Here is a 57305-nt window from a genome sequence, read left to right on the forward strand (position 1 = left end):
CAGCGACAGGGTGACGCGGGAGAAGACACGGTCGGCCCGATCCGCGACGCTTTCGCCGGTGGGAGCGAAGGCCGATGCCGACGACTGCGCCGCCGAATGCGTGTCCGCCGACAGCAGCCGGTCGATTGCCTTCAGTCCGCCGGTGAGGCCGGCCTGCTTTTCCTTTGCAGGAGCCTGGAAGGCGTTGACGGGCTTGGGCGTATCCACCGTCAGGCCCTGTTCTTCGGCGCGTTCCATCAGGTCGCCGAGCTTGCCGTGCCGGGAGAAGAGCGCGTTCTGCTGTTCAAGCAGTTTTTCCACCTTCTGTTCGACCACCTGCTGATCCAGCAGTTGCCGCGAGGTGATGCGGTCAAGCTGAGCCCGCAGCGCCGAGATGCGATCTTCGTAATCGTGCTGGATGCGCGCCTGGCGTGCCATGGCTGCGCCGATCAGGTCGTCGCGCAGGACGAGATAGGTGGTGGCGGCGAGGTAACCGATGGTGAAGATGGCAATGAAGCAGATCGCGGCGGCCGTCATCCAGGGACGAATGACCATGTGGCGCACGCGCTCGCCCGAGGCGAGGATCAGGACGTGCTGGGGGGTGCGTTTGCCAAACACGCGTTGATCGCCTGTGCCTGCCACCTGATTCTCCCGCACCTGTTCTACCCAACGGTCATCACCAGATGTGACTACACAATGTTAAGGTTAATGGCCGGTTAATTCGGGGTGGATCAGCCACTGCTGGTGGAGGTCAGCGTGCGATAGAAGGACGGCGTCAGGCCCGCTTCGGCGCGGGCCAGGTCGTTGAACGGCGGCTTCAGCGCGCCACGGAAATTGGCGCGCACCAACTGCTGGAAGGTGGCCGCCGGATCGCGTTTTTCGCGGGCGCAGAGGAAGCGGAACCATTTGGCACCAATGGCCACATGACCCTTCTCGTCGGTGTAGATGACGTTGAGGACATCGGCCGTTTCCAGGTCACCGGTCTCGCGCATCTTTTCCTGCAGCGCCGGCGTGACGTCCAGGCCGCGCGCCTCGAGAATGAGGGGGACGACCGCGAGACGCGCCGTCAGGTCGTTGCGGGTCGAGTGTGCGGCCTGCCACAGGCCGTCATGGGCGGGCATGTCGCCGTAATCGGCCCCAAGTTCCCGCAGCCTGTTACGCACCATGCGGAAATGCTTTGCTTCCTCGAAGGCCACCTGCATCCAGCCGTCGAAGAAGGAATGCGGTACGGGTTCGGTGGCGTAACGGGCGACGATATCGAGCGCCAGGTCGACGGCATTGAGCTCGATATGGGCGATGGCATGCAAAAGTGCGATGCGTCCCTTCACCGTGTGCAGGGAGCGCTTTTCGACCAGTTTCGGCGGCACCAGTTCCGGCTTGTCCGGGCGGCCCGGACGATCGGGCAGCGGCGGATCGAGCGGCGAGCGCAGCGAAAGGCGACGCTCGAACCAGCGGGTTGCCGTCTCCTGGGTAAGTGCCGTCTTGCGGTCGAGATCGGCAGATGTGATCGCCTCGATCGTGCCGCCGCGCAAGGAGACGATCTTCTGGCCGGAGGGTTGGGGAGCATCGGTCATGCTCCCGTCCTTGTCACAGCGCCTTCACCGCTTCAAGTACCTCTTCGGCATGGCCGGCCACCTTCACCTTCGGCCAGACCTGCGCGACCTTGCCGTCGGCACCGATCAGGAAGGTCGAGCGTTCAATCCCCATGTACTTCTTGCCGTACATGCTCTTTTCCTTCCACACGCCATAGGCGTTGGCCGCCACCTGCTCTTCGTCAGCCAGCAGAACCACCTTGAGGTCGTGCTTCTTGATGAACTTGTCGTGCTTGGACACCGAATCGGGCGAGATGCCGATGACGGTTGCGCCAGCGCCGGCAAACAAATCGGTGAGGCTGGTAAAGTCGATCGCTTCCGTGGTGCAGCCGCTCGTATCGTCCTTCGGATAAAAGTAGACGACCACCGGCTTGCCGGCAAAATCCGAGAGGGAAACGGTTCCGCCGCCGTCACGCGGAAGAGTGAAGCCAGGCGCAGGTGTGCCGATTGCGATTTCAGACATGGATTTCCTTTCTTTCGCCAGCATCTTGGGAGAAGACTGTGTTGAATGCTATATACTGGCACCTGACGGGTCCAGATCACCCGCGTCAGCGCATCGTTTCGGATACAGGTTCAAATGGCGGAAATCAGAGGGGAAAAGGTGATTTTCCGCCGCAAGGATGTTGTCGATCTGCATAGCCTGCCCTCGGCCCAGGCGCATGATCCGTTGATCGTGCACTGCCCGCCGCCGCGGTCGCGGACAAGTGGCGTGTTACGCTATCTTTTCTTCTTCATCGTGCTGGTGCTTCTGGCCAGTGCCAGCGTCTTCATCGCCGTGGAGACCGGAACGGTCGACAGCACGCTTCAGGCGCGGGCGCAATCGGCTCTCAGCGGCGCCATCGGCCCGCGTTACCAGGCGACCGTCGGATCGACGGCACTGCGGTTCGATTCGGATCTGCGCATCGCCATCGAGGCGCGCGACGTCGATATCACCGAGGTGGCGACCGGCGCGCATCTGACGCGCACCGGTGCGCTGCGGCTTGCCATCGATCCTCTGGCCCTGCTGCGCGGCCAGGTGTCGATCCGTCACATCGAGGCGGAAAACATCTCCCTCGACACGGCCCTTCTGCCGGCAGGCGATCCGATGGATCTCGCCCAGATGCGCATCGACCGGCTGCCCGCCTGGCTGGAGCAGGCCTTCCAGAGACTGGACGAGGCCCGCGGCGTGATCGAACGGACCGGCACCGGCTCGATCAACATCTCCGGCATCCGGATCCAGTTTCCGCCGGATCGCGAGGGCAAGGTCTCGACGCTGGTCGTGGACGACCTGGTGTTTTCGATGTCGGAAAGCCGGCAGGTGGTGCTGACGGGGACCATCGAACTCGATGGGCGCGAGGCAGGCCTGATCGTGAACGCGGCCTCGGTCAATGGCGTCACCCGGGGTCTCGAAGCCAAGGTAACGGGTCTCGACCTGACGCCATTCCTTTTGCAGCGCGCCGAAGATGGGACGCCACGCGAGGGGCTTGCGGGAGCGGTGACGCTGAACCTTTCGGCGGCCCGCGATACCAAGGAGACCGAACCCGCCATTCGCGCGCAGATCGATCACGCGCCAAGTGTGTTTTATTTCGACGGCGTTGCCCAGGACCTGACGGGGGCCGAGGTGCGGGTGGCCTATGATTTTGGGAAACATTCGATTGAAATCCAGCCGTCAGAACTGCGCTTCGGGCCGACGGTGCTGCCGCTCAGCGGTGCAGTCATCGATCTCGACCGTGTCAATGCGGACGAGAAAAGGCCTGGCTTCGGGCTCGATCTTCTGGTGAGCGGCGGACGGGCACAGGGCGCCTCCGGTGCCGACGAACCGGTGCTGTTCGACCTCAAGGCCAATGGACGTTACCTGTCGGGCGACCGGGTGCTGGAATTCGACGACATGTTCGTGTCGAGTCCGATGGGGCAGATGGCGGGCGCATTGAAACTGCGCCTGCTCGGCAATGTCTCGCCGGAGATCAGTTTCGGCGCCCAGTTGCCGCGCATGGATGTAGCGGCCGTCAAGCAGCTCTGGCCGTTCTGGATGGCGCGCAAACCCCGCGACTGGGTGACGGCCAACATGTTCGGCGGCACCGTGACCAACGGGTCGATCTCCGTCTTCATTCCGGGTGGGCGCATGAAGGGGCCTGGTGTTCCGCTGGAGTTAACCGGCGACGAGCTGCTCATCAGCTTCGACATCGCCGACAACCGGATGAACATTACCAACGATCTGCCGCCGCTTCGCGATGTCACCGGCCATTTCGACCTGAAGGGTGAGCGGATGAAGGTCGATGTCAAAAGTGCGCGATCCTATTTCCCCTCGGGCCGCACCGTCGCGGCGAACGGTGGCACCTTCACCATTGCCTCCACCTACAGCAAACCGCTGATGGCGGACCTCAACCTGCAGCTCTCGGGAAGTGCCGATGCTCTGGCGGAACTTGCGAGCTTTCCGCCGATCAACGGGCTGAAGGATGCGCCGTTCAAGGCGGCGGATTTTTCCGGCGAGGCGCGTGCAGACGTGACGGCGCGGTTCGGCCTCATCCGCGACCAGAAGCCGCCGGCGCCGGTATTTACCGCAGGCATCGACCTTGATGACGTCGATCTCGCGACACCGATCGAAGGACGCGAGATCAGCGGCGTCACCGGCAGGCTCGACATCGACCAGAAGGCGGCGCGGCTGAACGCGAAAGGGTCCATCGATGACGTGCCCGCCGACATCAAGCTGGTCGAGCCGATCGGTTCGACGTCGGATGTCACACGGCAACTCAACGTCAAGGCGACGCTCAACAATCAGCAGCGGGAACAACTGGCTCCGGGGCTTGGAGATGTGGTCAGCGGGTCGGTGGATGTCGAACTCTCCCGTCTCGATGCCGATCGCCAGTCGGTCAAGCTCGATCTGACGCGTGCCACCCTGTCTGCCCCCTGGGTTGGCTGGCAGAAGGGCCCGGGTGTGCCGGCCAAGGCTGATCTTGAGCTGCGCAGCAAGGACGGGGCAACCGATATCGGCAAGTTCAACCTCAACGGGGATGGCTTTGGCCTTGTCGGCAAGCTGTCGCTCAACAAGCAGGGACTGCAGACGGCAGACTTTTCCCGCGTTCAGCTTTCCAGCGGTGATAACTTCACGTTGTCGCTGCGCCGCTCGAAATCGGGATACGACGTGGCGCTGGCCGGCGACAGCGCAGACCTTCGCCCGATCCTCGTCAAGATGAAGTCGCCCGGCACCGGCGACTCGTCCAGCGAGGCGGATGGCGCCAATGTGCGTATCGATGCCAAGCTTGATCGGGTGATCGGGTTCAATGACGAAGTGATCCGATCCGTCAATTTTTCGGGTGCTGTCCGCGACAATGACCTCAAGAGCGTCGATCTCGCCGCGGTGACCTCCAGCGGCCAGGCGATCGTCGGAAAGACGATCGGCGCAGACGGCGGCGGGACGATCACTCTCACCAGCGGCGATGCCGGCGCCTTTGCCCGCTTCGCAAATCTCTACGACCATATGCGGGGCGGACTGCTGAACCTGCGCCTGACCAATGAACAGGGGTCGAACTGGAGCGGTTATATCGACCTTAGAAACTTCTCCGTCGTCAACGAAAGCCGCCTCCAGTCGATCGTGTCGACGCCCGTCGGGGACGAAGGGCGCAGTCTGAACGCCGCCGTCAAACGCGACATCGACGTCAGCTCCGCCAAGTTCCAGCGCGGCTTTGCACGGGTGGTCTACAGGAGCGGGGCGCTGTCGCTGGAAAACGGCGTGGTGCGCGGCGAGCAGATCGGCGCGACCTTCCAGGGCATGCTGCGCGATGCGGTGGGCAACATGGATCTGACCGGCACGTTCATGCCGGCCTATGGCCTGAACCGGCTGTTTGCCGAACTGCCGATTATCGGCTCGATCCTCGGCAACGGCCGCGACCGCGGCCTGCTCGGCATCACGTTCAAAGTGACTGGCTCTTTCGATCAGCCGAAACTGGCGATCAATCCGCTTTCCATCATCGCGCCCGGCGTATTCCGGCAGATCTTCGAGTTCCAATAGGAAAGGGCCCGGTTCTACCCGAGCCCTTTCTCCGATCCGATGATGACCGCCTGGCTTCAGGCCGGGCGGACGAGGATGTGCTTCTTCTTGCCGAGCGACAGCTTGATGACGCCGTCGCCGGTCACCTCGGCGCTGCCGATCGCCTGGCGTTCGTCAGAAACCGGCTGGTCGTTGATGCGTACCGCGCCGCCCTGGACATGACGGCGGGCTTCGCCGTTGGATGCGGCCAGACCGGCACGGACCATCAGGGCGAGCAGGCCGATGCCGTCATCGAGTTCGGCTGCCGGAACCTCGACGGAGGGAAGGTTCTGCGAGAGCGCGCCTTCCTCGAAGGTCTTGCGTGCCGTCTCGGCTGCCCCTTCGGCGGCCGCGCGACCGTGCAGGATGGCGGTAATCTCGGTTGCCAGGATCTTCTTGGCCTCGTTAATCTCGGCACCACCAAGGGCTGCGAGCTTGGCAATCTCGTCCATCGGCATCGTGGTGAACAGCTTCATGAAGCGCTCGACGTCAGCATCTTCCGTGTTGCGCCAGTACTGCCAGAAGTCATAGACCGGCATCAGTTCGGCGTTCAGCCACACGGCGCCGGAGGCCGACTTGCCCATCTTGGCGCCGGATGCCGTGGTGAGCAGAGGCGAGGTCAGCGCGTAGAGCTGATCGGTGCCCATGCGGTGGCCGAGATCGATGCCGTTGACGATATTGCCCCACTGGTCGGACCCGCCCATCTGCAGACGGCACTCGTAGCGCTTGGCCAGTTCAACGAAGTCGTAGGCCTGGAGGATCATGTAGTTGAATTCCAGGAAGGACAGCGACTGCTCCCGATCAAGCCGGGTCTTGACGCTGTCGAAGGAGAGCATGCGATTGACCGAGAAATGGCGGCCGACATCGCGCAGGAACTCGAGATAGTTCAGCGGACGCAGCCATTCGGCATTGTTGATCATCAGCGCGCCGCCCTTGGGGCCGGCGTCATAGTTGAGGTAATTGGCGAAGACGCGCTTGATCGAGGAAATGTTCTCCTCGATCATGTCGACCGTCATCAGTTTGCGGGCCTCTTCCTTGAAGGAGGGATCGCCCACCATGCCGGTGCCGCCGCCCATCAGCGAGATCGGGCGATGACCCGTGGCCTGGAACCAGTGCAGCATCATGATCTGCGTCAGGTGGCCGACATGCAGGCTGGAGGCGGTCGGGTCATAGCCGATATACGCCGTCACGGTTTCCTTGGTCAGCAGGTCATCCAGACCGGTTTCATCGGAAACCTGGTGAATGAAACCGCGTTCGTCGAGCGTGCGGAGAAAATCGGACTTGAACCTGGACATCATCAATCTCTGGCAGGTGTGGCTTGGAACAGTGTGAGGCCGGCCTCTAACACTGTTTTTCAACAGAATCACCTCAAAAGTGAGCCTCAAAGCGCTGCTCTATCGCGCGCTCCGTCGCGTGCCGGGCAAGCTCCCCGGCAAATGTTAACGGTTCCTTCTTTTCACGACATTAAGTTCGAGACTTCAATATCAGCAGACGCGCATGCATGGGAGCCGGGATGAACGGAGCCGATTTTTTCCTGGTCGTGAATTTTTCGATCGGCTTATCGTTCGCGGTCGTGTTTCTGATCGTTTCCACCCGCAGCCGGTCGCGTACCGCGGCGCTGTGGATTGCTGCGGCCTACGCCGTGGCGTCCTTTTCGACCATCTCGGAACTGTTGGTCGCCCATACCGGATGGGTGAAATTGTTTGCGGTCGCCGCCTTCGCCACCGTTCTTGCCGGGCTTTTGCTGATCCGGGTGGGAATCGGTCGTCTTTACGGGGTGCCGGCCAGCCCCGTGCTTCTCGTCACATTCTTCTGCATCTCCATCGGCCTCGATCTCATCATCTACGACCTGCCGCGCGGCTCCTGGGAGCATTCTCTCGGCTACCAGACGCCGTTTGCACTGGCGATTTTCGTCAGCGCGGCGGCAGTCCTGCGTTCCTCCCGCCGCACGGCGATCGACAGGGTGATGGCGGTCCTGTTGCTGGCCGCGGGGCTGCAGTTCCTGGTGAAGGCGGTGGCCGCCGTTGAGGTGGGAGCGGGGCAGACGGCGGCGGATTACGTGCATTCCTACTACGCGCTCGTCTCGCAGAGCCTGACGGGCGTGTTCGTCGTGATCATCGGCCTGATGCTGCTCTCCGTCTTCGTGCTGGAAATCATGGCCGAGGAACGCAGCAATTCCGAGGTGGATGCACTGTCGGAGGTTCTGAACCGCCGCGGTTTCGACAATCACTGCGAGGCAGCGCTGCGGCGTATGCGCGGTCCGCATGCGGTGGTGCTGTGCGATCTCGATCACTTCAAGAAGGTCAACGATACCTATGGCCACTATTCCGGCGATTGCGTGATCCGGGCCTTTGCCGAATTGCTGCGCGCGAGCGCCCCGGAGAATGCGGTGATCGGCCGGCTGGGCGGCGAGGAATTCTGCGTGCTGCTTCCCGGCGTGCCCTCCGATGCGGCGCTGATGTTCGCCCAGGCGGTGCGCGGTTCGTTTGCCGTGCAGGCGCTGCCCAGCATGCCGCAGGGTTTTCGCATGACGGCCAGTTTTGGTGTGGCCGCCTTCCACAATGCGGTGGAGCTTCCGGCTGCGATCCGCAATGCCGATGGTGCGCTCTACGAAGCGAAGGCCTCCGGCCGCAACTGCGTGCGCAGCCACCGAGAGCGCAGCGGCGTCTCGCTGGTGATGCTGTAAAAGTCATCAGGCACAAAAAAACGGCCCCAAAGGACCGCTTTTCATCGATTAATCCGCGCGAGGCTCAGCGGATGCGCTTGGCGGCCGGTTCCGGCACCAGTTCGCCGTTCAGGCGACGGTCGAGATAATCTTCGCATTCACCCATCAGATGCTCCACCTGACCGTTGAAGAAGTGGTTGGCTCCTTCGATCGTGCGGTGGGTGATGAGGATACCCTTCTGGGTCTTCAGCTTTTCGACCAGCGTGTTGACGTCCTTCTCCGGTGCGACCTTGTCCGAATCGCCATTGATGATCAGGCCGGAGGACGGGCAGGGGGCAAGGAACGAGAAGTCATAGATGTTCGGCTGCGGCGCAATCGACAGGAAGCCTTCGATTTCCGGGCGGCGCATCAGGAGCTGCATGCCGATCCAGGCGCCGAAGGAATAACCGGCGACCCAACAGCTCTTCGAATCGGGATGCAGGCTCTGCACCCAGTCCAGCGCGGACGCTGCGTCCGACAGTTCGCCGGCGCCATGGTCGAACTCGCCCTGGCTGCGACCGATGCCGCGGAAATTGAACCGCAGCGTCGTAAAACCGCGCTTCTGGAACATGTAGAACAGCTGGTAAACGATCTGGTTGTTCATCGTGCCGCCGAACTGCGGGTGCGGGTGCAGGATGAGGGCGATCGGCGCGTTTTTTTCCTTCGACGGCTGGTAGCGGCCTTCGAGACGGCCGGCAGGGCCGTTGAAAATGACTTCGGGCATCGTGACTCCGGTCAGCTTTTTGACGATTCCAACCGTTTCATGACGGCTTTGACTTGACGAAGCCGCTCACCTTTTCTAGAAACAGTTTAGAACCATTCGAAACTTGGGGCGGTTAACCGCCCAGTTGGTCGTCTCATACGGCATGCGCGACGAAAATTTCAAGGGAAATGCGTCGTGTCTGCTGATCTAGACCTGGAACCGCGACGGACAATGGCAAGAAGACGGGCATATCTGGACTGGAACGCGACCGCGCCGCTTGGCGATGCGGCAAGGCGTGCCATGCTGAAGGCTTACGATCTGCCGGGCAACGCCTCGTCCGTGCATGGTGAGGGACGGGCCGCGCGCGCCGGCATCGACCGCGCCAGGCGTCAGGTCGCCTCCCTCGTCGGCGCCGATCCGCAGCATGTGACCTTTACCAGCGGTGCCACCGAAGCGGCCAACTTCGTGCTCACCCCGGATTACCGCATGGGCCGCGCGCCGCTTATCATCGGGCGGCTCTATGTCTCGGCGATCGAACACCCGGCGATCCGCGAGGGCGGGCGATTCGCCAAGGCCGACGTGACGGACGTGCCGGTGACGCGCCAAGGCCTGCTTGATCTTGGCGCACTGGCCGCGCTTCTGGATGCGCACGACGGCGCAACCGGACTGCCGATGGTGGCGCTGATGCTCGTCAACAACGAGACCGGCGTTATTCAGCCGGTCGCGGAGGCGGCGAAGATCGTGCATGCCAAGGGCGGGTTGCTGGTGGTTGACGCGGTTCAGGCGGTCGGTCGCATTGCCGTTGACATGGCTGAACTGGATGCGGATTTCCTGATCCTCTCCTCCCACAAGATCGGCGGGCCGAAAGGCGTCGGCGCGCTCGTTTCCCGCGGTGAGGTGATGATGCCGCGCCCGCTGATCCACGGCGGTGGCCAGGAGAAGGGGCATCGCTCCGGCACCGAGAATTTTCCCGGCATCGTCGGCTTCGGAGCTGCCGCGGAGGTTGCCGCGGCCGACCGCGCGGTTTCTGCCCTTCGCCTCGAAGCACTGCGTGCCCGTCTGGAGAGCGGCATGCGGGCGGTGGCGACGGACGTTGTCATCCACGGATCGGATGTGGCGCGTGTGGCCAACACCACCTTCTTCACGTTGCCGGGGCTGAAATCGGAAACGGGACAGATCGCGTTCGATCTCGAGGGTATCGCGCTGTCTGCCGGTTCGGCCTGCTCTTCCGGCAAGCTGGGGCAAAGCCATGTGCTGGCGGCCATGGGCTGCGATCCGGACATGGGGGCGCTGCGTATCTCGCTCGGACCGGGAACGGTGGACGACGATATCGATGCGGCACTGGCCGCGTTTACGAAAATCGCCGCGCGGCGTGGTGCCGCCGGCCGGGCGGCTTGAGCGTTCCCTTAATTGAGGAAACGCAAAAATCTGCTTGCCAAAAGGTGGGAAAAACGCCTTCTGGCGCCTACATGAAGGCGGATCCCGCCAAGACCAGACAAGCTGCCGGACCCTTGATTCCGGCAAGATTGGAGAATGACCATGGCTGCCGTGCAGGAAACCATCGATCAGGTTCGCCAGATCGATGTCGACCAGTACAAATACGGTTTCGAGACCGAGATCGAAGTCGAGAAGGCTCCCAAGGGCCTGTCGGAAGAGATCATCCGTTTCATCTCTGCCAAAAAGCAGGAGCCGGACTGGATGCTCGAATGGCGTCTCGACGCCTATCGCCGCTGGCTGACAATGGAGGAGCCCACCTGGGCGCGTGTCGATTACCCGAAGATCGATTTCAACGACATCTATTATTATGCGGCGCCGAAGACCACGTCTGGTCCGAAGTCGCTGGAAGAGGTCGATCCGGAGCTGCTGAAGGTCTATGAGAAGCTCGGCATTCCGCTGAAGGAACAGGAGATCCTGGCCGGCGTCGACAAGCCGCGCGTCGCCGTGGATGCCGTGTTCGACAGCGTGTCCGTCGTGACGACCTTCAAGAAGGAACTTGCGAAGGCCGGCGTGATCTTCATGTCGATTTCGGAGGCCATTCGCGAATATCCGGATCTGGTGAAGACATATCTCGGCTCCGTCGTCCCGACGACCGACAATTATTACGCCACCTTGAACTCGGCGGTCTTCACGGACGGCTCCTTCGTCTACGTGCCGAAGGGCGTTCGATGCCCGATGGAGCTGTCGACCTATTTCCGCATCAACGAGAAGAACACCGGCCAGTTCGAGCGCACGCTGATCATTGCCGACGAGGGGGCATACGTCTCCTACCTCGAAGGCTGCACGGCGCCGCAGCGCGACGAGAACCAGTTGCATGCGGCCGTCGTCGAGCTCGTGGCGATGGACGATGCCGAGATCAAATATTCGACGGTCCAGAACTGGTATCCGGGCGACAAGCAGGGCAAGGGTGGCATCTACAACTTCGTCACCAAGCGTGGCGATTGCCGCGGCAACCGCTCGAAAATCTCCTGGACGCAGGTGGAAACCGGGTCTGCGATTACCTGGAAATATCCGAGCTGCATCCTGCGCGGTGACGACAGCCGCGGCGAGTTCTACTCGATTGCCGTGTCGAATGGTCACCAGCAGATCGACAGCGGCACGAAGATGATCCATCTCGGCAAGAACACGTCGAGCCGCATCATCTCCAAGGGCATTGCCGCCGGTGTGTCGCAGAATACCTATCGCGGCCAGGTGTCTGCGCATCGCAAGGCCAACAATGCCCGCAACTTCACGCAGTGCGATTCGCTTCTGATCGGCGACCGCTGTGGCGCGCATACGGTGCCCTATATCGAGGCGAAGAATTCGTCGGCGCAGTTCGAGCACGAGGCGACCACCTCGAAGATCTCCGAGGACCAGCTGTTCTACTGCCTGCAGCGCGGCATTCCGGAAGAGGCGGCGATCGCGCTGATCGTCAACGGCTTCGTCAAGGAAGTCATTCAGGAACTGCCGATGGAGTTCGCCGTGGAAGCGCAGAAGCTGATCGGGATTTCGCTGGAAGGTAGCGTGGGGTGATGACGGCGGATCTCCATCAGAGTGTTCCGCAGGTCCGGGCGAATTACGGTTCGTTTGGCAGCGAGGATGCCGTGCTGGCGGAGATCATCCGCCGGCTGGTGGAGGCGCTCGATCCGGAGATGATCTGGCTCTTTGGCAGTCGCGGTCGGGGCGATGCGCGTCCGGACAGCGATTTCGACGTGTTGGTCGTGGCGAAGGAGAACGGCAGTTTCGACAGCGATGATTACGACAAGGTCTACGCGCCGCTGATGGGGACGGGTGTCGGGGCTGATGTCGTACCGTGCGATTATGCGACCTTCATGGCTTCGCTGGATCTCAACACTTCCATCGTGCGACGGATTGTCGATGAAGGACGTTTGATCTTCGGGAGCAGGCCATGAAAGCCGAGGAGATCCGTCGCAAGCGAGTGTCTGCCTTTGCGACGCTTGCCGAGAAGGAATTCGAGGCCGCACGGCTGCTGATCGACACGCATCCGGAGCAGGCGGCTTACTTTCTCCAGCAGTGCCTTGAGAAACTGCTGCGGGGTCTGCTCGAAATGCAGGAGGTCGCGAGTGGCCCGACACACAATATTCAGCAACTCGCTTCCCTTTTGACGGAGGCGGGAGACTGGCGGAAACGGTTCAGCGCACTGGACGAGCTTTCGGTGGCTGCGACGCGGTACCGCTATCCGAGCCCGACAGGGACTATCGGGACGATCAATCGGGATCGCCTGATGTTTCTTCTCGGCGAGGTCGAAGAGTTGAAGAGGGACGCCGGTGCCGTTCTGACGAAGTTTGCCTGAGGCGCTGGTCAAACGAACCCTGGTGGAAATGGTTGAAATAGGCGGCTCTTGAACCGCCCTATGAACAGGAACAGAGACATGCTTGAAATCAAGAACCTGCACGCCCGCATCGCCGAAGACGGCACCGAAATCATCCGTGGTCTGAACCTCACCGTGAAGGCCGGCGAAGTGGCGGCGATCATGGGCCCGAACGGTTCGGGCAAGTCGACGCTCTCCTATATTCTCTCCGGCCGCGAAGATTACGAGGTGACCGAAGGCGAGATCCTTTACAACGGCGAGAATATTCTCGACCTGGATCCGGCCGAGCGTGCGGCCAAAGGCATCTTCCTCGCCTTCCAGTATCCGGTCGAAATTCCGGGCGTGGCCACCATGCAGTTCCTGAAGGTGGCGATGAACGAGCAGCGCAAGGCGCGCGGCGAGGCGGAACTGACGACGCCGGACTTCATGCGCCGCGTCAAGGAGGCTGCTGCCGAGTTGAAGATCAACCCGGACATGCTGAAGCGCCCGCTGAACGTCGGCTTCTCCGGTGGCGAGAAGAAGCGCGCCGAGATCCTGCAGATGGCGCTGCTGGAACCAAAACTCTGCGTGCTTGATGAAACCGATTCCGGCCTCGACATCGACGCGCTGAAGATCGTTGCCGACGGCGTCAACGCGCTGAAATCGCCGGACCGTGCCGTGATCGTCATTACCCACTACCAGCGCCTGCTCGACTACATCGTGCCGGATACGGTCCACGTTCTCTACAAGGGCCAGATCATCCGCACGGGCGACAAGAATCTGGCGCTCGAACTGGAAGCCAACGGCTACTCCGACATCATCGGCGAAGCGGCCTAAAGGGCAGTGGCGAAAGGATCTTTGGCATGAACATGCAGACCACAAGCCGGCTGACCGCCGCGGAATCTGCGCTGATCGAATCCTATAACCAGCAGGTCGGCGACCTGCCGGGCAATGGGGCCGTGATCAGCGCACGCGATCGGCTGCTGGAGGACCTGAAGACCAACGGTCTTCCGACGCGCCGGGTGGAAGCCTGGCATTACACCGACTTAAAGACGCTGCTGCGCGCCGTTCCGGCAGCGCAGCCGGCCGAGGCGTTTGCCGCACCGGCAGCGCTCGTCGAGACGGCGTCCGTGATCGTGATGCGTGATGGCAAAAGCGATTCCAGGGCCGCCGTCGATGGCATCGTCCTCGGCTCCTTTGCGGATATGTTACGTGAGGGCACCGCGGCGCCTGGCCTTTCCGTCATCGACCGCGACGATACGATCGGCAAGGTCAATGGCAGCTTCGTGCGCGACGGTTATGTGCTGGAGTTTCCGGAAGGTGCCGAGATAGCGCAGCCGATCGAGATCCAGGCGCTGCACGGTGCAGGCCAGGTGCATACCCGTTTCCCGGTGAGCTTCGGTGCCCGCTCCAAGGCAACCGTTATCGAACGCCATATTGCGAGCACCGATGGCCAGGCGCTTGTCTCCACCGTCAGCGACATTTCGCTTGAGGATGGCGCCGACGTGACCTGGATTGTGCTGCAGGAGCAGGGCGCTGCCGATACCCATCTCGGCCAGGTGCGCATTCGTGTCGGTGAAAATGCCAAGTTGCGCCTCTTCGTCATCAATGCCGGCGGCAAGCTTGTGCGCCAGGAACTGCGCATCGACGTGGCGGGCGAAGGCTCCGACCTGCAGTTGCGCGGCGTCAACCTGCTCGGCGGCGACACGCATACTGATGTGACGCTGGTTCTCGGCCACAACGTGCCGAACACGACCTCGACGGAAATCTTCCGCAACGTGGTGTTCGATCGTGCCCGCGGCGTGTTCCAGGGCATGATCAAGGTGGCGCTCGATGCGCAGAAGACCGATGCCCGCATGGCCTGCAACACGCTTCTCATGTCGGACGATGCCGAGTTCTCCGCCAAGCCGGAGCTCGAGATCTTCGCCGATGACGTGCAGTGCGGTCACGGGGCGACGGTTGCCGATATCGACGACAACCATCTCTATTACCTGATGGCCCGCGGCATTCCGCGCAGCAAGGCGCGCGCCATGCTGGTGAACGCCTTTGTCGCAGAGATCGTCGAGGAACTCGAGGACGAGGCGCTCGTCGAGGCACTTGAGGCGATCGTCAGCCGCTGGCTGGACAGACACGCCTGACACGATGCCGGCGGTCGGGGGCTCCTCCGGTCGCCGTCATGTTCACGGCGGGCGATCGTTCCGCTGAATTTACGGGATGGCCAATCCATGACCTATGATGTCGACGCGATCCGTCGCGATTTTCCGATCCTCACCACGATGGTGCACGGCAAGCCGCTCGTCTACCTGGACAATGGCGCCTCGGCGCAGAAGCCGCAGAGCGTGATCGACGCGATCTCGCATGCCTATTCCGCCGAATATGCCAATGTGCATCGCGGCCTGCATTACCTGTCGAATGCCGCCACCGAGGCCTACGAGGCCGCGCGCGAAAAGGTGCGGCGCTTCCTGAACGCCCCCTCGATCGATGACATTGTCTTCACCAAGAACTCCACCGAAGCGATCAACACGGTGGCGTACGGCTTTGCCATGCCGCACCTGAAGGAAGGCGACGAGATCGTCCTGACGATCATGGAGCACCACTCCAACATCGTGCCCTGGCATTTCTTGCGCGAACGGCAGGGCGTGAAACTGGTCTGGGTGCCGGTGGATGAGGATGGCGCGTTTCATCTCGAAGACTTCGAAAAGTGCCTGACGGAAAAGACGCGGCTGATCGCCATGACGCATATGTCGAATGCGCTCGGAACCGTCGTGCCGATCAAGGAGGTCTGCCGCATCGCCCGGGAACGGGATATTCCGGTGCTCGTCGATGGCAGCCAGGGCGCCGTGCACATGCCCGTGGACGTCCAGGATCTCGATTGTGACTGGTATGTCATGACCGGCCACAAGCTCTATGGTCCGTCGGGAATCGGTGTGCTTTACGGCAAGAAGGAGCGCCTCCAGCAGATGCGCCCCTTCCAGGGCGGCGGCGAGATGATCATCGACGTCGATCAGGATTTCGTCACCTATAACGATCCGCCACACCGGTTCGAGGCGGGCACGCCGCCGATCGTGCAGGCGATTGGCCTCGGCTACGCGCTGGACTACATGGACAAAATCGGCCGAGGCGCGATTGCCGCGCACGAGGCGGATCTGACGGTCTATGCCACCGAACGGCTGACGGCGATCAATTCGCTGCGCATCATCGGCAATGCACCGGGCAAGGGGGCGATCTTCTCCTTCGAGCTCGCCGGCATCCATGCTCATGACGTATCGATGGTGATCGACCGCAAGGGGGTCGCGGTGCGCGCCGGCACCCATTGTGCCACGCCGCTCTTGAAACGGTTCGGCGTCACGTCTACTTGCCGAGCTTCCTTTGCCATGTACAACACGCGCGCCGAAGTGGATGCGCTGGCCGATGCGCTGGATTATGCGCGCAACTTCTTTGCCTGAGGACAGACATATGTCGACCGAAGAAACTATTCCGAAGTGGGATGCCCGCGAAGGAATCATCAATTCACCGATCCCGGCAGACGAACTTGCCCGTCTGTCGGATGATATCGTCGCGGCACTGAAAACCGTCTACGATCCGGAAATCCCGGCGGATATTTTCGAGCTCGGTCTCGTCTACAAGATCGACATCGAAGATGACCGCATGGTGAAGATCGTCATGACGCTGACGGCCCCCGGCTGTCCGGTCGCCGGCGAAATGCCGGGCTGGGTCGAAAATGCCGTCAGTGCCGTGGAAGGCGTGTCCGGCGTCGAGGTCGAGATGACGTTCGATCCGCCGTGGACGCCGGAGCGCATGTCGGAAGAGGCGCAGGTGGCCGTCGGCTGGTATTGAACCGGCCGATGCGTTAGTCTGGGGCCGCATCGAAGCGGAGTCTGCATCATGGCGCGCGCGCATCCCATTCGCATCGAACTGACCGAGGACATGTCCGAGATTGTCGAAAGCGTTCTCGAAAGCGGCGAATTCCAATCCGCAGACGAGGTGGTGTCGGCGGCGCTGAATGCCTTCCAGGTCCGGCGGCTTTTGGCGAATTTTACGCCCGACGAATTGGATGCGCTGATCCAGGAAGGGATCGACAGCGGCGAGCCGATTGATGGGGAGGAATCCTTTCGCCGGCTGCGTGACCAGTTTGAGCGTGAGTTCGGGACGAAAGCTGGATGAGCTATCGTCTTCGGCCACAAGCTGAACGAGACGTCTACGATGTGATGTCGTACATTGGACAGCGAAACCCGAAAGCTGCACTTCGTTGGCAGGAGGAGATCTACGCAACGTTTGCCATGATCGGATCCATGCCCGGTATCGGGACTGCGCGAGAGACGCCGCAGCTGAAGACGCAAATGTTTCCAAAGGACGGCTATCTGATCTTCTATCGAGTTCACGGCGACGGCGTCGAAATCCTCCGCGTCCTTCATGCCGCCCGCGACTGGCCGAAACTTGTCCGTTGACGTGGGGTTATTGATCGGGCGGGGCGATATGCCTACATTGAGACAAGAAACCGCCGGGCCTTGAACCCGGATGGCGTGAAGGAGAATGAGCCCATGGGCTTTGCAGTGATGACCATGACCGATGCCGCAGCAAGCCGCGTGAAGGCGATCGTCGAAAAATCCGGCCCAGATGCGAAGGGCATTCGCGTCGGCATCAAGAAGGGCGGATGCGCGGGCATGGAGTATACGGTCGATCTGGTGACCGAGCCAAACGGCAAGGACGATCTGATCGAACACGATGGCGCCCGGGTCTGGATCGAGCCGTCGGCGGTGCTTTATCTTCTCGGCACGCAGATGGATTTCGAAGTGACGAAGATGCGGTCCGGCTTCACCTTCATCAACCCGAACCAGACCTCGGCCTGCGGTTGCGGCGAATCGGTCGAACTCAAGCCGGCAGATCTCGCGGCCCTAGCACGCGAGCGGGCAGGCGAGGCGACGCCGGCCTGACTAACGCCGGAGTGACCGTGACTTTGCGATCTCACAGTTTTTCCGCAAGGTAATCCAGCAGCCGTTCCGTCGCGGCGGCTGCTTCCGCTGCATCCTCTTTTTGAATGGCGCGGATGACGCTGACATGCAGGCCGACGGAGCGATCCATGGCCTCGAGCGTCGCCGTCGCAAACCAGAGCCGCCGCGAATGGGTTTGGAGCGCTGCGAGCGATCCGGTCAGGAAACGGTTGGGGCAGGCTTCTTCCACCAGATCGTCGAACCGCTTGTCGGCCGAAAGAAACGCATGCATGTCCGACAGGGCGGCTGCGGCGCCCATGTCACGCGCGCAGCCAATCAGGCGTTCCCGTTGACGGTCATCGGCATGAGTCGCCACAAGAGAGGCGGCGTAGGGTTCGAGACGGCGTCTCACGGCCAGAATTTCCCGGTGATCGGAGGCAACGATGTCGCTGATCTGCAGTCCGATCCGGGGCCTGACGACAATCAACCCCTGCCACTCGAGTTTCTGGATGGCCTCGCGCACCGGGGTCCGGCCATGGCCGGCCAACTCGATCAGCTGTTTTTCGGTGACGAGCGCGCCGGGGGAAAGCCTCAGTGTCACGATCATCTGCTCGAGCGCTCGGTAGGCTTGGCGGGATAGCGAGTCGGGTGACGGCGGCGTGTCGAAAATCTCCATCCCTTATTGATATATCAGTAAACGCTTTCTGACAAACCAGGATCTGGACCGGCTTGATATATCAGGCTTGCTGTTATTCGTGTCGCAGGGCCTCGGTCGGGTTCAGTTGCGCAGCCCGCCGGGCGGGAAAATAGCCGAACACCACGCCGATCAGCGCTGAAAAGGCAAAGGCCACAGCAATGATCGTCGGGCTTGCGACAAAGGGAACGTTGAGTAGGCTCACCACCCCGTAGGCGAGGCCCAGGCCGGCGAGAATGCCGGTGACGCCGCCGAAGACGGATAGCATGACTGCCTCCACCAGGAACTGGGTGAGCACCTGTCCCTCCAGCGCGCCGATCGCGAGCCTGATGCCGATCTCGCGTGTCCGTTCCGTTACCGAGACCAGCATGATGTTCATGATGCCGATGCCGCCGACCAGCAGGCTGACGGCCGCGACGGCGCCGAGCAGACCGGTCAGCAGCGTCGTGGTGCCGGTCATGGCGGAGGCGATCTGCGTCATGTCGTTGACGGAGAAATCGTCATCCTTGCCGATGGCGATGCGCCGGCGTTCCCGGAGCAGGCTTTCGACGTCCGCCTGCACCTTGGCGGTCGAAACGCCGTTTTCTGCCGAGAGGGTGATGCTGGAGATGGTGGTGGTGCCGCCCAGGCGCCGCTGGTGCAGCTTCAGCGGCATCAAAACGGTATCGTCCTGGTCGTCGCCCATGCCGGACTGGCCCTTGGTAGTCAGCACGCCGATGACCGGGCAGGCGACGTTGCCGACGCGGATGGTGAGGCCGACCGGATCGGCCGAACCAAACAGTTCGCGCCGCACGGTCTGGCCGATGATGCAGGCAGCGGTGCCGCGTTCCTCTGATGGCAGGAATTCACGGCCAAGCGCCAGCGTCCAGTCCTGCGCCACCAGATAGTCATTCGTGGTGCCGATAATGCTGGTCGAACGGTTCTGTCCGCCGGCAATCACGGTGGCGGTGCTGCGGTTGATGGGGGCCACCGCCCTAAGACCGGTCATCTGGTCGCGGATGGCGACCACGTCCGAATCGTTGAAGCGTTTGGCCTCCGTGCTGGCGCGGCCAGGGCCCCACTGGCCCGGGCGCACGAAGAGCGTGTTGGTGCCAAGCCGCGACAGTTCCTGGCGCACCTGTGCGGTGGTGCCATTGCCGACGGTGACCATGGCGATGACGGCGGCAACGCCGATGACCACGCCGAGCACGGTGAGGAAGGAGCGCAGCAGGTTGCGGCTGATCGCCCGCCAGGCCAGTCGAACAGTTTCAAACAGCATGGGCGGGCTCCTCTCCGGCGGCGCTGTCGGAGGCCAGCCTGCCATCAACGAAACGCAACTGCCGCGAGGCGTAGGCGGCGATATCTTCCTCGTGGGTCACCATGATGACGGTAATGCCTTGCTCACGGTTCAGCCGGGTAATGAGATCCATGATCTCGACGCTCGTTTTCGTATCCAGATTGCCTGTCGGTTCGTCGGCCAGAAGGACGGCGGGGCTGGTGACGATGGCGCGGGCAATCGCGACGCGTTGCTGCTGGCCGCCTGAGAGTTCCTGCGTGGTGTGATCCTCGCGGCCCTTCAGTCCGACCTGTTCCAGCGCCGCGAGTGCGAGCTTCCGGCGCTCCCTGCCTTCCATGCCGCGATAGACGAGCGGCAGTTCGACGTTTTCGACCGCGGATGTGCGGGCGAGCAGATTGAAGCCCTGGAAGACGAAACCCAGCATATGCCGGCGCAAAAGCGTCAACTGCTGGCGATCGAAACCGCTGGTGGGCACCCCCTGAAACAGATAGTCGCCGGAAGAGGGCACGTCGAGACAGCCGAGAATGTTCATGGCAGTTGATTTGCCGGAGCCGGACGGGCCCATGATGGAGACGAACTGACCGGCAGAAATCGACAGATCCACCCGGTCGAGCGCGCGGATCGTCGCTTCGCCGCGGCCATAATAGCGGGAAACCTGACGAAACTCGATGAGGGGCGAGGCCTGCATATCCGGCGTGACCTCAGTTCGAGCGGGCGGTGGCAGATGTGATCAGCGTGTCGCCTTCCTGCAGGTCACCCGACTTGACGATGGTAAACTGGCCGTCGGTGGCGCCGGTTTCGATCATCACGCGCTGCGGCTCGCCGCCCTTCAGCACAAAGACGGGCCTGCGGGTTGGACTGTTCTGATCCTGCTGCTGATTGCGGTTGCGGCCGGTACCGGGCGGACGCGGCGGGCGGAAGAGGCGGCTGAGGATGTTGCCGCTGCCGCGTTGCGCGGTGGCGGGCGGCGAATAGCGCAGCGCCCCGTTCGGCACCAGCAGCGTATCCTTGACGGACTGGACGGTGATGTCGGCCGTCGCGGTCATGCCAGGACGCAAAAGCAGGTCTTCGTTATCGACCGAAAGGATGGCCTTGTAGGTGACGACGTTCGACACCGTTTCCGAGGCGAAGCGGACCTGCTGGATGCGCGCCGGAAAGCTGCGGTCTGAATAGGCGTCGACGGTGAAGGTCGCCGGCTGGTTTTCCCGCACCTGGCCGACATCCGCCTCATCGACGGACACCTGCAGTTCCATGCGCTTCAGGTCACCGGCAATGGTGAAGAGGACCGGCGCCGAGAGCGAGGAGGCAACCGTCTGGCCCGGATCGACATCCCGCGTCAGGACGACGCCGTCGATCGGCGAGAGGATCCTCGCCTTGGCGAGGTTCACTTCGGCGAGCCTGAGATCGGCTTCCGAGGAGAGAACCGAGCTTTCGTTCATCTCCTTCGTCGCCTGGGCCGAATCATAGGCGTATTGCGCCGTATCGAGATCCTGCTGGCTGGAGATGCTCTTGTCGACGAGCGAGCGCAGGCGCTCCAGCTTGATGCGTGCCGAGTTGAGTTCGGCATCCGCCTTCACGACACTCGCCTTGGCGGAGGCAAGCTTGGCGCGGGCGCTCTGCACATCCGCCTGCAGCTTGTTCGTATCGAGTTCGGCGAGCACCTCGCCGGCCTTGACGGGACTATTGTAGGTGACGTTGACCTTGCGCACCGTTCCCGACAATTCGCTGGAGATATCGACCTGGTCGGTCGGCTCCAGCGAGCCGGTCGCCGTGACGATGACCGAGAGATCGCCGCGCTTGACGGGTTGCGTCGTATAGGTGAAGGCCGGGCCATCCTGGTTGAGGTAGAGGTAGGCGCCGGCACCGCCGCCCACCAGGATGGCAAGCGTCAGCGGCCAGACGAACCAGCGCGAGCGCCGGCGTTTGCCCTTCGAAGCGGCGAGGATAGCAGCAAGATCGGGTGCGCTCTCCGGGATCTTCTGGCCAGCTGCCCCTGTCTGATCGGTCAAAGTCGGTCACCCATGATCCTGAGTTGCACAAGGCGCTGCAGGGCAATGCCCCGGCGATACATACGCACGCTATGGTTTCTTGAGTGCAGATGGCATGTCCACCGCCACGCGCCAAATGAAAAAACCGTAAGGTGTGCGTGGCAGTCATTGCCCCGCACGCGGTGGGCAAGGGAGAGGCGATCGGCTTTTCTTTTGCGCCGGGGGCATCTTTTTCACCGTATTCTCGTTCTTGCCTGAGACAGTATGGAAGGAGATAGTCATGATCGACCAGAACCGCATTCAGGAACATCAGGAAGTGATCGGCGCAGACGGCGTCCATGTCGGCACCGTGGACCGCGTCGAAGGCAACCGTATCAAGCTGACCAAGAAGGACAGCGGCGAGGGCAGCCATGAGGGGCACCACCATTTCATTCCCCTCGCACTCGTCGCCGATATCGAAGGCAACCGCGTCCGCCTGTCGGCTTCAGGGGCCTCTGCCGTGGATTTCGAAGAAGAAGGCGGCGGTCGCCCGGCGCATTGACGCGACGGCCGATTATCGCGTCCCTGCCTGTGGACAAAACCGGCAGTTTTTTGTTTCCCGCGGGTTGACCGCGGGAAACACGCCGCATATGTTCCGCGCACTTTCGGCGGGGCTGATTTGCTCCGTTGCGTGAGAGCGTAGCTCAGCCGGTAGAGCAACTGACTTTTAATCAGTAGGTCCAGGGTTCGAATCCCTGCGCTCTCACCACTTTCAACATTTCCCCTTTGAATTGCATTTCGTACCGGCGTTTCCACACTTCTGTTGTGGTTTGGCCCTGACGCTTCATGGCGTATTCAGAAACTATTTACTATAACGCTCACGCTACGTGATCTCGGGGGTTTTCATGATGCGTTTACTGTTTTTGTGTGCGGGGCTGTTCGGGCTCCTGCTCCTTGCCTCGTGCCATTCCATGTCGAAAGAGGAATGCATGGCCGCCGACTGGCGGGTGATCGGTGATGCGGATGGAGCCGCGGGCTACAGCCCGCAGGATCGGTTTGGCGCGCATGTGGAATCCTGCGCCCGCGTCAAGATCGTGCCGGACCAGACCAAGTGGAACGAAGGCTATCAGGTGGGTCTGCAGCGTTACTGCACGCCGCTCAATGGTCTCGCGCGGGGTGAGGCAGGCGACACCTATTACAGCGTCTGCCCGCCGCAGACGAGCGAAGGTTTTCTGCGCGGATATGGGCTCGGTCGCAAGCTGCACGACGCCCGGTCGCGGATTGATTCGCTGCGAGGCGAGATCAGTTCGAAGGAAAGCCGGATGGATGAACGCTACCGCGCCCTGAAGGAGGCGAAGGACGACAACCAGCGCCGCAATATCCGCAACGAGATCGATGACCTCGACCGGGATATCCGTCGTGCCCAGCGCGAGATGCCGGATCGCCAGTATGATGTCGATCAGGCACAGCGCGATGTCGATTGGTTCCGTGCCAATCCGAAGGCGCCTCTGCCGGTTCCGGGCTATTGATGGATCGGCACCGGCCTCTGCGGGTTTGGACGTGACGACGCAGGAACCGAGGGGCCGGGATGATCGATTGGAATTACATCCAGGCGGAGTGGGACTGGGCGGGACACATCGTCGAGGCGCTGGCCCTCGCGGGTGTGGTGGCTGTTCTCTTTCGGCCCTGGGTCACAACCCGCCAGGCGCTGGCACTGGGCCTCGTCTTTGCCATCGGCCATTTTCATGGGCGTGAGAAACGTGACTATGAGGTGAGCGTCTCGATGCCGCCGCCGCAGATCGATGCCTATGCCATGTGGCGCTGGTCCTTCGACCAGATGACCGATTTCTGGCCGGCGACAATCGTCTGTTGCGGGTTGCTGTTTCTGCTGTGGTGGACGGCCCGCAGGCCCCGGTGACGCAGGTCGGCGCGGCAAGATGCCTCTCTCCGTGCAGCAAAAGGTGATTGGCACCGCCGGCAGGCGCGCCGTATGAGAGGGCGAACGCGATGCGGAGTAGACCTTGTCGATTGCCGAAATTTCCCTGCTGAGTGCGCTTCTGGCCGGTGCGCTATCCTTCCTGTCACCATGCGTGCTGCCGCTGGTGCCGCCCTATCTCTGTTACATGGCCGGCATTTCCGTCGATCAGTTCCGCGGCGAGGCGAGGGTGGAGACGGTTACCGCGCGTCGGGCGGTGCTGTTTTCGTCGCTGTTCTTCACGCTGGGGTTTGCCACCGTCTTCGTGGCGCTCGGCGCGGGCGCCAGTTCGATCGGCATGCTTCTGCGCCAGCACATGGATCTTCTTTCCAAGATCGGCGGCCTGATCATCATCGTCATGGGCCTGAATTTCCTTGGTCTCTTCCGCATCGGCCTGCTCTCCCGGGAGGCGCGCTTCCAGTCCGGCGGCAAGCCGGCCACGATCTCCGGCGCCTATGTGATGGGCCTTGCCTTTGCCTTCGGCTGGACGCCCTGCATCGGCCCGGTGCTGGGCGCCATCCTCGGCATTGCCGCCTCGCGCGAGACCGTGGGCGACGGGGCGGTGCTGCTCGCCATCTATTCGCTCGGCCTTGCGGTTCCCTTCTGGATTGCCGCGGCCTTTTCCGGGGCGTTCATGCGCTTCCTGTCGCGCTTTCGCCGGCACCTCGGCGCGGTGGAAAAGATCATGGGCGGTCTTCTGGTCGTGACCGGTCTTGCCTTCATCTTCGGGTTCGTCAGCGACATGGCGATCTGGTTCCAGCAGACCTTTCCAATCCTGACCCAAATCGGCTAAGCCTCCGGGCGACGCCCCGCCGCAACCGGTGCGGGAGCGGAGGAGTTTCATGGCAGCCATTCTAGCGCTTCTTTTTCCCTTTTTCGGTCTGATCCTGATCGGATATGTCGCCGCCAGGGTCTCCCGGCAGGGAGCGGAAGCTCTTGGCTGGATGAATATCTTCATCGTCTACGCGGCCTTGCCAGCACTGTTCTTCAAGCTGGTATCACGCACGCCGATCGAGGATCTGACGCGCGTCGATTTCATCCTGACGCAGCTTGTCGCAACCTATGCCGTCTATGCGGTGGTGTTTCTCGTCGGCTTTTTCGTCCGGCGGGCCAGTTTTGGCGACAGCACGATCCAGGCGTTCGGCGGGGCTTACGGCAATATTGGCTACATGGGGCCGGGGCTTGCCCTGCTGGCGCTCGGCGATCAGGCGGCGGTGCCGGTGGCGCTGATCGTCTGCTTTGAAAACGCGCTGCATTTCATCACCGCACCGGCGATGATGGCGCTGGCCGGCGGCGACGAACGACCGCCGCTCAAGCTTGCGGTGGATGTGATCAAGCGGGTTGTCCTGCACCCGTTCATCCTGTCGACGGCGGCAGGTTTTGCGGTGGCGGCGCTTGATCTGCAATTGCCGGACGCCGCGACCCGGCTGATCGACTATCTGGCGCAGGCAGCCGCACCCTGTGCGCTGTTTGCCATGGGTGTGACGCTCGCGCTTCGGCCGCTGAAACGCGTGCCGGTCGAGATCGGCTATATCGCTGCGGCAAAACTCGTGCTGCTTCCAGCTGTCATGTACGGGGCACTGAGGGCCATCGGCGGGATCGAGCCGATCTGGATGCATTCGGCCGTGCTTTTGGCGGCGCTGCCGACCGCCACCAACGTCTTCGTCATCAGCCAGCATTACGGGGTGTGGCAGGAGCGGGCGTCGGCCACCGTGCTGATCACCACGGTGCTCTCGATCCTGACACTGCCGGTGGTCTTGTACCTGATTTCAGCCGGCCTGCTTCCGGCTGAAGGGATGCCGTAGAGTCTCGGCCAGATCCTTCAGGCTGCGACCGGGCTCGATGCCCTCACGCATCAGGACGTTGCGCAAGGGGCCAACGGCAGTGATGAGATGCAGACCTGCGGCGCGGGCCACCTGCATCGGCACGAAATCCGAGAGCAGTGAGCGGTTGAGCAGATCGACGCCGAAGGTGCGGGTCATGATGTCCGGCCGGCGCTTGCGGTTGAACCGGTCGCCGAAATCGGCGCCGATCGGGCTGTCGCCGCTCGTCTTCAGCAACGCGACCAGTTCCATGACGTCGCGCAGCGACAGGTTGAGCCCCTGCGCACCGATGGGCGGGAAGGCGTGGGCCGCCTCGCCGATCAGCGCCACGCGCCCCTTGCCGAAACGGTCGGCCATGAGGCTGGAGAGCGGCCAGGATTCGGCACCCGGCTCGACCGTCACCTTGCCCAGCATCGACTGCACGCGCTCTTCGACCGCGAGCGACAGGGCGGCATTGTCGAGGGAGAGAAGCCGCGAGGCCTCTTCCGGGCGCACGACCCAGACGAGGCTGGAGCGGTTGCCGGGCAGGGGAACCTGGGTCGCCGGGCCCGTTTCGGTGTGGAACTCGGTGGAGACGTTGTTGTGCGGCTGTTCATGGGCAAAGTTCAGCACAACGGCCGTCTGCGGATAGGACCAGCGGCGCGTGCTGATGCCGGCGCCTTCTCTGACCTTCGAGCCGCGCCCATCCGCGCCGATGACGGCCTTTGCCGTGACGACCTCGCCAGTCGACAGGGAAAGCGTCGCGAGATCGCCGGACACGTCAATGGTCGTCAGGCTTGCCTCCAGACGTTCGATATTCGGTTCATCGGCAATGGCGCGTGCCAGAACAGACAGCAGGACCTTGTTCGGGATGTTGTAGCCGAAGGCATAGAGGCCGACATCGGCGGCGCGGAACTGCGCCGGCGGTGCGCGGAACAGGCGTTTGGTGCCGTCGAGAATCTGCATGGTCGACAGAGGCGCGGATTCGGCGGCAATCTCGTCCCAGATCCCGAGCGAATCGACGAAACGGATCGATTGATCCATCAGCGCCGTGGTGCGTTCGTCCCTGCGCTCGCCTTTCGGGGCGATGATCAGCACCTTGCGGCCCGCCCGTGCGAGTGCGAGTGCGGCGATGGAGCCGGCCAGACCTTCTCCGACGACGGCGATCTCGATGTCCTGCATGATCCGTTCTTCTCTGTCGGTTCTCGATGGGTGCGTATGTAGGCAAACTTGCGATCTTATTCCATGGCCTGTTGATCAAGCGATGCGGAATGGTTGCAAAGCGCGCCGATTGGCCGCATATCCTCACCTGCAGCAAAGCATTTCGGAGCAGGGCGTGATCAGGCGAATCTTCAACTACCGCAAAGTGCCCTATGCCGAGATCCGGGCGTTTTCCGTGCATGTGCTGACGGCATCCGGCTCCTTCCTCGCCTTTCTCGGCGTGGTGGCCGCCGCCGAACACCGCTTTGTCGACATGTGGTGGTGGCTTGGCCTTGCGCTCCTGATCGACGGGATTGACGGGCCGATCGCCCGCAAGGTGCGGGTGAAGGAAGTTTTGCCCAACTGGTCCGGCGATACGCTCGACAACATCATCGACTATGTGACCTATGTGCTTCTGCCGGCCTTTGCGCTCTACCAGAGCGGCATGATCGGCGAGACCTGGTCCTTTGTCGCTGCTGGCATGATCGTGGTGTCCAGCGCCATCTATTACGCCGATACCGGCATGAAGACCGACGAGTATTTCTTCTCCGGTTTTCCGGTGGTCTGGAACATGCTCATCCTGACGCTCTTCGTCATCAAGGCGAGCGAAACGACGGCGCTGATCGTCGTGACGGCTGCCGTGTTCCTCACCTTCCTGCCGATCCATTTCCTGCATCCGGTGCGGGTCAAGCGGCTGCGCGGCCTCAACCTCGGCATCTTCTTTCTGTGGTGCGCGCTGTCCGGCTATTCGCTGCTCCTGCATTTCGATTCACCCGCCTGGCTTGTCTGGGGTGTCGTGATCACCGGCATCTACCTCTTTTGCATCGGCGGCATCCTGCAGCTCTTTCCCAATCTTGGGAAAAACCGTTAAAGTCGCCCCACGGCTCGACTTATTTGTTGTGCAAGGCAACAAAACCGGTATCAATCATGAGCCGCGTCGGCGCTGGCCGATAGGACATTGCCGCAGCCAAAAAGCCTCGAAAGAAGGTAGGCGCGGGGTGAATGAGGGGATATGAGTGACTAACGTCGAGGCTCCTGCCACGGGTTCGCTTCTCAAGATTCAGGGGCTGACCAAATATTTCGGCACGTTTGCCGCCTGCAGCGGGATCGACCTTGCTATCCAGCCGGGTGAGATTCATGCGCTTCTGGGCGAGAACGGTGCGGGCAAATCCACGCTGGTGAAGATGCTGTTCGGCGTCTTGCAGCCGAGCGAAGGCCGTATCCTGTGGGATGGAAGGCCTGTCTCGATCACCTCTCCCGGCGAGGCGCGTCATCTCGGGATCGGCATGGTGTTCCAGCACTTCTCGCTCTTCGAGGCGCTGACGGTGGCGGAAAACATCGCGCTCTCGATGGATCCAAAAATCCCGCTCGCCAAGATCGCCGAAGAAGCCGCCTCGCTTTCGAAAGCCTATGGTCTGCCGCTCGATCCGAACGCGCATGTGGCGGACCTGTCCGTCGGCGAGCGCCAGCGCATCGAGATCGTGCGGGCGCTGCTGCAGAACCCGAAACTCATCATTCTCGACGAGCCGACCTCCGTGCTGACGCCGCAGGAGGCCGACAAGCTGTTCGAGACGCTGTTCAAGCTGCGCTCCGAAGGCCGTTCGGTGCTCTATATCAGCCACCGCCTGGAAGAGGTGCAGCGCATCTGCGACCGCGCGACCGTTCTTCGCCACGGCAAGGTGACCGGCGCCTGCGATCCAAAGCGCGAGACACCGGCCTCGCTTGCCCGCATGATGGTGGGGGCGGATGTCGCTTCCGTCGTGCGCGAAGGCGCATCCCGTCTCGGCGATGTGCTGATCGATGTGGCAAATCTGACCGTGCCTGCCCGCACGCCCTTTGCCGTGACGCTGAAGGATGTGGCGCTCAAGGTAAAGGCCGGAGAGGTGCTGGCGATTGCCGGTGTGGCCGGCAACGGACAGGGCGAACTCTTCGATGCGCTCTCCGGCGAATATCCGGTCTCCGACAATGAGGCGATCCGCCTCGGCGGAAAGGCGGTCGGACGCACCGGCATCAACGGTCGCCGATTGCTGGGTGCCGGTTTCGTGCCGGAGGAGCGGCACGGCCATGCCGCGGTCTCCGATATGGCGCTCTCGGACAACCTGCTTCTGTCGCGCACCCAGTCCGACCGTGCCGCCTTTCTGACCGGCGGGCTCGCGGCGATCATCCGTCACGACGTGATCCGGTCCACTGCCAAGCGGATCTGTCAGGTGATGGACGTGCGCAAGAGCGGTGAGGATCCGGCTGCCGGTTCGCTTTCGGGCGGCAATCTGCAGAAATTCATCATCGGCCGTGAACTGGACCGTCAACCCTCCGTGCTTGTCGTCAACCAGCCGACCTGGGGTGTGGATGCGGGTGCCGCCAGCCGTATTCGCCAGTCGCTGATCGATCTGGCGCGGGCCGGCTCCGCGGTGATCGTCATCAGCCAGGATCTCGACGAAATCTTCGAGGTGGCTACCACCATCGCCGTCATTTCGGAAGGCAGACTGTCGCAACCCTATCCGGCCGGCGAACTGACACTGGAGAAGATCGGCCTGCTGATGGGCGGCATCCATGATTCGACCGCGCATATGGGCGCTGACGCGGGAGGTGCCCATGCGCATTGAACTCGAACGACGCGCCAGCGCCTCCGGCCTGTTTGCCATCGTCTCGCCGCTTCTTGCGCTGGCGCTGACGCTGATCTTTGGCGCCATCATGTTCTGGATGCTCGGCAAGAATCCGGGCCATGCGCTTTACAGCTTCTTTGTCGAACCGCTGCTGGAAGTCTGGTCGCTGCATGAACTGGCGATCAAGGCGGCCCCGCTGATCCTGATCGCGGTGGGCCTTGCCGTCTGCTACCGGTCGAACAACTGGAACATCGGTGCCGAAGGCCAGTTCACCATCGGCGCGATTACGGGCTCGATCCTGCCGATTCTCGTGCCGCAATGGCATTCGGTTCTGGTCCTGCCGCTGATGCTGATCATGGGTGCGATCGGCGGCGCGCTCTATGCCGCGATCCCTGCGCTTCTGAAGACGCGTTTCAACACCAACGAAATCCTCGTCAGCCTGATGCTGGTCTATATCGCCCAGCTGTTCCTCGACTGGCTGGTGCGCGGCCTCTGGCGCGATCCGAAGGGCTTCAACTTCCCGCAGTCGATCAGTTTTTCGACCGAGGCGGTGCTGCCGGAGATCCTGGAATCCGGTCGCGCGCATTGGGGCATCGTCTTTGCGCTCGTCGCAGCGGTCGCCATCTGGTTCATGATGCGCTTCATGCTGAAGGGGTTCGAGGTCAGCGTGCTGGGCCGCTCGGAGCGGGCAGGGCGGTTTGCCGGCTTTTCCGGTCGCCGCATGGTCTGGTTCTCGATGATGCTGTCGGGTGCGCTCGCTGGGCTTGCCGGCATTTCGGAAGTCTCGGGCTCCATCGGCCACCTGCAGCCCAGCATTTCGCCGGGTTACGGCTTTACCGCCATCATTGTTGCCTTTCTCGGACGTCTCAATCCGCTCGGCATCATCGCCTCGGGGTTCGTTCTGGCGCTGACCTATCTCGGCGGCGAAGCGGCGCAGTTGTCGCTCGGCGTGTCCGACAAGGTGACCCGCGTGTTCCAGGGGCTGCTTTTGTTCTTCGTGCTGTCCTGCGACACGCTGATCCTCTACCGCGTGCGCGTCATTTTCGGTGCGGGCCGTGCCCCGGCGGCGAGGTCCTGATCATGATCGAAGCCATTCTTCTGACCATCATTACCGCCGCGACACCGCTCGTCATCGCCGCCATGGGCGAACTGGTGACCGAACGCGCCGGCGTGCTCAACCTCGGCGTCGAGGGCATGATGATCATGGGTGCCGTCTGCGCCTTTGCCGGCTCCTATCTCACCGGCGTGCCGCTCTTCGGCGTGCTGGCCGGTATTCTGGGCGGAGCTCTGTTTTCGCTGCTCTTCGGTTTTCTGACGCTGACGCTCGTCACCAACCAGGTGGCGACGGGCCTGGCGCTGACGCTTCTCGGTCTCGGGCTCTCCGGCCAGCTGGGCGAAAGCTTCGTCGGCATTCCGGGCGTCAAGCTGTCGCCGATCGTCTTTCCGGTCCTCTCCGACATACCGTTCGTCGGACCGCTACTCTTCCGCCAGGACATCACCTTCTACCTGTCGATCGCCCTCGTCATTGGCGTCAACTGGTTCCTGTTCCGCAGCCGCTCCGGCCTCAAGCTGCGCGCGATTGGCGACAGCCATGGGTCCGCGCATGCGCTTGGCATCGATGTCATCCGCACCCGCTATCTGGCGGTCATGTTCGGCGGTGCCTGTGCAGGCCTGGCGGGCGCGCAGCTCTCGCTCGTCTACACGCCGCAATGGGTGGAGAACATGACGGCCGGCCGCGGCTGGATCGCGCTCGCGCTGGTGGTGTTTGCCTCCTGGCGGCCATGGCGCGTGCTGATCGGCGGCTACATCTTCGGGGCGGTCGGCATTCTGCAGTTGCACGCCCAGGCCTTCGGGGTCGGCATTCCCTCGCAGTTCCTGTCGATGCTGCCTTACGCCGTCACTATTGTCGTTCTCATCATCATTTCGCATAATCGCCGCACGACGCTCATCAATACGCCGGCATGCCTGGGGAAACCCTTCGTTCCGGATCGCTGACGCGGCCGACCCTTTCGCAGCTTCAAGCCAAACAGAGGTTGAATATGAAGAAGCTCATCATCGCACTGGCCGCAACGGCCGCCGCCCTTGGCGGCTTCGTCAGCGGCGCGCAGGCTCAGGAAAAGACCAAGGTCTGCTTCGTCTACGTTGGCACGAAGACCGACGGCGGTTGGACGCAGGCCCATGATATCGGCCGGCAGGAACTGCAGAAGACCATGGGAGACAAGATCGAGACGCCTTATCTCGAAAGCGTTCCGGAAGGTCCGGATGCCGAACGCGCGATCGAACGCATGGCCCGTTCCGGCTGCGCGATGATCTTCACCACCTCCTTCGGCTTCATGGATGCGACCGTGAAGGTGGCGCAGAAGTTCCCGAAGGTAAAGTTCGAACACGCGACCGGCTTCAAGTCGGCTGACAACCTCGCCACCTACAATTCGCGTTTCTATGAAGGCCGCTACATTCAGGGCCAGATTGCCGCGAAGATGTCGAAGAAGGGTCTTGCTGGTTACATCGCCTCCTTCCCGATCCCGGAAGTCGTCATGGGCATCAACGCCTTTGAACTGGGTGCCAAGTCGGTCAACCCGAACTTCAAGCTGAAGGTCGTCTGGGCCAACACCTGGTTCGACCCGGGCAAGGAAGCCGATGCCGCCAAGGCGCTGATCGACCAGGGCGTCGATATCCTGACCCAGCACACCGACACGACCGCTCCGATGCAGGTGGCTGCCGAGCGTGGCATTCTCGCCTTCGGCCAGGCCTCCGACATGATCGCTGCCGGCCCGAAGACGCAGTTGACCGCCATCGTCGATACCTGGGGCGCCTATTACATCAAGCGCACCAAGGCGCTGCTCGACGGCACCTGGAAGTCCGAGCAGATCTGGGACGGCCTGAAGGATGGCATCCTCACCATGGCGCCCTACACCAACATGCCGGATGACGTGAAGGCGATGGCGGAAGAGACCGAAGCCAAGATCAAGTCCGGCGAACTGCATCCGTTCACCGGCCCGATCAACAAGCAGGATGGTTCGGCCTGGCTGAAGGCCGGCGAAAAGGCCGATGACGGCACGCTGCTCGGCATGAACTTCTACATCGAAGGCGTGGACGACAAGCTGCCGCAATAAGCGCTCGTCTGACCGATTGGAACTGGAAGGCGCCCACGGGCGCCTTCCGCATTTTGGGACACATGGTGTTCGCCGTTGGCGAAAGCGCATGACTGCTGATAAGAAGCGCTCGATTGATTTGAGGGAGAGCCCATGACCCGCACCTGCCTTGCCGTGATCCTTGCCGCCGGCGACAGCACCCGGATGAAATCCTCGATGTCGAAGGTGCTGCATCCGATCGCCGGCCTGCCGATGATCGCGCATGTGATGACCTCCGTGCGCGCGGCCGGCATGCGCGATGCGGTGCTCGTTGTCGGGCGGGATGCGGAGAAGGTCACCAAGGCCGGATCGATTGCGGAGATGACGGTGTCGTCGGTGCTGCAGACCGAACGGCGGGGCACCGGCCATGCGGTGCTGACCGCGCGCGAGGCGATTGCCAAGGGGTATGACGACGTACTCGTGACCTATGGGGACGTGCCGCTGGTCAGGCCGGAGACGTTTCTTGCGGCGCGTGCAAAGCTGGCCGAAGGTGCGGATGTGGTCGTGATCGGCTTCCACGCCGCCAATCCCGTCGGTTATGGCCGGCTGCTGGTTAAAGATGGCGAGCTGGTCGCGATCCGGGAAGAGAAGGATGCCACCGACGAAGAGCGCAAGGTCACCTGGTGCAACAGCGGCCTGATGGTGATCAACGGCGCACGCGCTCTGTCGTGGCTGGACAAGATCGACAACAAGAATGCCAAGCGCGAGTTCTACCTGACGGACATCGTCGAGATTGCCCGGGCCGACGGCGGCAAGGTTGTGGCCATCGATGCGCCGGAAGCGGAACTTGCCGGCTGCAACACACGCGCGGAACTCGCTGCGCTCGAAGCAAGCTGGCAGGTGCGTCGCCGCCACGACCTGATGCTGTCGGGTGTGTCGATGATTGCCCCGGAGACCGTCTTCCTTGCGCATGACACCGTGCTGGCGCAGGACGTGCTGATCGAGCCGAATGTCGTTTTCGGTCCTGGCGTGACGGTGGAAACGGGCGCGGTCATCCATGCCTTTTCGCATCTGGAAGGCGCCCATGTGGCAGAAGATGCCACGGTTGGGCCGTTTGCGCGGCTGCGCCCGGGTGCCAATCTCGCCGAAGGGGCCAAGGTCGGCAATTTCTGCGAGGTGAAGAAGGCCGAGATCGGCGCTGGCGCCAAGGTCAATCATCTGACCTATATCGGCGATGCCGTGGTTGGCGCGGGCACCAATATCGGCGCCGGCACCATCACCTGTAACTATGACGGCGTGAACAAGCACGAGACGCGGATCGGCGAAAACGCCTTCATCGGCTCGAACTCGGCGCTGGTGGCGCCCGTTTCGATCGGCAATGGTGCCTATGTCGCCTCCGGCAGCGTCATCACCGAAAACATCCCTGATGAGGCGCTGGCTTTCGGCCGGGCGCGCCAGGAGGTGAAGCCGGAGCGGGCGAAGGTGGTGCGAGAACGGGCCTTGGCTCTCAAGGCCTCCAAAAAAGCGGAACGGTAACGTTCACTCGGTTACGGTAAGAAATGGAAATTGACTCCCGCCGCCGTTGCATCCGGCGTGCGGTGCGGTAGGACTTTTTGCGCGTTCGCAACAATAGATGAGGCTCATATGTGCGGGATCGTTGGCATTGTCGGCAGGGAACCGGTTGCGGAGCGGCTGGTCGATGCCCTGCGGCGGCTGGAATATCGCGGCTACGATTCTGCCGGTGTCGCCACCATCCATGACGGGGTGATGGAACGCCGCCGCGCCGAGGGCAAACTGTTCAACCTCGAAAAGAAGCTGGCGGGCGACCCGCTTCCGGGCACGATCGGCATTGCCCATACGCGCTGGGCGACGCATGGGGTGCCGAATGAAACGAACGCCCATCCGCATTTCGTCGAGGGCGTGGCCGTCGTCCACAACGGCATCATCGAGAATTTTTCCGAACTGCGCGACGAACTTCTCGCCGAAGGTGCGGTCTTTTCCAGCCAGACCGACACGGAAGTGGTGGCGCATCTCCTCGCCAAATTCACCCGCGAGGGCCTGGATCACAAGTCGGCGATGCTTGCCATGCTGAACCGCGTCTCCGGCGCCTATGCGTTGGTCGTCATGTTTGCCGATGATCCGGGCACGATTCTCAGCGCCCGCTTCGGCCCGCCGCTGGCGATCGGTCATGGCAAGGGCGAGATGTTCTTGGGCTCCGATGCCATTGCGCTGGCCCCCTTCACCAACCGCATCACCTATCTGGTCGATGGCGACTGCGCGGTGATGACGGCGGCCGGTGTCGAGATCATGGATTATGCCGGCAAGCCGGTCTCGCGTCCGGTGCAGATCTCGCAGGCCGCCGCGCTCATGGTCGATAAGGGCAATCACCGCCACTTCATGGAAAAGGAGATCTACGAGCAGCCGGAGATCATTTCGCACGCGCTCAGCCACTATGTGGATTTCGCCACCGCGACGGTGAAAGGCCAGGGGGAGGCGATCGATTTTGCCAAGGTGAAGGGGCTCGCCATTTCCGCCTGCGGCACGGCCTATCTCTCCGGCCTCGTCGGCAAATACTGGTTCGAGCGGTATGCGCGCCTGCCGGTGGAAATCGATGTCGCCTCGGAATTCCGCTACCGCGAACTGCCGCTCTCCAAGGATCAGGCGGCGCTGTTCATTTCGCAGTCGGGCGAAACCGCCGATACGCTCGCTTCGCTGCGGTATTGCAAGGAGGCGGGCCTGCCGATCGGGGCGATCGTCAACGTCAAGGAATCGACGATTGCCCGCGAGGCCGATGCGGTCTTCCCGATCCTCGCCGGCCCGGAGATCGGGGTCGCCTCGACCAAGGCCTTTAGCTGCCAGCTCGCGGTTCTCGCGGCGCTCTCCATCCAGGCGGGCCGTGCGCGTGGCACACTGACGGAGGCGGACGAAAAGGCGCTGGTGCGGCATCTGATCGAAATGCCGCGGGTGATGAGCAAGGTGCTGAACCTCATCCAGCCGCAGATCGAACAGCTGTCGCGCGATCTGTCGCGCTTCAAGGATGTGCTCTATCTCGGCCGCGGTACAAGCTACCCGCTGGCGCTGGAAGGCGCGCTGAAGCTGAAGGAAATCTCCTACATCCATGCGGAAGGCTATGCGGCCGGCGAGCTGAAGCACGGGCCGATCGCGCTGATCGACGAAAACATGCCGGTGATCGTCATTGCCCCGCACGACCGCTTCTACGAAAAGACCGTCTCCAACATGCAGGAAGTGGCGGCACGCGGCGGCAAGATTATCTTCATCACCGACGAAAAGGGCGCTGCCGCCTCGAAGCTTCCGACGATGGCGACGATCGTGCTGCCGAATGTCGACGAGGTGATCACGCCGATGATCTATGCGCTGCCGATCCAGCTGCTCGCCTATCACACGGCCGTCTTCATGGGCACCGATGTCGACCAGCCACGCAATCTGGCGAAATCGGTGACCGTGGAGTGATCCTGAGGCGGAAGCGTCAGGTCCCGCCTTGCCAAGTTTTCATCTTTTGGAGCTTGCGGCGGGGGTACGCCTCCGGCATTGTCCGGTTTCACGCCGCCCTTGCGGTGCAGCATGAGCAGCGAGCACAATGACGGATATTCCGGAACGCATCACGTTTTTTGGCCGCCTGCGGAATAACTTCCTGACCGGCCTCATCATCTGCGCCCCGCTGGCCATCACGATCTGGCTGACCTTTGCCTTCATCGATTGGGCGGACAGCTGGGTGACACCCTACATTCCGCAGCGGTACAACCCGCAATATTATTTCGACATTACCATCCCCGGCCTCGGCCTGTTGATCGCGGTCATCTTCATCACCGCCATCGGTTTTCTCGGCAAGAACCTGATCGGCCGGTCGATTGTCAATGTCGGCGAATCGGTGCTGCATCGCACGCCCCTGGTGCGCACGCTCTACAAGAGCCTCAAACAGATCTTCGAGACGGTGCTGAAGGACCAGTCCACCTCGTTCAAGAAGGTGGGTCTGATCGAGTTTCCCGGTCCCGGCACCTGGGCGCTCGTCTTCATCTCGACGGAAGCGCAAGGCGAACTTGCGTCACGCTTCAACGAAATGGGGGAGGAGATGATGGCGGTCTTTCTGCCGCCGACCCCCGTGCCGACGGCGGGTTTCCTGATCTTCGTGCCGAAAGACAAGATCATCATGCTGGACATGACGCCAGAGGACGCGGCGAAGCTTCTGATCTCGGGCGGGCTGATCTCACCGGACTGGAAACCAAAGCCGACGGTGCCGCCGGCCCTTCCGCAGGACTGAGACCGTCGCTGCGGTCTCATTGGTGTCATTCGAACATCTGGCGAGGTCAGGCCCCTTGCGACGGTGTGACCCGCACGGGGACCCCCTTATAGGCCGGCGTACCCGATTTCGGGTCGTGATCGCCCAGCGCCACGAGCACGTTCATTTCCGGATAATAACCGGCAATCGAACCTTGCGGGATGTCATAGGCAACGGCGGTATAGGCTTTCACCATGCGCGTGCGGTCATCGCCCCGCCAGATCGACGTGACATCGATCAGATCCCCCTCGGCCATGCCGAGCGACTGCAGATCCTCGGCATTGATGAAGATAACGTCGCGACGGCCGAAGACGCCGCGGTAGCGGTCATCCATGCCATAGATGGTCGTGTTGTACTGGTCGTGCGAGCGCAGCGTCGTCAGAAGCAGCGCGTCCCTGTCCGCAACCGGCAGGTCTTCTTCAAGGCCGCGGGCGGTGAGGAACATGGCCTTGCCCGTTTCGGTGTTCCAGTGCCGGTCGGACGCGCCGACGGTGAGCCGGAAGCCGCCCTTGGCGCGGACGCGGCGGTTGTAGTCGTGGAAATCCGGGAAGACGACTTCGATCTTGTCGCGGATCCGGTCGTAGTTCGCCAGCATGCCGTCCCAGTCGATGCCGTAGCGCTCGCCGAGCGTCGCCTTGGCCATGCCGGCGACGATCGCCGGTTCGGAGCGCAGTGTTTCGGCCGGCGTGTTGAGGAAACCACGCGAGGCGTGCACCATGGACATGGAATCCTCGACCGTGACCGATTGCGGCCCACCTTCCTGCACATCAAGATCCGTCCGTCCGAGGCAGGGCAGGAGGAGGGTGACGCGGCCGGGCGCCAGATGCGAACGGTTGAGTTTCGTTGCGATATGCACCGAAAGATCCAGCTTGCGCATGGCCTCCAGGCAGACGTCCGAGTCTGGCATCGCGACCGGCAGATTGCCGCCGAGGCAGATCAGCGCCTTCGACGCGCCGGTTCGCATCGCCTCAATGGTCTCCACCGCATTGTGGCCCCTCTCCGCCGTCGGGCGGAAGCCGAAGGCCCGTTCCATGCCGTCGAGGAGGGCCTTGGTCGGAACCTCGGTGATTCCGACGGTCCGGTCGCCCTGCACGTTGGAATGGCCGCGCAGCGGGCAGATGCCGGCGCCCTCACGGCCGATATTGCCGCGCAACAAGAGAAGGTTGGCGAGTTGCTGGACGTTTTCCGTGCCGTGCGCGTGCTGCGTGATGCCCATGCCGTAACAGGCGATCACCCGTTCGGACTTGATATAGACATCGGCGGCGCTGGTGAGCGCCGCGCGGGAGAGGCCGGACTTACGGGTGATCGCCTCCCAGGATGTCTCGTCGATGTCGCGGCGCAGGTCGTCGAGACCCAGCGTATGCTCGTCAATGAAGGCACGGTCGAGCACGCCGGCACCGCCTGCGGCGCGTGCTTCGTCGTCGCGTTCGAAGATCGCCTTCATCATGCCCTTCAGCGCCGCCAGGTCGCCGCCGGCTTTCACTTGGTGATAGGCGGAGGCAATCGGCGTCGAGGAGAAGGTTGCCATCTCGACCGCATTCTGCGGCGAGGCGAACTTCTGCAGCGCCCGTTCCTTCAGCGGGTTGAACACAATGATCGGGACACCGCGGCGGGCTGCCTCATGCAGCGTCGCCATCATGCGCGGATGATTGGTGCCGGGATTGTGGCCGAAGCTGAAGATCGCGTCGCAATGGTCGAAATCCTCCAGAAGCACCGTGCCCTTGCCGACGCCGATCGATTTCGGCAGACCGACGCTGGTCGCTTCGTGGCACATGTTCGAACAGTCGGGAAAATTGTTGGTTCCGTAAGCGCGCACGAACAGCTGGAACAGAAACGCCGCTTCATTGGAGGCACGGCCGGAGGTGTAGAATTCTGCCTGGTGCGGGTTTTCGAGCGCGTTGAGGCCTTCCCCGATCAGCCGGTAGGCCTCGTTCCACTCGATCGGCTTGTAGCGATCAGTGGTCGCGTCGTAGATCATCGGATGAGTGAGCCGGCCCTGATCCTCCAGCTGGTGATCATGCCAGGACCAGAGTTCGGAGACGCTGTGCAGGGCGAAGAATTCCGGCGGAACGCGCTTTGCCGTCGATTCCCAGGTAATCGCCTTGGCGCCATTTTCGCAGAACTCGAAGGACGAGGTGTGCTTGGGGTCCGGCCAGGCGCAGCCGGGGCAGTCGAACCCGTCCGGCTGGTTCGCCTTCAGAAGCGTTGCGCTGCCTTGCGTGACGACCTGCTGGTGGGCAAGGCTCTTTGCCACGGCACGCAGCGCTCCCCAGCCACCGGCCGGCGCATCATAGGGCTCGATACCGCGGGGGCGTTTGCTGGACATGCTGACTCCGATGCTGAAAAGTAAGGGCGCGAGAAGGAAGGCGTGAGCGGGCCCTGGAAATTGACGGATGTCATCTATGTAGGTCGAATTGCGGCGAAGTCTTGCCTTAATCCCCGGCAATCGCATGGGTCTGCTGGCGAACCCGGACTGCAGCTCAAACGCTCAGCCGGCCCGGAGATAGCGGATCGCCTCGTCGCGCCGGTGCAGGTAGAGCAGGACGCGCAGTGCCTGTCCGCGCTCGCTCACCAGTTCCGGGTCCTTCTCGATGATATAGGCGGCATCCTTGCGGGCGATCTCCAGCAGATCGGCATGGGCTTCGAGGCTTGCGATGCGAAAACCCGGCGTGCCGGACTGACGGGTGCCGAGAAGCTCGCCTTCGCCGCGCAGCTTCAGGTCTTCCTCGGCGATCAGAAAACCGTCCTCGCTGTCGCGGAGGATCGAGAGCCGCGCCCGGCCGGTTTCGCCGAGCGGCCCCTTGTAGAGCAGGATGCAGGTGGAGGCCTCGTCGCCGCGCCCCACACGTCCGCGCAGCTGGTGCAGTTGCGCAAGGCCGAAGCGTTCGGCATGTTCGATCACCATGATCGTCGCATCCGGCACGTCGACGCCGACTTCGACGACGGTGGTGGCGACCAAGAGGCGGAGATCGCCGGCCTTGAAGGCGGCCATTACAGCATCTTTTTCGGCCCCGTTCATGCGGCCATGCACGAGGCCGACCTTCGCACCGATCGCGCCCCCGAGCGCCTTTGTCAGAACCGCATGGCGTTCCTCCGCCGACATCAGTTCGGACTCTTCCGATTCTTCCACCAGCGGGCAGATCCAGTAGGCCTTCTTGCCGTCGCCGATGGCGGCGCGGAGCCGCGCGATGATCTCGTCGGTGCGTTCCGTCGGCACGGTCACCGTCTGGATCGGTTTGCGGCCGGCGGGCTTTTCGGTCAGCTTCGACACATCCATGTCGCCGAAGGCGGCGAGCACCAGGGTGCGCGGAATGGGGGTCGCCGTCATCACCAGCATATGCGGGGCGATGCCCTTGGCCGTCAGCTTCAGCCGCTGGTGCACACCGAACCGGTGCTGTTCATCCACCACAGCGAGCATCAGGTCGTGATAGGTGATCGCATCCTGGAAAAGCGCATGCGTGCCGATGATGATCTGCGCTTCGCCCGATGCGATGCGGGCCATCACCTCCTCGCGCTCCTTGCCTTTCACCCGGCCGGTCAGCACCTCGACCGTCAGGCCGGCGGAGGCGGCAAAACGGCTGATGGTGGCAAAATGCTGGCGGGCAAGAATTTCCGTCGGCGCCATCAGCACCGCCTGGCCGCCGGCCTCCACCACATCGGCTATGGCCATCAGCGCCACCAGCGTCTTGCCGGCACCGACATCGCCCTGGACGAGGCGCAGCATGCGCTCGCTTTTCGCCATGTCGGCCCGGATTTCGGAAATCGCCACCTCCTGGCTGCCGGTCAGCGAAAAGGGCAGGGCGGCACGAATGGTCTGACCGATGCGGCCCTCGGCCCGGACCGGCCGGCCGGAGGCCTTGCGCATGCGCTGGCGCACCAAGGCCAGAGACACCTGGCCGGCCAGGAACTCGTCGTAGGCGAGCCTGCGTCTGGCCGGCGCCTGCGGATCAAGGTCATGACCGTCGCGCGGATCGTGCAACTGTCGGAAGGCGTCTGCCACATCCGGCAGGCCCTGGCGCTCCTGAAGAGCGTCGTCCATCCATTCGGGAAAGCGCGGCAGGCGGGCAACCGCACCTTCCACCGCACGGCGCATCACCTTCGGCACCAGGCCGGCCGTCAGCGGATAAACCGGCTCGACCAGCGGCATTTCGCCGGCGTCCGACACTTTCACCATCAGGTCCGGATGCACCATCGAGGCGCGGCCGTTGAACCAGTCCACCTTGCCGCTCACCATGACCTGTTCGTCGATGGGCAGCGCCTTTTCCAGCCAGTTTCCCTTGACCCGGAAGAAGGTCAAAGCCAGTTCGCCGGTCTCGTCATGCAGAAAGACGCGGTAGGGCTGGTTCGTATTGGCCGGTGGCGGCTGGTGGCGATCAATCCTGCCTTCAAGCGTGACGATGGCGCCTTGCGGGGCGAGCGCAATGCCCGGCCGGTTGCGCCGGTCGATGATGGAGGAGGGCGCATGGAAGAGAACATCCACCACCCGGCAGTCTTCCGCATCCTCGCGATTCGTGACGCGGGCGATCAGATCCGCCAGTTTCGGCCCGATACCGGGCAGGCTGGAGACCGAAGCGAACAGGGGATCGAGCAAAGCAGGGCGCATGGGCGGCAAAATGCGTCGGAATTTGCCTGCTTGGCAAGGCTGACATTCCAGAGAATTCATCCTATATCAGCCGCGCAACAAGGTTTTTACGCTCATGACTGGACTGTCGCGCTCCAGCGCCGATCTCGATCCCCGGCGCCGCAGAATTCTCTATCGCTGTTGGCATCGCGGTATCCGCGAAATGGATCTGGTGTTCGGCCAGTTTGCCGAGGAGCAGATTGCAACGCTGTCCGATGCCGAATTGGACGAACTCGAAGTTATCATGAGTGAAGAGGACCAGGATCTCAACCGCTGGATTACCGGCGCCGATCCGCTGCCCGAACACCTGAAGACGCCGATGTTCGAACGGATTGCCGCCTATCGTCCTGATTTCGACATCGTCACCCAGGCGAGCCTCGACGAGAAGTTCGGACGCAGCGAATGATCGAAGGTTTCAGCGCGAAGGCCGTCGCCGCGTCGCCGGCCGGGCTCACCATTGCCAATGTCCAGGCGGGCATGGAGCCGCTCATTCTGGCCGAACTCGCGCGCGCCGGCCAGCCGGTCGCCTATGTGATGTCGGATGGCCAGCGCATGGCCGATATCGAGCAGATGCTCTCCTTCGTCGCGCCCGACATTCCGGTGCTGACGCTGCCAGCCTGGGACTGCCTGCCATACGACCGCGTGTCGCCGAGTGCGGATGTCTCCGCCCGAAGGCTCGCCGCGCTCTCCGGCCTCATCGCGCATGCCAAGAAACCGCATCCGGCGATCGTGCTCGTCACCGTCAATGCGATGATGCAGAAGATTGCGCCGGCAGCGGTGATCGAAAGCCTCGCTTTCTCCGCCAAGCCCGGCAACACGATCCGCATGGACGATATCGCCGCACGGCTTGAGCGCAACGGCTTCGACCGGGTCTCGACCGTGCGCGAGGTCGGCGAGTTCGCCGTGCGCGGCGGCATTCTCGATGTCTTCGTGCCGGGCACGGAAGAGCCGGTGCGCCTCGATTTCTTTGGCGATACGCTGGAATCGATCCGCACCTTCGATCCGGCGAGCCAGCGCACCACGGGGCAGGCGCGGTCGCTGGATCTCAACCCCATGAGCGAAGTGACGCTGACGCCGGACACGATCAGCCGCTTCCGCAAAGCCTATCTCTCCACCTTTGGCGCCGCGACGCGCGATGACGCGCTCTACCAGGCGGTCTCGGAGGGCCGGCGGTATGCCGGCATGGAGCACTGGCTGCCGCTGTTTTATGAGACGCTGGAAACCGCCTTCGACTACCTCAAGGGTTTCCGGATCCTCACCGACCACACCGCCCGCGAGGCGGCGCAGGAACGCTCCAAGCTGATCTACGACTATTTCGAGGCGCGGCAGTCTTCCGGCCATTCGGGCAAGGCCGGCATGGCTCAATCGACGCCCTACAAACCGGTGACGCCGGGCCAGCTTTATCTCGACGGTTCGGTCTTCGTGAAGGAGCTGGATGCGGCAAGTGCCATCCGTCTCACGCCGTTCAACGAAATCGATGCGCAAGCGAAACGCGTCGTGATGCTGGAGGCGAAGTCCGGTCCGCGCTGGGCACGCGCCCAGGCCGAGGCCGAGCAGCAGAACCGCGACGAGCGCGTCAACATCTTCGATCTGGTGGTGAAGCATATTGCCGACAAGCGGGCCGGCGGCGCCAAGGTGCTGGTCACCGGCTGGTCGGCGGGTTCGCTCGACCGCCTGCTGCAGGTGCTGGACGAGCACGGCCTGAAGCGCATCAAGCCGATCGAGAAGCTCACCGACATCCGCAACCTCGCCAAGGGCGAGGCGGCGTCTGCGGTCTTGAGCCTCGAAGGCGGGTTCGAGACGGGTGACCTCGTCGTGATCGGCGAGCAGGATATTCTCGGCGACCGCATGGTGCGCCGCTCCAAACGCCGCAAGCGCGGTGCCGATTTCATCTCGGAAGTGGCAGGTCTCGACGAAGGTTCGCTCGTCGTGCATGCCGAACACGGCATCGGCCGTTTTGTCGGTCTCGTGACGATCGAGGCGGCGGGTGCACCGCGCGCCTGCCTGGAACTTCATTATGCCGACCAGGCAAAGCTCTTCCTGCCGGTCGAAAACATCGATCTCCTGTCGCGTTATGGATCTGACGCTGCGGAAGCCCAGCTCGACAAGCTCGGCGGCGGCGCATGGCAGGCGCGCAAGGCGAAGCTGAAGAAGCGCCTGCTCGACATGGCGGACGCGCTGATCAAGCTGGCTGCCACCCGCATTACCCGCCGTGCGCCGGTGCTTGCCACGCCGGAAGGGCTTTATGACGAATTTGCCGCGCGTTTCCCTTACGACGAGACGGAAGACCAGGCGAATGCCATCGATTCGGTGCGCGAGGATCTTTCCGCCGGTCGGCCGATGGATCGCCTCGTCTGCGGCGATGTCGGGTTCGGCAAGACGGAGGTGGCGCTGCGGGCTGCCTTCTTCGCCGCGATGAACAGCGCGCAGGTGGCCGTCGTCGTGCCGACGACGCTTCTCGCCCGCCAGCACTTCAAGACCTTCCGGGACCGCTTCCGTGGGCTGCCGATCCGGGTGGAGCAGGCCTCCCGCCTCGTCACTGCCAAGGAGCTGAACCAGACGAAGAAGGATCTTTCCGAAGGCAAGGTCGATATCGTCGTCGGTACGCATGCGCTGCTCGGTACCGGCATCAAATTTGCCAATCTCGGCCTGCTGATCATCGACGAAGAGCAGCATTTCGGCGTGAAGCACAAGGAGAAGCTGAAGGAGCTGAAGAGCGACGTGCATGTGCTGACGCTGTCGGCCACGCCGATCCCGCGCACGCTGCAGCTCGCCATGACCGGGGTGCGCGAACTCTCGCTGATCACCACGCCGCCAGTCGACCGCATGGCGGTCCGGACCTTCATCTCGCCGTTTGATCCGCTCGTCATCCGCGAAACGCTGATGCGCGAGCATTATCGCGGCGGCCAGAGTTTTTACGTCTGCCCGCGGCTGGCCGATCTTCCCGACATTCAGGCCTATCTGCAGTCCGACGTGCCGGAGCTGAAGGTGGCCGTCGCCCATGGCCAGATGCCGGCGGGTGAGCTGGAAGACATCATGAATGCCTTCTATGACGGCAAATACGATGTGCTGCTCTCCACCACCATCGTCGAATCGGGCCTCGACGTGCCGACGGCGAACACGCTGATCGTGCACCGCGCCGACATGTTCGGCCTTGCCCAGCTCTACCAGTTGCGCGGCCGCGTCGGGCGCTCGAAGGTGCGCGCCTTTGCGCTGTTTACCCTGCCGGTCAACAAGCAGCTGACCCAGACGGCCGAACGGCGCCTCAAGGTGCTGCAGTCGCTCGACACGTTGGGCGCTGGCTTCCAGCTGGCGAGCCACGATCTCGATATCCGCGGCGCCGGCAATCTCTTGGGCGAGGAGCAGTCCGGCCATATCAAGGAGGTTGGCTTCGAACTCTACCAGCAGATGCTGGAGGAAGCCGTGGCCGAAGTGAAGGGCGAGGACGAGGTTCTCGACACCGGCTGGTCGCCGCAGATTTCCGTCGGCATCACCGTGATGATTCCGGAGAATTACGTGCCGGACCTGCATCTGCGCATGGGCCTTTATCGCCGTCTTGGGGAGTTGACAGAGCTTTCCGAGATTGACGGCTTCGGCGCGGAAATGGTGGATCGCTTCGGCCCGATGCCGGTCGAGGTGCAGAACCTGTTGAAGGTCGTCTACATCAAGTCGCTCTGCCGCATCGGCAACGTCGAGAAGCTGGAGGCCGGGCCAAAGGGCATCGTGCTGCAGTTCCGCGACAAGCAGTTCCCCAATCCCGCGGGGCTCGTCGGCTACATTGCCAAGCAGGGTACGATGGCAAAGATCCGCCCCGACCACAGCGTGTTCTTGACCCGCGACCTGCCAACGCCGGAAAAGCGGCTGTCAACGGCAGCACAGATCATGGCGCAGCTGTCGGATCTGGCGAAACAGGGCTGACGCACTGCTCTGTGGTGATGGCGGCGGTTCAGCGATTCACCTTCTCCCCGTTCAACAGGGAGAAGGTAGCCGGCAGGCCGGATGAGGGGCAGCCCACACGCTTTTCCGCCGCAAAAGCCCCTCACCCCAGCCCTCTCCCCGCAAGCGGGGCGAGGGGGTTACCGTTCCTCTTCCGGCTTTACCGCGATCGCCGCTTCTGCCTGCCCGGCGACCGGCGGCGGGAGGGGCGTGCCACGCTTGCGCTCACGCACGAGCGTCAACAGGCCCGAGCCGACGATGAGGGCGATGCCGACACCCATCCACAGATCGACGTGATCGCCGAAGATCAGATAGCCGAGCAGGATCGCCCAGAGCATCTGGCTGTATTGCAGCGGGGTGACGATGGCGGCCGGCGCGTAGAAGGATGCGATCATCAAAAGAACCGTGCCGACGGCGGCCAGCAGGCCGAAGACGACGAGCAAGGAGAGATCCACGAGCGTCGGTGTCGTCCATTGCGGGATCATCGCTACCGCGCAGACGATGAGGCCGCCGAGCAGTCCGGCGCCATACATCGAGATGTTCTTCTCGCTTGGGCCCAGATAGCGGTAGATGATGACGGAGACGGCGCCGGTGAAGCCGGAGGCGAGGGCCGTCAGGTGGCCGATCGAGAGTTCGCGAAAGCCTGGCCGCAGCACGATCAGCACGCCGATGAAGCCGACGATGACGGCGGCCCAGCGGTTGGGCCCGACCTGTTCCTTCAGAAAGATGACCGACATGATGGTGGCAAAGGAGGGCAGCAGGAAGATCAGGCAGAAGGCTTCCGCCATCGAAAGTTCGGTAAACGCGATGATGCTGCCGACGGTACCGATCGAGGAGCAGACGAAACGCAAAAGCCAGAGCGGCCGGTTCGTCGTGCGCAGCATGTCGCGCCAGCTGTCGCCGCGCTTTAACAGGAAAGGCACGGCGGCAAAGCCGACAAGCGTGCCGATGAAACCCGCCTGGAAGGGCGGCACGCGGCCATCCACCAGTTTGACGGCAGCATCGCTGAAGGAATAGGCGGCAAAGCAGAGAAGGGCGATGACGACGCCCTTCAGGGTGGTATCGGCGGAGGAGGACAAGCGGGCATTCCGTCAGGAGAAAGACTGCTGACGGACTTAGGCCTCGCTCATCAAGGCGTCAATTGCCGTCAAAGCGCTCAGTTGAGATTTGCTCGCGCTTCGGCCTTGGCCGCGGCGATCTGGCGGAAGGCATCGGCCAGCACGTCCGGTGTCTGCGCGCCGCTGACTGCATATTGCTGGTCGATGATAAAGAAGGGAACGCCGTTGACGCCCATCTTCTGGGCGGCGGCGATCTCGCCGATCACCAGGTCCTTGTCGGCGTCGGACGCCAGCAGCGCGGCGATGACCGAACGCTCCAGACCGGCCTCTTCCGCAATGTCGAGCAGAACGGCATGGTCACCGACATTGCGGCCCTCTTCGAAATTTGCCTTGAAGAGCAGGGTCACGACCCGTTCCTGATGCTCGCGGCTTTCGGTCATGGCCCAGTGGATCAGACGGTGCGCATCGAGTGTGTTCGGGCCGATTTTGATCGCCTCGAAATCAAAGGCGATGCCGACCTCCCGGCCGAGTTCCGACAGCATGGCATGGCCACGGGAGACGGCTTCGGCTCCGCCGAGCTTGGCTTCCAGGGCTGCCTTCTGGTCGACACCTTCCGGCGGATAATCCGGATTGAGCCGGTAGGGGCGCCAGTTGATGTCGATGCCGACCGTATCCTGCACCTCGGCAATCGCCAGTTCAAGGCGGGCCTTGCCGAGATAGCACCAGGGGCAGACCACGTCGGATACGAGGTCGATCGTCAGTCTTTCCATGGTCTTTTCCTTTCAGGTTGCCTGGGCGAGACCGCGTCACTTCTGCGCGCGCGCATCCCACCAGGTCGGCAGTTGATAACCGTAAAGCGGCGTTGCGCTGGGATGCTCTATATGTTTCCAGCGCGCAACCCATTGTTCGCCGATATGGTAAAGTGGCACGAGATAGTGACCGGCCAGCAGCAAACGGTCATAGGCACGCACGGCCGCCGTGAAATCGTCCATGGTCCTGGCATTCAGCATGGCCTCTATGGCGCGATCGACATCCGCATCACCCAAGCCGGCGAAGTTGAAGCTGCCGGGGCGATCCTTCGAATCGGAGCCCCAGCGCCCAACCTGCTCAATGCCGGGCGAGAGCGACGACGGGTAGGACTTCATGATCACGTCGTAATCGAAGGAGCCGGAGCGGCTCTGGTACTGCGCGTCGTCCACGGTGCGGATCGAGACATCGATCCCGATCATCTTCAGCGTGCGCTGATAGGCAACCGCCACCTTCTCCTGGTCCTGGTTCTGCGTCATGATCTCGAAAGCGAGCGGCTTGCCCGAGGCATCCATCATCTTGCCGTTCTTGATCGCATAACCGGCCTTCTTGAAGGTCTCGACGACCTCGCGCAGGATCTTGCGGTCTCCGCCAGAACCGTCAGACGTCATCAGGATCGACTTTCCGGCAAGGATCTCTGGTGCCACCCGGTCTTTGGCGGGCCCGAGGATGGCAAGTTCCTTCTCGTCCGCGGGGTGACCGACCGAGGAAAGCTTTGAGTTCTGCCAGAAGCTTTCGGTGCGTGTATAGGCGCCATCGAACAGGTTGCGGTTGGCCCACTCGAAATCGAAGGCCATCGACAATGCTTCACGAACGCCGTCATTCTGGAAGATCGGACGGCGCAGGTTGAAGACGAAGCCCAGCATGCCGGTCGGCAGTTCCGGCTTGAAGACGTCCTTCACCACATCGCCATTGCTGGCTGCCGGAAAATCATAGGCCCGCGACCAGTGCGTCGGATTTCCCTCGAGATAAACATCGATCGCGCCTTTCTTGAAAGCCTCGAACAGCGTGTTCTCCTGCAGGAAATATTCGACGGAGATCTCGTCGTAATTGTCGAAGCCGACCTTCGCCGGCACGTCCTTGCCCCAGTAGTTGGGGTCGCGCTCGTAGACGATCTTCTGCCCGGGCGTGAGGGACTTGACCGTGTAGGGGCCGGAACCGACCGGGACTTTCAGCGTCGATTGGTCGAAGGTGGCCGCGTCGATCGCATGTTTCGGCAGGATCGGGGTGGCAAAGGCCAGAATCAGCGGAAACTCGCGGTCCACCTTGTCGTTGAAGGTGAAGCGAACCCCGTGTTCGCCGATCTTTTCCATCTTCTCCACCGGCTTCAGGCGGTTGCTGAAGGGCGTGCGGCCCTTGTCGCGCAGGATTTCCAGCGAGAACATCACGTCTTCCGGTGTCACCGGCTGACCGTCGGACCATTTGGCCTTCGGGTTCAGGTTGAACTGGATGAAGGTGCGGTTCTCATCCCATTCAACGCTTTCCGCCAGCAGGCCGTAGAGCGTGAAGGGTTCGTCCGACGAGCGCACCATCAGTGATTCGTAGACGAGGTTGCCGAAGATATTGTCCCACATGCCGCGGGCCGTGGTGCGGATGCTCTTCAGATTGAACGGGTTGAGGCTGTCATAGGTGCCGACGACGCCGTAGGCTATTCTGCCGCCCTTCTTCACGTCCGGATCGACGTAAGGGAAATGCTTGTAATCGGCCGGCAGCGCCGGTGTGCCGTGCATGGCAACGCCGTGCAGGGGCTCGGCCAATGCCTGGCCGGCAAGAAGAGCAAGGGTCAAGGACAGCGATGTCAGGCGGCGCATGGTCACCTCGTGGCAAACGGTGGAAGCGTGATTCGCGTAAAGCTAACGTATCGGCGAGGCAAAAACCAATTCGTGGCCGCGAAACTTCAAGGCAAACGGCAAAACCGCAAAGTTAAGGCTGGATATCGAAACATCGCCGATGTAACAGGTGAGGCGAACGGGCGGGTCATTCAATTGCCTCATTTAAACGACAGGTGGTGGCGAAAGACCCCCGGCACGAAGCAGCCGTTGCAGGCTTCGGAAAACCGCTTTCAGGAGACGGATCTCGGTATGACGATCAACGCACACAAAGTTATCAGGACGGCTGTGTCCGCCCTTGCCCTGTCCATCTGTGCTAGCCCCATGGCTGCGTTTGCGCAGGATGCTGCCGCACCGGCCGGTGCCCCGCCGCTCGGCTGGTTCAAGACCTGCGACAAGCAGGGCGATAGCGATGTCTGCGCCGTGCAGAACGTGCTTCTGTCGCAGAACGGCCAGCTGATCACGGCTGTCGGCCTCATCACGGTCGAAGGCCAGGTGAACCGCAAGATCATGCAGGTGTCGGTTCCGTCCGCACGCCTGATCCAGCCGGGCATCACCATGCAGATCGACGGCGCCAAGCCGCAGAAGCTCGATTACGTTCTGTGCATTCCGGATCGCTGCACGGCTGAAATCCCGCTGACCGATCCGATGATCGCCAGCCTCAAGAAGGGCACGGAAGTGGTCTTCACCTCGGTGAACTTCCGCCGCGCCGCCAACCCCATCAAGGTTTCGCTGAGCGGCTTCACCGGCGCCTTCGACGGCAAGCCGATTTCGCAGTCGCAGCTCGCCGAAAGCCAGCGCAGCCTGCAGGAAAGCATGCAGAAGAAGGCGGAAGAGGCTCGCAAGAAGCTGGAAGACGCCCAGAATGCTGCGAAGGCCGGCCAGTAATCTGGCTGCTCCTTCTGACATTGTCATGAAGTGCGAAGGACGCCCGGCGACGGGCGTCCTTCTGCGTTTCAGGTGCTTGGTTCGTGCTAACGAAGCCAGCTCCGATCAGTGCGCAAGCATCGCCTTCGGCTTCAGCTGCCCGGTCGGGGCCTGTTCGAAGACCTGGGCGATCTGCGGGTTCTTCAACGGAATGCCGCTGCCGTCATGCTCCAGGTTCTGTTCGGACACATAAGCGACATAGGCTGTCTCATCGTTTTCCGCGAGCAAGTGATAGAAGGGCTGGTCCTTGTTCGGCCGGATCTCCGCCGGAATGGCATTCCACCATTCCTCGGTGTTGGCAAATTCGGGATCCACATCGAACACGACGCCGCGGAACGGAAAGACCTTGTGGCGAACAACTTCGCCGATCGTGAATTTTGCGATTCGTTGTTTCATGGCGCGAACTTCCTTTCGCATCCCATGTGGGAATTCACAAAACTGACATCAAGGGCAGGCGGTTGCGAGGCTTGCGGAATCCTGAACTGCCGCATCACCTCATGCAACGGCCTGCAGCGCCCGTCGTTTCGGCGCAGTCGCGAGAACCACCCCTCCGGTCACCAGAACGATGCCGGCGGCGTGGTAGGCCTCAAAACGCTCGCCCAGGAAAAGAATGGCAAGCAGGATCGACACGGGCGGCATCAGGTAGAGCGTCATTCCCGCCTTTGCCGGGCCGAAGACGCGCACGGCATGCTGGAAACAATAGAATGCTGACAGAGAGGCAAACACAATGATGCCTGCCAGCTTCAGCCAATCGTCGGTGCTGTCGGGCAGAGGTGCCGAGGACAGGAGTTCGACGACGGCCAGCGGCAGAAGAACGAGGGCGCCGGAGGCCGCAAGCAGCCCGAACAGCGAAATCGGCTTCATCGCGGCGACGGCTGGTTTGCGCAGCAGCATGGAATAGACCGCAAAGGCCACGGCTGCGAGGAGGACGCCGAAATCGCCGACGTTGAAGCGGAAATGCTGCAGGGCGTCCGGATCGCCCTTCAGCACAATGACGGTGACGCCGGCAAATGCGATCACCATGCCGACGATCTCTCGACCGATCAGCCGACGCCCCTGGAAGAGCCACTGGAACAGGATGATGAAGAGCGAGGATGTGGTGTAGATCAGGGTGGCGTTGGAGGCGGTCGTCAGCGTCAGCGCCCAATAGACGAAACCGCCGCAGATTCCCATGCCGAGGATGCCGAGCGTGAGCCACAGGCCGGCGTTGTGCCGCACGAAACTCAGGCACGCGGTTCTGTCGCGATAGAGGAAGGGCAGCATGATCAGCGTCGCGCCAAACCAGCGCAGGAAGGCCGTGATGAACGGCCCGATATCGCCGGTGATGCCACGGCCGAAGATGATGTTGGACGAGAAGAAGACCGGGGCGAGCAGGAAAAGGACCCAGTCGATCGGACGGGGCTGGCTCGTGCTGGGCGGCATCACACACTCCTGATCCTCCCGCACACAGGCTGTGCCCGTGGGGCGGCATAGGCTTCAACGCAAAACACCGGCAGCACGGGCTGCCGGTGTGGATGGTTCAGGACCTGAAACTTCGATCAGGCGGAATAATACATGTCGAACTCGACCGGATGCGGGGTCATTTCGAAGCGCATGACTTCCTGCATCTTCAGATCGATATAGGCATCAATCTGGTCGTCATCGAAGACGCCGCCGGCGGTCAGGAACTTGCGGTCCTTGTCCAGGCTGTCCAGCGCTTCGCGCAACGAACTGCAGACCGTCGGGATCTTCTTCAACTCCTTCGGCGGCAGGTCGTAGAGATCCTTGTCCATGGCCTTGCCGGGATGGATCTTGTTCTTGATGCCGTCGAGGCCGGCCATCAGCATGGCGGCGAAACCGAGATAGGGGTTCTGGGCCGGGTCGGGGAAGCGCACTTCAACGCGCTTGGCCTTGGGGCCGGAGCCGAACGGAATGCGGCAGGAGGCCGACCGGTTGCGTGCCGAATAGGCGAGCAGCACCGGCGCTTCGTAACCCGGAACGAGACGCTTGTAGGAGTTGGTCGTCGGGTTGGTGAAGGCGTTGATGGCCTTGGCATGCTTGATGATGCCGCCGATGTAATAGAGGCAGCTTTCCGACAGGCCGGCATATTCGTCGCCTGCAAAGGTCGGCTTGCCGTCCTTCCAGATCGACTGGTGCACGTGCATGCCCGAGCCGTTGTCGCCGAAGACCGGCTTCGGCATGAAGGTTGCCGTCTTGCCATAGGCATTGGCGACTTGGTGCACGACATACTTGTAGATCTGCATCTTGTCGGCATTGCGCACCAGCGTGTCGAACTTCACGCCGAGTTCGTGCTGGGCAGAGGCCACTTCGTGGTGGTGCTTTTCGACGACGACGCCCATTTCGGCGAGCACCGTCAGCATTTCCGAGCGCATGTCCTGCAGGCTATCGACCGGGGGAACCGGGAAGTAGCCGCCCTTGACGCGCGGACGGTGGCCGAGGTTGCCGGTCTCGTAATCCGTGTCGTCGTTCGACGGCAGTTCGGACGAATCGAGCTTGAAACCGGTGTTGTAGGGATCGGCCTTGTACTTCACGTCGTCAAACACGAAGAATTCCGGCTCCGGACCGACGAAGACGGTATCACCGATACCCGACGCCTTCAGATAGGCTTCCGCCTTCTTGGCGGTGCCGCGCGGATCGCGGTTGTAGGCTTCGCCCGAGATCGGGTCGAGGATGTCGCAGATGACGACCATGGTCGACTGGGCGAAGAAGGGGTCCATGTGGACCGTCGCCGTGTCGGGCATGAGGACCATGTCGGACTCGTTGATCGCCTTCCAGCCGGCAATCGACGAGCCATCGAACATGACGCCATCGGCGAACATGTCTTCATCCACGGCCGAAACGTCCATCGTCACGTGCTGCAGCTTGCCCTTGGGATCGGTGAAGCGCAGATCGACGAACTTGACGTCGTTCTCCTTGATTTGTTTCATGATGTCGCTTGCGGTCGTCATGGAAGCTCCCTTGAACTTTTCAGATTGGTTTGATTGCCCGGTGTTGATCACCCGGGTTCTTTTAGATGGCGTCCACGCCCGTTTCACCGGTGCGGATACGCACGACTTCTTCGATGTTGGACACGAATATCTTCCCATCGCCAATGCGCCCGGTCTGCGCCGCGTTGCGGATGGCATCGATCACGGCATCGACATTCTCGTCGGCCAGAACGACTTCCACCTTCACCTTGGGCAGGAAATCCACCACATATTCGGCGCCACGGTAAAGCTCCGTATGCCCTTTCTGGCGTCCGAAACCCTTGGCCTCCGTCACCGTAATACCCTGCAGTCCGACCTCTTGAAGCGCTTCCTTAACTTCATCCAGTTTGAAAGGCTTAATGATCGCTTCGATCTTTTTCATGAGAAAATATCTCTCCGCTTCTCCCTTGGGACGGGTTTGGTCCCGCCCGCCCGTCGTTATGCAGGTATCGTGCCAAACGCGCACAGGTTCCTGTTGATCCTTCCCGGCCGTGTCGGCCCGGAAGCGGCATTCTCCCCGCGTGCCGCATTGCAGGCTATGGTTTCGCAGCGCCGCTGGCAAGAGGCAGGATGAGGGCGCGAGCGCCGGGGCACGGGATTTTTCGCGGGCGGGCAGTTTGTGATGAAATTCAATGCAAAGGATGAATTTGTGGGCATTCAGAGATCCGCAAAGCCGCTTGTCTTTTTATCTCGTGACCGCTTCAATGACGGCATGTCGGCATTTGCAAAAATTCTGCTCACTCCGGACGAAATGGCAAAGGCGGATGCAGCAGCGGCCGCATCCGGTCTCGACTCGTTTGGCCTGATGGAAAGGGCAGGCCGGGCGGTGGCAGCCTGTGCGCTTCGCCACTTTCCGGAGGCTCTGCGTTTCGTGCTTCTCTGCGGGCCGGGCAATAATGGTGGCGATGCTTATGTGGCAGCCCGTGCGCTGGTGGAAGCGGGCGCCCGCGTTACGATGCATGCCTATGGCGAGCCGGATCGATTGGGCGGCGATGCGCTTACTGCCTTCCGCCGCTGCGGCCTGCCGGTTCGACCGCTTGCCGAGTATGCGCCGTCAGCGGGCGATGTGGTGATCGACGGCATCTTCGGCGCCGGTCTGTCACGGGATGTGCCGATCGAGGTCGCGCGCCTGATCGACCGGGTTGGTGCGGCTAAGGTGCCGGTGATTGCGATCGACCTGCCGTCCGGCCTCTGCGGTCTGCGCGGCCAGGCGCTTGGCGCCGCCTTTCGGGCCGAGCGCACGGTGACGTTCATGACGCGCAAACCGGGGCATCTGCTGATGCCGGGCAGGGAGCTGTGCGGCGAGATCGAGGTCTTCGATATCGGCATCCCGCAGCGGATCATCCGGGCTTCGGCCGGCAGAATTGCCGTCAACGGTCCCGACATCTGGGCGGCGTCTTTTCCCAGAATGGATGGCACCGCACATAAATATAGCCGCGGCCATCTCGGTGTGTTCAGCGGCGGTGCGGCAAAGACCGGCGCGGCGCGGCTGTCTGCGGCGGCGGGACTTGTCGCCGGTGCGGGGTTGGTCACCGTGGCTTCCCCCGCCGATGCCATGGCCGTGCAGGCGATGGCACTGACCGCCGTCATGCTGCGCCAGACGGAAACAGAGGCCCAGCTTTCCGACTGGCTATCGACGGCCAAGCTGCACGCCTTCGTGATCGGGCCGGGCTTCGGCATTGGCGAGAAAGCGCAGCGGTTCGTGCAGCGCGTCAGCCACCTTCCAACCGTCGTGGATGCCGACGCCATTACGTCCTTCTCGGACAATCCGGAGCGTCTGTTCAGTGGGTTTTCCGAGGGCCAACCGCACCTTGTGCTGACGCCGCATGAGGGCGAGTTTTCACGCCTGTTTCCAGACATCGCCGCTGACGCAAGCCTTGGCAAGGTGGAGCGCGCGCAGGCCGCCGCAGGCCGTTCCCATGCGGCGGTTGTCTACAAGGGCGCCGACACGGTGATCGCGGCGCCGGATGGGCGCGTCCTGATCAACGAGAACGCCCCGCCCTGGCTTGCCACCGCGGGCTCGGGCGACGTGCTGGCCGGCATTATCGGCGCACTTCTGGCGCAGGGCATGCCGGCCTTCGAGGCGGCTGCGGCCGGCGTGTGGCTGCATGGCGAGGCGGCCCAGGTTGCCGGACGCGGCCTGACGGCGGAAACGCTCATCCACCATATTGCAGATGCCCTGCAGCGCCTCGACTGAGGCGCCAGAGGGCGCTCAGCCCGCCACCTTTTTCTGCAGCAGCCGTGCGCCATTCGGCGCATTGACCTTGCCGCCGGAGATGAAGAAGGCAAACACGTCGCGCGGTGTCTGTGCGGGTTTGTGGTCCGGCGCGTTCAGCGGCAGATCGGCCGGTACGTCACCCTTAGCATAAGTCTCCAGCCGCTTCGCCCACTCATCGATCTGCGCGACCGGATAACAGGTTGGGGTGTCATCGGTGCCCCGTTGCAGCCGCGCATAGACAAAATCGGCGGTGACATCCGCAAACATCGGATAATCCGCATGGTCGGCGCAGACGGCTGCGACATTGTATTTTGCGAGAAGTGAGACGAATTCCGGCGTGCAGAAGCTGTCGTGACGCGGCTCCACCACATGGCGCAGGGGCAGTCCATCGAGATCCTTCGGCAGCAGGGCCAGAAAGGCCTCGAAATCGTCCGGTTCGAATTTCTTGGTGCCCATGAACTGCCAGAGAATGGGACCGAGATGGGATCCCAGTTCGGTAATGCCCTGGCCCAGGAACTTGTCGATCGAAGGGCCGGCTTCGGCAAGAATTTTACGATTGGTGCAATACCGGCTCGCCTTCAGCGAAAAGACGAAGTTCTCGGGCACCTCGGCGGCCCACTTTGCGAATGTCGCGGGTTTCTGGCTGGAATAATAGGTGCCGTTCACCTCGATCGCCGTCAGTTCACGGCTGGCAAATTCCAACTGCCGCTTCTTCGGCAGCTTTTCCGGGTAGAAGGTTCCTTCCCAGGGATCGAAGGTCCAGCCACCGATGCCGGTGCGGATGATGCCGTTTGCTGTCATGCGAAGCTCCCATTGAGACGCGCGGGTGAAAGGATTAGATTAAGGGGCAGATGAGCGCGAGGTTTCCCCATGACCGTGATCCGCATATCCAGGGCCGATAGCGAATTGTCGAAGCTGATCGACCGTGTCGAAGCCGGCGAAGAGATCGTGCTGGCCCGCGATGACGCGCCGGTGGCAAAGCTGGTGGCCGTTGAAGACCAGCAGCCACAACCTGTCCGCGGATATGGACGACTGGCCCACCTGCGCGACAAGATACCGGCCGATCTCTTCCTAGAGCCCATGTCGCAGGACGAGTTGGATGCATGGGAGGGCAAGTATTCCCATCCCGCAGACAATGGACAATGAACTACCTGCTCGACACGCACGCTCTTCTCTGGTGGCTGATGGCTGATCCGCGCCTCAGCCGGACGGCCAAGGATGTCATCGACAACGCCGCATTCTCCCGTCACGTCAGCGCCGTGAGCGGCTTCGAGATTGCAAACAAGGTGCATATCGGCAAGCTTGAACAGGCGCGCCCCGCGGTCGAAACATTCGACGTGATCCTGGTCGATGCGCAACTGACCAAGCTGAACGTCACCCATGCGCATGCCCTCCTTGCCGGTACCCTGGAAAGCCCTCATCGTGACCCCTTCGATCGCCTTCTGGCGGCGCAGGCGATGCTCGAAGGACTGACCCTCGTCACAGCCGACAGGGCATTTACAAGCTTCGACGTTCCAACCCTCTGGTAGACCGCATCACTCCGCCGCTTCGACCTTCTTCACCGGCCGCCGCTGCAGCAGTTCCTTCAGGAACTGGCCCGTATAGGACCGCTTTTCCTTCACCACATCTTCCGGTGTGCCCACCGCGACCACTTCGCCGCCGCCTGTGCCGCCTTCCGGGCCGATGTCGATGATCCAGTCGGCGGTCTTGATGACCTCCAGATTGTGCTCGATCACCACCACCGAATTGCCCTGGTTGACCAGTTCATGCAGCATTTCCAGGAGCTTGGCGACATCATGGAAATGCAGGCCGGTGGTCGGCTCATCCAGGATGTAGAGTGTGCGCCCGGTCGATCGTTTCGACAATTCCTTCGCCAGTTTCACACGCTGCGCCTCGCCGCCGGAGAGCGTGTTGGCCTGTTGGCCGACCTTAATATAGCCGAGCCCGACCTCGAACAGCGCCTGCAGCTTGTCGCGCACCGCCGGCACGGCGGAGAAGAAGTCGACGCCTTCTTCCACCGTCATGTCCAGCACGTCGGCAATCGACTTGCCCTTGAACAGAACGTCCAGCGTTTCGCGGTTGTAGCGCTTGCCGTGGCAGACGTCGCAGGTGACGTAGACATCCGGCAGGAAATGCATCTCGATCTTGATGACGCCGTCGCCCTGGCAGGCCTCGCAGCGGCCGCCCTTGACGTTGAAGGAAAAGCGGCCGGGTTGATAGCCACGCGCCTTGGCTTCCGGCAGGCCGGCGAACCAGTCACGGATCGGCGTGAAGGCACCGGTATAGGTGGCCGGATTGGAGCGCGGCGTGCGGCCGATCGGCGACTGGTCGATATCGATGACCTTGTCGATGAATT

53 protein-coding genes and 1 tRNA gene (2 of these 54 cut by a window edge) are annotated in these 57305 nt (G+C 62.3%); 33 read left to right on the forward strand and 21 right to left on the reverse strand.

Features of this window, described 5'->3' with window-relative positions; translation table 11 throughout:
- The 3 genes from G6N78_RS13850 to bcp form a co-directional block, all read right to left on the reverse strand.
- On the reverse strand, positions 1-621 hold the 5' portion of the coding sequence (locus G6N78_RS13850; RefSeq protein WP_165219375.1) for a M23 family metallopeptidase. Its footprint begins 678 nt before the window's first position; the window shows 621 of its 1299 coding nt (coding positions 1-621); its start codon is at positions 619-621; its stop codon lies beyond the left edge, outside the window.
- An 89-nt stretch (positions 622-710) separates the two neighbouring features.
- Positions 711-1553, reverse strand: a complete 843-nt coding sequence (locus G6N78_RS13855; protein WP_165219376.1) for a ferritin-like domain-containing protein — start codon at positions 1551-1553, stop codon at positions 711-713.
- A gap of 13 nt (positions 1554-1566) precedes the next feature.
- A complete protein-coding gene (bcp, locus tag G6N78_RS13860) occupies positions 1567-2034 on the reverse strand; it encodes a thioredoxin-dependent thiol peroxidase (protein ID WP_165219378.1) in 468 nt (155 codons plus the stop codon).
- 114 nt (positions 2035-2148) lie between these two features.
- Here bcp and G6N78_RS13865 point away from each other — a divergent pair, with 114 nt between their 5' ends.
- Positions 2149-5559, forward strand: a complete 3411-nt coding sequence (locus G6N78_RS13865) for a YhdP family protein (protein ID WP_165219380.1) — start codon at positions 2149-2151, stop codon at positions 5557-5559.
- A gap of 56 nt (positions 5560-5615) precedes the next feature.
- Here the strand turns inward: G6N78_RS13865 and tyrS are convergent, their stop codons facing one another.
- Positions 5616-6872, reverse strand: coding sequence for a tyrosine--tRNA ligase (tyrS, locus tag G6N78_RS13870; protein ID WP_165219382.1), 1257 nt, complete (start codon positions 6870-6872; stop codon positions 5616-5618).
- A gap of 218 nt (positions 6873-7090) precedes the next feature.
- On the opposite strand from tyrS, the gene G6N78_RS13875 reads away from it, so the two are divergent.
- Complete coding sequence (locus tag G6N78_RS13875) at positions 7091-8263, forward strand: GGDEF domain-containing protein (protein WP_165219384.1); 1173 nt, start codon at positions 7091-7093, stop codon at positions 8261-8263.
- 64 nt (positions 8264-8327) lie between these two features.
- On the opposite strand, the gene G6N78_RS13880 is transcribed toward G6N78_RS13875, so the two are convergent.
- Positions 8328-9005: an alpha/beta hydrolase gene (locus tag G6N78_RS13880; protein WP_165219386.1), complete on the reverse strand. Its 678-nt coding sequence runs from the start codon at positions 9003-9005 to the stop codon at positions 8328-8330.
- A gap of 210 nt (positions 9006-9215) precedes the next feature.
- Here G6N78_RS13880 and G6N78_RS13885 point away from each other — a divergent pair, with 210 nt between their 5' ends.
- The 11 genes from G6N78_RS13885 (at position 9216) to sufA (ending at position 17705) form a co-directional block, all read left to right on the forward strand.
- Positions 9216-10382, forward strand: coding sequence for a cysteine desulfurase family protein (locus tag G6N78_RS13885; RefSeq protein ID WP_165219388.1), 1167 nt, complete (start codon positions 9216-9218; stop codon positions 10380-10382).
- A 141-nt stretch (positions 10383-10523) separates the two neighbouring features.
- Positions 10524-11993 (forward strand): Fe-S cluster assembly protein SufB, encoded by a 1470-nt coding sequence (gene sufB, locus G6N78_RS13890; protein WP_165219390.1) that lies wholly within the window; start codon positions 10524-10526, stop codon positions 11991-11993.
- The gene (locus G6N78_RS13895; protein ID WP_165219392.1) at positions 11993-12373 is read left to right on the forward strand and encodes a nucleotidyltransferase family protein; all 381 of its coding nucleotides are present in this window, start codon (positions 11993-11995) and stop codon (positions 12371-12373) included. The genes sufB and G6N78_RS13895 overlap by 1 nt, the downstream gene beginning before the upstream one ends.
- Complete coding sequence (locus G6N78_RS13900; RefSeq protein WP_165219394.1) at positions 12370-12774, forward strand: HEPN domain-containing protein; 405 nt, start codon at positions 12370-12372, stop codon at positions 12772-12774. The genes G6N78_RS13895 and G6N78_RS13900 overlap by 4 nt, the downstream gene beginning before the upstream one ends.
- A gap of 78 nt (positions 12775-12852) precedes the next feature.
- Entirely contained in the window at positions 12853-13608 is a 756-nt protein-coding gene (gene sufC / locus G6N78_RS13905) for a Fe-S cluster assembly ATPase SufC (RefSeq protein WP_165219396.1), read from the forward strand.
- 26 nt (positions 13609-13634) lie between these two features.
- Entirely contained in the window at positions 13635-14909 is a 1275-nt protein-coding gene (gene sufD / locus G6N78_RS13910) for a Fe-S cluster assembly protein SufD (protein WP_165219398.1), read from the forward strand.
- A gap of 87 nt (positions 14910-14996) precedes the next feature.
- On the forward strand, positions 14997-16217 hold the full coding sequence (locus G6N78_RS13915) for a cysteine desulfurase (RefSeq protein WP_165219400.1): 1221 nt from the start codon (positions 14997-14999) through the stop codon (positions 16215-16217).
- Between the two features lie 10 nt (positions 16218-16227).
- Positions 16228-16608 (forward strand): SUF system Fe-S cluster assembly protein, encoded by a 381-nt coding sequence (locus G6N78_RS13920; protein WP_165219402.1) that lies wholly within the window; start codon positions 16228-16230, stop codon positions 16606-16608.
- A 48-nt stretch (positions 16609-16656) separates the two neighbouring features.
- On the forward strand, positions 16657-16935 hold the full coding sequence (locus G6N78_RS13925) for a ribbon-helix-helix domain-containing protein (RefSeq protein ID WP_165219404.1): 279 nt from the start codon (positions 16657-16659) through the stop codon (positions 16933-16935).
- Positions 16932-17219 (forward strand): type II toxin-antitoxin system RelE/ParE family toxin, encoded by a 288-nt coding sequence (locus tag G6N78_RS13930; protein WP_165219406.1) that lies wholly within the window; start codon positions 16932-16934, stop codon positions 17217-17219. The genes G6N78_RS13925 and G6N78_RS13930 overlap by 4 nt, the downstream gene beginning before the upstream one ends.
- Before the next feature lie 93 nt (positions 17220-17312).
- A complete protein-coding gene (gene sufA / locus G6N78_RS13935; RefSeq protein ID WP_165219408.1) occupies positions 17313-17705 on the forward strand; it encodes a Fe-S cluster assembly scaffold SufA in 393 nt (130 codons plus the stop codon).
- 31 nt (positions 17706-17736) lie between these two features.
- Here the strand turns inward: sufA and G6N78_RS13940 are convergent, their stop codons facing one another.
- From G6N78_RS13940 to G6N78_RS13955, 4 genes are all read right to left on the reverse strand, one after another.
- A complete protein-coding gene (locus tag G6N78_RS13940) occupies positions 17737-18309 on the reverse strand; it encodes a GntR family transcriptional regulator (protein WP_234905968.1) in 573 nt (190 codons plus the stop codon).
- A gap of 142 nt (positions 18310-18451) precedes the next feature.
- Positions 18452-19654, reverse strand: coding sequence for an ABC transporter permease (locus G6N78_RS13945; RefSeq protein WP_165219412.1), 1203 nt, complete (start codon positions 19652-19654; stop codon positions 18452-18454).
- Entirely contained in the window at positions 19644-20360 is a 717-nt protein-coding gene (locus G6N78_RS13950) for an ABC transporter ATP-binding protein (RefSeq protein ID WP_165219414.1), read from the reverse strand. The genes G6N78_RS13945 and G6N78_RS13950 overlap by 11 nt, the downstream gene beginning before the upstream one ends.
- 13 nt (positions 20361-20373) lie before the next feature.
- Complete coding sequence (locus tag G6N78_RS13955; protein WP_165219416.1) at positions 20374-21681, reverse strand: efflux RND transporter periplasmic adaptor subunit; 1308 nt, start codon at positions 21679-21681, stop codon at positions 20374-20376.
- A 259-nt stretch (positions 21682-21940) separates the two neighbouring features.
- Here G6N78_RS13955 and G6N78_RS13960 point away from each other — a divergent pair, with 259 nt between their 5' ends.
- The 6 genes from G6N78_RS13960 to G6N78_RS13985 all read left to right on the forward strand — a co-directional run bounded on the left by G6N78_RS13960 (position 21941) and on the right by G6N78_RS13985 (position 25419).
- Complete coding sequence (locus G6N78_RS13960; RefSeq protein ID WP_206531574.1) at positions 21941-22201, forward strand: DUF2171 domain-containing protein; 261 nt, start codon at positions 21941-21943, stop codon at positions 22199-22201.
- 131 nt (positions 22202-22332) lie between these two features.
- A tRNA-Lys gene (locus G6N78_RS13965) sits at positions 22333-22408 on the forward strand.
- A 220-nt stretch (positions 22409-22628) separates the two neighbouring features.
- Positions 22629-23168, forward strand: coding sequence for a DUF2799 domain-containing protein (locus tag G6N78_RS13970; protein ID WP_234905806.1), 540 nt, complete (start codon positions 22629-22631; stop codon positions 23166-23168).
- A gap of 59 nt (positions 23169-23227) precedes the next feature.
- Positions 23228-23557 (forward strand): hypothetical protein, encoded by a 330-nt coding sequence (locus G6N78_RS13975; RefSeq protein WP_165219420.1) that lies wholly within the window; start codon positions 23228-23230, stop codon positions 23555-23557.
- 103 nt (positions 23558-23660) lie between these two features.
- On the forward strand, positions 23661-24407 hold the full coding sequence (locus tag G6N78_RS13980) for a cytochrome c biogenesis CcdA family protein (RefSeq protein ID WP_165219422.1): 747 nt from the start codon (positions 23661-23663) through the stop codon (positions 24405-24407).
- Positions 24408-24456: 49 nt separating this feature from the next.
- The gene (locus G6N78_RS13985) at positions 24457-25419 is read left to right on the forward strand and encodes an AEC family transporter (RefSeq protein ID WP_165219424.1); all 963 of its coding nucleotides are present in this window, start codon (positions 24457-24459) and stop codon (positions 25417-25419) included.
- Here G6N78_RS13985 and G6N78_RS13990 read toward each other — a convergent pair.
- Positions 25384-26598: a UbiH/UbiF family hydroxylase gene (locus tag G6N78_RS13990; protein WP_165219426.1), complete on the reverse strand. Its 1215-nt coding sequence runs from the start codon at positions 26596-26598 to the stop codon at positions 25384-25386. The genes G6N78_RS13985 and G6N78_RS13990 overlap by 36 nt on opposite strands.
- A 154-nt stretch (positions 26599-26752) precedes the next feature.
- Here G6N78_RS13990 and pcsA point away from each other — a divergent pair, with 154 nt between their 5' ends.
- The 8 genes from pcsA (at position 26753) to G6N78_RS14030 (ending at position 36569) form a co-directional block, all read left to right on the forward strand.
- Positions 26753-27487 (forward strand): phosphatidylcholine synthase, encoded by a 735-nt coding sequence (gene pcsA / locus G6N78_RS13995; RefSeq protein ID WP_206531575.1) that lies wholly within the window; start codon positions 26753-26755, stop codon positions 27485-27487.
- A gap of 145 nt (positions 27488-27632) precedes the next feature.
- Complete coding sequence (locus G6N78_RS14000; RefSeq protein ID WP_165219428.1) at positions 27633-29219, forward strand: ABC transporter ATP-binding protein; 1587 nt, start codon at positions 27633-27635, stop codon at positions 29217-29219.
- Positions 29209-30297, forward strand: coding sequence for an ABC transporter permease (locus G6N78_RS14005; RefSeq protein WP_165219430.1), 1089 nt, complete (start codon positions 29209-29211; stop codon positions 30295-30297). The genes G6N78_RS14000 and G6N78_RS14005 overlap by 11 nt, the downstream gene beginning before the upstream one ends.
- A complete protein-coding gene (locus G6N78_RS14010; protein ID WP_165221809.1) occupies positions 30294-31214 on the forward strand; it encodes an ABC transporter permease in 921 nt (306 codons plus the stop codon). The genes G6N78_RS14005 and G6N78_RS14010 overlap by 4 nt, the downstream gene beginning before the upstream one ends.
- 44 nt (positions 31215-31258) lie before the next feature.
- A complete protein-coding gene (locus tag G6N78_RS14015) occupies positions 31259-32332 on the forward strand; it encodes a BMP family ABC transporter substrate-binding protein (protein ID WP_165219432.1) in 1074 nt (357 codons plus the stop codon).
- Positions 32333-32464: 132 nt separating this feature from the next.
- Positions 32465-33826, forward strand: coding sequence for a bifunctional UDP-N-acetylglucosamine diphosphorylase/glucosamine-1-phosphate N-acetyltransferase GlmU (gene glmU / locus G6N78_RS14020; RefSeq protein WP_165219434.1), 1362 nt, complete (start codon positions 32465-32467; stop codon positions 33824-33826).
- A 108-nt stretch (positions 33827-33934) separates the two neighbouring features.
- Positions 33935-35761: a glutamine--fructose-6-phosphate transaminase (isomerizing) gene (gene glmS / locus G6N78_RS14025; protein ID WP_165219436.1), complete on the forward strand. Its 1827-nt coding sequence runs from the start codon at positions 33935-33937 to the stop codon at positions 35759-35761.
- Positions 35762-35888: 127 nt separating this feature from the next.
- Positions 35889-36569, forward strand: a complete 681-nt coding sequence (locus G6N78_RS14030; protein WP_165219438.1) for a DUF502 domain-containing protein — start codon at positions 35889-35891, stop codon at positions 36567-36569.
- 46 nt (positions 36570-36615) lie between these two features.
- On the opposite strand, the gene G6N78_RS14035 is transcribed toward G6N78_RS14030, so the two are convergent.
- A complete protein-coding gene (locus tag G6N78_RS14035; protein WP_165219449.1) occupies positions 36616-38913 on the reverse strand; it encodes an FdhF/YdeP family oxidoreductase in 2298 nt (765 codons plus the stop codon).
- A 162-nt stretch (positions 38914-39075) separates the two neighbouring features.
- Entirely contained in the window at positions 39076-41190 is a 2115-nt protein-coding gene (recG, locus tag G6N78_RS14040; RefSeq protein ID WP_165219451.1) for an ATP-dependent DNA helicase RecG, read from the reverse strand.
- A gap of 94 nt (positions 41191-41284) precedes the next feature.
- Between recG and G6N78_RS14045 the strand changes: the two genes are divergently transcribed.
- Both G6N78_RS14045 and mfd read left to right on the forward strand, forming a co-directional pair.
- Positions 41285-41614, forward strand: coding sequence for a succinate dehydrogenase assembly factor 2 (locus tag G6N78_RS14045; protein WP_165219453.1), 330 nt, complete (start codon positions 41285-41287; stop codon positions 41612-41614).
- Positions 41611-45126, forward strand: a complete 3516-nt coding sequence (mfd, locus tag G6N78_RS14050) for a transcription-repair coupling factor (RefSeq protein WP_165219455.1) — start codon at positions 41611-41613, stop codon at positions 45124-45126. The genes G6N78_RS14045 and mfd overlap by 4 nt, the downstream gene beginning before the upstream one ends.
- Positions 45127-45284: 158 nt before the next feature.
- Here the strand turns inward: mfd and G6N78_RS14055 are convergent, their stop codons facing one another.
- The 3 genes from G6N78_RS14055 to G6N78_RS14065 form a co-directional block, all read right to left on the reverse strand.
- The gene (locus G6N78_RS14055) at positions 45285-46223 is read right to left on the reverse strand and encodes a DMT family transporter (RefSeq protein ID WP_165219457.1); all 939 of its coding nucleotides are present in this window, start codon (positions 46221-46223) and stop codon (positions 45285-45287) included.
- Positions 46224-46300: 77 nt separating this feature from the next.
- On the reverse strand, positions 46301-46972 hold the full coding sequence (locus G6N78_RS14060; RefSeq protein WP_165219459.1) for a DsbA family oxidoreductase: 672 nt from the start codon (positions 46970-46972) through the stop codon (positions 46301-46303).
- A gap of 36 nt (positions 46973-47008) precedes the next feature.
- On the reverse strand, positions 47009-48820 hold the full coding sequence (locus G6N78_RS14065; protein ID WP_165219461.1) for an extracellular solute-binding protein: 1812 nt from the start codon (positions 48818-48820) through the stop codon (positions 47009-47011).
- Positions 48821-49090: 270 nt separating this feature from the next.
- Here G6N78_RS14065 and G6N78_RS14070 point away from each other — a divergent pair, with 270 nt between their 5' ends.
- Complete coding sequence (locus G6N78_RS14070; RefSeq protein ID WP_165219463.1) at positions 49091-49726, forward strand: invasion associated locus B family protein; 636 nt, start codon at positions 49091-49093, stop codon at positions 49724-49726.
- 105 nt (positions 49727-49831) lie between these two features.
- Here the strand turns inward: G6N78_RS14070 and hspQ are convergent, their stop codons facing one another.
- The 4 genes from hspQ to G6N78_RS14090 form a co-directional block, all read right to left on the reverse strand.
- Positions 49832-50161, reverse strand: coding sequence for a heat shock protein HspQ (gene hspQ, locus G6N78_RS14075; protein WP_165219477.1), 330 nt, complete (start codon positions 50159-50161; stop codon positions 49832-49834).
- Positions 50162-50260: 99 nt separating this feature from the next.
- The gene (locus G6N78_RS14080; RefSeq protein ID WP_165219479.1) at positions 50261-51187 is read right to left on the reverse strand and encodes a DMT family transporter; all 927 of its coding nucleotides are present in this window, start codon (positions 51185-51187) and stop codon (positions 50261-50263) included.
- Between the two features lie 116 nt (positions 51188-51303).
- Complete coding sequence (gene glnA, locus G6N78_RS14085) at positions 51304-52713, reverse strand: type I glutamate--ammonia ligase (protein ID WP_165219481.1); 1410 nt, start codon at positions 52711-52713, stop codon at positions 51304-51306.
- Between the two features lie 61 nt (positions 52714-52774).
- Positions 52775-53113 (reverse strand): P-II family nitrogen regulator, encoded by a 339-nt coding sequence (locus G6N78_RS14090; protein WP_165219483.1) that lies wholly within the window; start codon positions 53111-53113, stop codon positions 52775-52777.
- A gap of 330 nt (positions 53114-53443) precedes the next feature.
- Here G6N78_RS14090 and G6N78_RS14095 point away from each other — a divergent pair, with 330 nt between their 5' ends.
- The gene (locus G6N78_RS14095) at positions 53444-54928 is read left to right on the forward strand and encodes an NAD(P)H-hydrate dehydratase (protein ID WP_165221812.1); all 1485 of its coding nucleotides are present in this window, start codon (positions 53444-53446) and stop codon (positions 54926-54928) included.
- Between the two features lie 15 nt (positions 54929-54943).
- On the opposite strand, the gene G6N78_RS14100 is transcribed toward G6N78_RS14095, so the two are convergent.
- Positions 54944-55750, reverse strand: coding sequence for a DUF72 domain-containing protein (locus G6N78_RS14100; protein ID WP_165219485.1), 807 nt, complete (start codon positions 55748-55750; stop codon positions 54944-54946).
- Positions 55751-55819: 69 nt separating this feature from the next.
- Between G6N78_RS14100 and G6N78_RS14105 the strand changes: the two genes are divergently transcribed.
- Positions 55820-56095 (forward strand): type II toxin-antitoxin system Phd/YefM family antitoxin, encoded by a 276-nt coding sequence (locus G6N78_RS14105; protein WP_165219487.1) that lies wholly within the window; start codon positions 55820-55822, stop codon positions 56093-56095.
- Positions 56092-56478, forward strand: coding sequence for a type II toxin-antitoxin system VapC family toxin (locus G6N78_RS14110; protein WP_165219489.1), 387 nt, complete (start codon positions 56092-56094; stop codon positions 56476-56478). Before G6N78_RS14105 ends, G6N78_RS14110 begins: the two co-directional genes overlap by 4 nt.
- 6 nt (positions 56479-56484) lie before the next feature.
- Here the strand turns inward: G6N78_RS14110 and uvrA are convergent, their stop codons facing one another.
- On the reverse strand, positions 56485-57305 hold the end of the coding sequence (gene uvrA / locus G6N78_RS14115) for an excinuclease ABC subunit UvrA (RefSeq protein ID WP_165219491.1). It continues 2101 nt past the right edge of the window; the window shows 821 of its 2922 coding nt (coding positions 2102-2922); its start codon lies off the right edge, out of view; the stop codon is at positions 56485-56487.

It is taken from the genome of Allorhizobium pseudoryzae, assembly GCF_011046245.1.
GTDB lineage: Bacteria > Pseudomonadota > Alphaproteobacteria > Rhizobiales > Rhizobiaceae > Neorhizobium > Neorhizobium pseudoryzae.

Excerpts from the sequence above, each read along its gene's own strand:
- bcp (WP_165219378.1), bottom strand. The coding sequence starts at position 2,034 with ATGTCTGAAATCGCAATCGGCACACCTGCGCCTGGCTTCACTCTTCCG.
- G6N78_RS13930 (WP_165219406.1), top strand. The coding sequence starts at position 16,932 with ATGAGCTATCGTCTTCGGCCACAAGCTGAACGAGACGTCTACGATGTG.
- G6N78_RS13875 (WP_165219384.1), top strand. The coding sequence starts at position 7,091 with ATGAACGGAGCCGATTTTTTCCTGGTCGTGAATTTTTCGATCGGCTTA.
- G6N78_RS14060 (WP_165219459.1), bottom strand. The coding sequence starts at position 46,972 with ATGGAAAGACTGACGATCGACCTCGTATCCGACGTGGTCTGCCCCTGG.
- G6N78_RS14065 (WP_165219461.1), bottom strand. The coding sequence starts at position 48,820 with ATGCGCCGCCTGACATCGCTGTCCTTGACCCTTGCTCTTCTTGCCGGC.
- G6N78_RS13940 (WP_234905968.1), bottom strand. The coding sequence starts at position 18,309 with ATGATCGTGACACTGAGGCTTTCCCCCGGCGCGCTCGTCACCGAAAAA.
- G6N78_RS14090 (WP_165219483.1), bottom strand. The coding sequence starts at position 53,113 with ATGAAAAAGATCGAAGCGATCATTAAGCCTTTCAAACTGGATGAAGTT.
- G6N78_RS14100 (WP_165219485.1), bottom strand. The coding sequence starts at position 55,750 with ATGACAGCAAACGGCATCATCCGCACCGGCATCGGTGGCTGGACCTTC.
- G6N78_RS13855 (WP_165219376.1), bottom strand. The coding sequence starts at position 1,553 with ATGACCGATGCTCCCCAACCCTCCGGCCAGAAGATCGTCTCCTTGCGC.
- G6N78_RS13885 (WP_165219388.1), top strand. The coding sequence starts at position 9,216 with ATGGCAAGAAGACGGGCATATCTGGACTGGAACGCGACCGCGCCGCTT.
- G6N78_RS13900 (WP_165219394.1), top strand. The coding sequence starts at position 12,370 with ATGAAAGCCGAGGAGATCCGTCGCAAGCGAGTGTCTGCCTTTGCGACG.
- glmU (WP_165219434.1), top strand. The coding sequence starts at position 32,465 with ATGACCCGCACCTGCCTTGCCGTGATCCTTGCCGCCGGCGACAGCACC.
- G6N78_RS13985 (WP_165219424.1), top strand. The coding sequence starts at position 24,457 with ATGGCAGCCATTCTAGCGCTTCTTTTTCCCTTTTTCGGTCTGATCCTG.
- G6N78_RS13990 (WP_165219426.1), bottom strand. The coding sequence starts at position 26,598 with ATGCAGGACATCGAGATCGCCGTCGTCGGAGAAGGTCTGGCCGGCTCC.
- G6N78_RS14035 (WP_165219449.1), bottom strand. The coding sequence starts at position 38,913 with ATGTCCAGCAAACGCCCCCGCGGTATCGAGCCCTATGATGCGCCGGCC.
- sufC (WP_165219396.1), top strand. The coding sequence starts at position 12,853 with ATGCTTGAAATCAAGAACCTGCACGCCCGCATCGCCGAAGACGGCACC.
- G6N78_RS14080 (WP_165219479.1), bottom strand. The coding sequence starts at position 51,187 with ATGCCGCCCAGCACGAGCCAGCCCCGTCCGATCGACTGGGTCCTTTTC.
- G6N78_RS14045 (WP_165219453.1), top strand. The coding sequence starts at position 41,285 with ATGACTGGACTGTCGCGCTCCAGCGCCGATCTCGATCCCCGGCGCCGC.
- G6N78_RS14095 (WP_165221812.1), top strand. The coding sequence starts at position 53,444 with ATGTCGGCATTTGCAAAAATTCTGCTCACTCCGGACGAAATGGCAAAG.
- G6N78_RS13915 (WP_165219400.1), top strand. The coding sequence starts at position 14,997 with ATGACCTATGATGTCGACGCGATCCGTCGCGATTTTCCGATCCTCACC.
- recG (WP_165219451.1), bottom strand. The coding sequence starts at position 41,190 with ATGCGCCCTGCTTTGCTCGATCCCCTGTTCGCTTCGGTCTCCAGCCTG.
- G6N78_RS14070 (WP_165219463.1), top strand. The coding sequence starts at position 49,091 with ATGACGATCAACGCACACAAAGTTATCAGGACGGCTGTGTCCGCCCTT.
- G6N78_RS14015 (WP_165219432.1), top strand. The coding sequence starts at position 31,259 with ATGAAGAAGCTCATCATCGCACTGGCCGCAACGGCCGCCGCCCTTGGC.
- G6N78_RS13970 (WP_234905806.1), top strand. The coding sequence starts at position 22,629 with ATGGCCGCCGACTGGCGGGTGATCGGTGATGCGGATGGAGCCGCGGGC.
- G6N78_RS13865 (WP_165219380.1), top strand. The coding sequence starts at position 2,149 with ATGGCGGAAATCAGAGGGGAAAAGGTGATTTTCCGCCGCAAGGATGTT.
- G6N78_RS13880 (WP_165219386.1), bottom strand. The coding sequence starts at position 9,005 with ATGCCCGAAGTCATTTTCAACGGCCCTGCCGGCCGTCTCGAAGGCCGC.
- glmS (WP_165219436.1), top strand. The coding sequence starts at position 33,935 with ATGTGCGGGATCGTTGGCATTGTCGGCAGGGAACCGGTTGCGGAGCGG.
- G6N78_RS13945 (WP_165219412.1), bottom strand. The coding sequence starts at position 19,654 with ATGCTGTTTGAAACTGTTCGACTGGCCTGGCGGGCGATCAGCCGCAAC.
- tyrS (WP_165219382.1), bottom strand. The coding sequence starts at position 6,872 with ATGTCCAGGTTCAAGTCCGATTTTCTCCGCACGCTCGACGAACGCGGT.
- G6N78_RS13950 (WP_165219414.1), bottom strand. The coding sequence starts at position 20,360 with ATGCAGGCCTCGCCCCTCATCGAGTTTCGTCAGGTTTCCCGCTATTAT.
- mfd (WP_165219455.1), top strand. The coding sequence starts at position 41,611 with ATGATCGAAGGTTTCAGCGCGAAGGCCGTCGCCGCGTCGCCGGCCGGG.
- G6N78_RS13925 (WP_165219404.1), top strand. The coding sequence starts at position 16,657 with ATGGCGCGCGCGCATCCCATTCGCATCGAACTGACCGAGGACATGTCC.
- G6N78_RS14110 (WP_165219489.1), top strand. The coding sequence starts at position 56,092 with ATGAACTACCTGCTCGACACGCACGCTCTTCTCTGGTGGCTGATGGCT.
- G6N78_RS13895 (WP_165219392.1), top strand. The coding sequence starts at position 11,993 with ATGACGGCGGATCTCCATCAGAGTGTTCCGCAGGTCCGGGCGAATTAC.
- sufB (WP_165219390.1), top strand. The coding sequence starts at position 10,524 with ATGGCTGCCGTGCAGGAAACCATCGATCAGGTTCGCCAGATCGATGTC.
- hspQ (WP_165219477.1), bottom strand. The coding sequence starts at position 50,161 with ATGAAACAACGAATCGCAAAATTCACGATCGGCGAAGTTGTTCGCCAC.
- sufA (WP_165219408.1), top strand. The coding sequence starts at position 17,313 with ATGGGCTTTGCAGTGATGACCATGACCGATGCCGCAGCAAGCCGCGTG.
- G6N78_RS14030 (WP_165219438.1), top strand. The coding sequence starts at position 35,889 with ATGACGGATATTCCGGAACGCATCACGTTTTTTGGCCGCCTGCGGAAT.
- glnA (WP_165219481.1), bottom strand. The coding sequence starts at position 52,713 with ATGACGACCGCAAGCGACATCATGAAACAAATCAAGGAGAACGACGTC.
- sufD (WP_165219398.1), top strand. The coding sequence starts at position 13,635 with ATGAACATGCAGACCACAAGCCGGCTGACCGCCGCGGAATCTGCGCTG.
- G6N78_RS14005 (WP_165219430.1), top strand. The coding sequence starts at position 29,209 with ATGCGCATTGAACTCGAACGACGCGCCAGCGCCTCCGGCCTGTTTGCC.
- G6N78_RS13920 (WP_165219402.1), top strand. The coding sequence starts at position 16,228 with ATGTCGACCGAAGAAACTATTCCGAAGTGGGATGCCCGCGAAGGAATC.
- G6N78_RS14105 (WP_165219487.1), top strand. The coding sequence starts at position 55,820 with ATGACCGTGATCCGCATATCCAGGGCCGATAGCGAATTGTCGAAGCTG.
- G6N78_RS13960 (WP_206531574.1), top strand. The coding sequence starts at position 21,941 with ATGATCGACCAGAACCGCATTCAGGAACATCAGGAAGTGATCGGCGCA.
- G6N78_RS13975 (WP_165219420.1), top strand. The coding sequence starts at position 23,228 with ATGATCGATTGGAATTACATCCAGGCGGAGTGGGACTGGGCGGGACAC.